Annotated in this window: 50 protein-coding genes (2 of these 50 cut by a window edge); 21 read left to right on the top strand and 29 right to left on the bottom strand. The window is 44.5% G+C overall.

The window, feature by feature from the left end; genetic code table 11:
* Positions 1-145, bottom strand: the 5' end (the start) of a protein-coding gene (locus tag ACQY73_RS27650) for a prephenate dehydrogenase (RefSeq protein WP_428657412.1). It extends 713 nt beyond the left edge of the window; only the first 145 of its 858 coding nucleotides appear in the window; its start codon is at positions 143-145; the stop codon falls past the left edge of the window.
* A gap of 364 nt (positions 146-509) precedes the next feature.
* Here ACQY73_RS27650 and ACQY73_RS27645 point away from each other — a divergent pair, with 364 nt between their 5' ends.
* Positions 510-1,640, top strand: coding sequence for a carboxypeptidase-like regulatory domain-containing protein (locus tag ACQY73_RS27645; protein WP_428657411.1), 1,131 nt, complete (start codon positions 510-512; stop codon positions 1,638-1,640).
* 60 nt (positions 1,641-1,700) lie between these two features.
* A complete protein-coding gene (gene ribD, locus ACQY73_RS27640; protein ID WP_428657410.1) occupies positions 1,701-2,795 on the top strand; it encodes a bifunctional diaminohydroxyphosphoribosylaminopyrimidine deaminase/5-amino-6-(5-phosphoribosylamino)uracil reductase RibD in 1,095 nt (364 codons plus the stop codon).
* Positions 2,796-2,974: 179 nt separating this feature from the next.
* On the opposite strand, the gene ACQY73_RS27635 is transcribed toward ribD, so the two are convergent.
* Positions 2,975-4,660: a CTP synthase gene (locus ACQY73_RS27635; RefSeq protein WP_428657409.1), complete on the bottom strand. Its 1,686-nt coding sequence runs from the start codon at positions 4,658-4,660 to the stop codon at positions 2,975-2,977.
* 207 nt (positions 4,661-4,867) lie between these two features.
* Here ACQY73_RS27635 and ACQY73_RS27630 point away from each other — a divergent pair, with 207 nt between their 5' ends.
* From ACQY73_RS27630 to bla, 3 genes are read left to right on the top strand one after another with little or no spacing between them, the layout of a single operon-like run.
* Entirely contained in the window at positions 4,868-5,488 is a 621-nt protein-coding gene (locus ACQY73_RS27630) for a DUF4230 domain-containing protein (protein WP_428657408.1), read from the top strand.
* 34 nt (positions 5,489-5,522) lie between these two features.
* Positions 5,523-7,622, top strand: a complete 2,100-nt coding sequence (locus ACQY73_RS27625) for a glycoside hydrolase family 97 protein (protein WP_428657407.1) — start codon at positions 5,523-5,525, stop codon at positions 7,620-7,622.
* 31 nt (positions 7,623-7,653) lie between these two features.
* Positions 7,654-8,556: a class A beta-lactamase, subclass A2 gene (gene bla, locus ACQY73_RS27620; protein ID WP_428657405.1), complete on the top strand. Its 903-nt coding sequence runs from the start codon at positions 7,654-7,656 to the stop codon at positions 8,554-8,556.
* 316 nt (positions 8,557-8,872) lie between these two features.
* On the opposite strand, the gene ACQY73_RS27615 is transcribed toward bla, so the two are convergent.
* Together ACQY73_RS27615 and ACQY73_RS27610 are read right to left on the bottom strand one after the other, a co-directional pair.
* Positions 8,873-9,382, bottom strand: coding sequence for a hypothetical protein (locus ACQY73_RS27615; RefSeq protein WP_428657403.1), 510 nt, complete (start codon positions 9,380-9,382; stop codon positions 8,873-8,875).
* 57 nt (positions 9,383-9,439) lie between these two features.
* Complete coding sequence (locus ACQY73_RS27610; protein ID WP_428657401.1) at positions 9,440-10,087, bottom strand: hypothetical protein; 648 nt, start codon at positions 10,085-10,087, stop codon at positions 9,440-9,442.
* Between the two features lie 309 nt (positions 10,088-10,396).
* Here ACQY73_RS27610 and ACQY73_RS27605 point away from each other — a divergent pair, with 309 nt between their 5' ends.
* The gene (locus tag ACQY73_RS27605; protein WP_428657399.1) at positions 10,397-12,073 is read left to right on the top strand and encodes a D-alanine--D-alanine ligase family protein; all 1,677 of its coding nucleotides are present in this window, start codon (positions 10,397-10,399) and stop codon (positions 12,071-12,073) included.
* Between the two features lie 181 nt (positions 12,074-12,254).
* On the opposite strand, the gene ctlX is transcribed toward ACQY73_RS27605, so the two are convergent.
* From ctlX to bshA, 5 genes are all read right to left on the bottom strand, one after another.
* Positions 12,255-13,196, bottom strand: a complete 942-nt coding sequence (ctlX, locus tag ACQY73_RS27600) for a citrulline utilization hydrolase CtlX (protein ID WP_428657397.1) — start codon at positions 13,194-13,196, stop codon at positions 12,255-12,257.
* A gap of 116 nt (positions 13,197-13,312) precedes the next feature.
* Positions 13,313-14,758 (bottom strand): arginine deiminase family protein, encoded by a 1,446-nt coding sequence (locus ACQY73_RS27595; RefSeq protein ID WP_428657395.1) that lies wholly within the window; start codon positions 14,756-14,758, stop codon positions 13,313-13,315.
* A gap of 203 nt (positions 14,759-14,961) precedes the next feature.
* Complete coding sequence (locus tag ACQY73_RS27590) at positions 14,962-15,882, bottom strand: bifunctional metallophosphatase/5'-nucleotidase (RefSeq protein WP_428657393.1); 921 nt, start codon at positions 15,880-15,882, stop codon at positions 14,962-14,964.
* Between the two features lie 172 nt (positions 15,883-16,054).
* On the bottom strand, positions 16,055-16,813 hold the full coding sequence (locus ACQY73_RS27585; RefSeq protein ID WP_428657391.1) for a 5'-nucleotidase C-terminal domain-containing protein: 759 nt from the start codon (positions 16,811-16,813) through the stop codon (positions 16,055-16,057).
* 49 nt (positions 16,814-16,862) lie between these two features.
* Positions 16,863-18,023 (bottom strand): N-acetyl-alpha-D-glucosaminyl L-malate synthase BshA, encoded by a 1,161-nt coding sequence (bshA, locus tag ACQY73_RS27580; protein ID WP_428657389.1) that lies wholly within the window; start codon positions 18,021-18,023, stop codon positions 16,863-16,865.
* A 171-nt stretch (positions 18,024-18,194) separates the two neighbouring features.
* On the opposite strand from bshA, the gene ACQY73_RS27575 reads away from it, so the two are divergent.
* Entirely contained in the window at positions 18,195-19,070 is an 876-nt protein-coding gene (locus ACQY73_RS27575; RefSeq protein WP_428657387.1) for a geranylgeranylglycerol-phosphate geranylgeranyltransferase, read from the top strand.
* A gap of 33 nt (positions 19,071-19,103) precedes the next feature.
* On the top strand, positions 19,104-19,808 hold the full coding sequence (locus ACQY73_RS27570) for a hypothetical protein (RefSeq protein WP_428657385.1): 705 nt from the start codon (positions 19,104-19,106) through the stop codon (positions 19,806-19,808).
* An 89-nt stretch (positions 19,809-19,897) separates the two neighbouring features.
* Here the strand turns inward: ACQY73_RS27570 and gldD are convergent, their stop codons facing one another.
* Positions 19,898-20,572 (bottom strand): gliding motility lipoprotein GldD, encoded by a 675-nt coding sequence (gene gldD / locus ACQY73_RS27565; protein ID WP_428657383.1) that lies wholly within the window; start codon positions 20,570-20,572, stop codon positions 19,898-19,900.
* Positions 20,562-21,320, bottom strand: a complete 759-nt coding sequence (locus tag ACQY73_RS27560) for a biotin--[acetyl-CoA-carboxylase] ligase (protein WP_428657381.1) — start codon at positions 21,318-21,320, stop codon at positions 20,562-20,564. The genes gldD and ACQY73_RS27560 overlap by 11 nt, the downstream gene beginning before the upstream one ends.
* 46 nt (positions 21,321-21,366) lie before the next feature.
* Between ACQY73_RS27560 and rsfS the strand changes: the two genes are divergently transcribed.
* From rsfS to ACQY73_RS27545, 3 genes are all read left to right on the top strand, one after another.
* A complete protein-coding gene (rsfS, locus tag ACQY73_RS27555) occupies positions 21,367-21,750 on the top strand; it encodes a ribosome silencing factor (RefSeq protein WP_428657379.1) in 384 nt (127 codons plus the stop codon).
* A 192-nt stretch (positions 21,751-21,942) separates the two neighbouring features.
* A complete protein-coding gene (gene ftsH, locus ACQY73_RS27550) occupies positions 21,943-23,943 on the top strand; it encodes an ATP-dependent zinc metalloprotease FtsH (protein WP_428657377.1) in 2,001 nt (666 codons plus the stop codon).
* Between the two features lie 127 nt (positions 23,944-24,070).
* On the top strand, positions 24,071-24,358 hold the full coding sequence (locus tag ACQY73_RS27545) for a YciI family protein (protein WP_428657375.1): 288 nt from the start codon (positions 24,071-24,073) through the stop codon (positions 24,356-24,358).
* Between the two features lie 65 nt (positions 24,359-24,423).
* On the opposite strand, the gene rpsU is transcribed toward ACQY73_RS27545, so the two are convergent.
* Positions 24,424-24,618, bottom strand: coding sequence for a 30S ribosomal protein S21 (gene rpsU / locus ACQY73_RS27540; protein ID WP_428657373.1), 195 nt, complete (start codon positions 24,616-24,618; stop codon positions 24,424-24,426).
* Between the two features lie 128 nt (positions 24,619-24,746).
* Between rpsU and ACQY73_RS27535 the strand changes: the two genes are divergently transcribed.
* Positions 24,747-25,679 carry a phosphatase gene (locus tag ACQY73_RS27535; protein WP_428657371.1) on the top strand — a complete coding sequence of 311 codons (933 nt, stop codon included), beginning with the start codon at positions 24,747-24,749 and terminating at the stop codon, positions 25,677-25,679.
* A gap of 129 nt (positions 25,680-25,808) precedes the next feature.
* On the opposite strand, the gene ACQY73_RS27530 is transcribed toward ACQY73_RS27535, so the two are convergent.
* The gene (locus ACQY73_RS27530; RefSeq protein WP_428657369.1) at positions 25,809-27,524 is read right to left on the bottom strand and encodes an IlvD/Edd family dehydratase; all 1,716 of its coding nucleotides are present in this window, start codon (positions 27,522-27,524) and stop codon (positions 25,809-25,811) included.
* Positions 27,525-27,696: 172 nt separating this feature from the next.
* On the bottom strand, positions 27,697-28,119 hold the full coding sequence (locus ACQY73_RS27525) for an ABA4-like family protein (protein ID WP_428668546.1): 423 nt from the start codon (positions 28,117-28,119) through the stop codon (positions 27,697-27,699).
* 164 nt (positions 28,120-28,283) lie between these two features.
* Between ACQY73_RS27525 and ACQY73_RS27520 the strand changes: the two genes are divergently transcribed.
* The 4 genes from ACQY73_RS27520 (at position 28,284) to ACQY73_RS27505 (ending at position 30,940) form a co-directional block, all read left to right on the top strand.
* Entirely contained in the window at positions 28,284-28,838 is a 555-nt protein-coding gene (locus ACQY73_RS27520; RefSeq protein WP_428657367.1) for a cob(I)yrinic acid a,c-diamide adenosyltransferase, read from the top strand.
* Positions 28,839-29,157: 319 nt separating this feature from the next.
* Positions 29,158-30,225 carry a branched-chain amino acid aminotransferase gene (locus ACQY73_RS27515; protein ID WP_428657365.1) on the top strand — a complete coding sequence of 356 codons (1,068 nt, stop codon included), beginning with the start codon at positions 29,158-29,160 and terminating at the stop codon, positions 30,223-30,225.
* Between the two features lie 110 nt (positions 30,226-30,335).
* Positions 30,336-30,545, top strand: a complete 210-nt coding sequence (locus ACQY73_RS27510; RefSeq protein ID WP_428657363.1) for a hypothetical protein — start codon at positions 30,336-30,338, stop codon at positions 30,543-30,545.
* Positions 30,546-30,583: 38 nt separating this feature from the next.
* Complete coding sequence (locus tag ACQY73_RS27505) at positions 30,584-30,940, top strand: type II toxin-antitoxin system VapC family toxin (protein WP_428668544.1); 357 nt, start codon at positions 30,584-30,586, stop codon at positions 30,938-30,940.
* 60 nt (positions 30,941-31,000) lie between these two features.
* Here ACQY73_RS27505 and ACQY73_RS27500 read toward each other — a convergent pair whose 3' ends face one another.
* Positions 31,001-31,741, bottom strand: coding sequence for a glycosyltransferase family 2 protein (locus ACQY73_RS27500; RefSeq protein ID WP_428657361.1), 741 nt, complete (start codon positions 31,739-31,741; stop codon positions 31,001-31,003).
* Positions 31,742-31,791: 50 nt separating this feature from the next.
* Here ACQY73_RS27500 and ACQY73_RS27495 point away from each other — a divergent pair, with 50 nt between their 5' ends.
* On the top strand, positions 31,792-33,060 hold the full coding sequence (locus ACQY73_RS27495; protein ID WP_428657359.1) for a DoxX family protein: 1,269 nt from the start codon (positions 31,792-31,794) through the stop codon (positions 33,058-33,060).
* Here ACQY73_RS27495 and ACQY73_RS27490 read toward each other — a convergent pair.
* The 6 genes from ACQY73_RS27490 to ACQY73_RS27465 form a co-directional block, all read right to left on the bottom strand.
* Complete coding sequence (locus tag ACQY73_RS27490) at positions 33,050-34,903, bottom strand: tetratricopeptide repeat-containing sensor histidine kinase (protein WP_428657357.1); 1,854 nt, start codon at positions 34,901-34,903, stop codon at positions 33,050-33,052. The two genes, ACQY73_RS27495 and ACQY73_RS27490, sit on opposite strands and share 11 nt — an antisense overlap.
* Before the next feature lie 397 nt (positions 34,904-35,300).
* Positions 35,301-35,636: a type II toxin-antitoxin system RelE/ParE family toxin gene (locus tag ACQY73_RS27485; RefSeq protein WP_428657355.1), complete on the bottom strand. Its 336-nt coding sequence runs from the start codon at positions 35,634-35,636 to the stop codon at positions 35,301-35,303.
* Positions 35,633-35,860, bottom strand: coding sequence for a hypothetical protein (locus tag ACQY73_RS27480; RefSeq protein ID WP_428657353.1), 228 nt, complete (start codon positions 35,858-35,860; stop codon positions 35,633-35,635). Before ACQY73_RS27480 ends, ACQY73_RS27485 begins: the two co-directional genes overlap by 4 nt.
* Before the next feature lie 109 nt (positions 35,861-35,969).
* Positions 35,970-37,541 carry an N-acyl-D-amino-acid deacylase family protein gene (locus ACQY73_RS27475; RefSeq protein WP_428657351.1) on the bottom strand — a complete coding sequence of 524 codons (1,572 nt, stop codon included), beginning with the start codon at positions 37,539-37,541 and terminating at the stop codon, positions 35,970-35,972.
* Between the two features lie 185 nt (positions 37,542-37,726).
* Positions 37,727-39,541 carry a M14 family metallopeptidase gene (locus tag ACQY73_RS27470; protein ID WP_428657349.1) on the bottom strand — a complete coding sequence of 605 codons (1,815 nt, stop codon included), beginning with the start codon at positions 39,539-39,541 and terminating at the stop codon, positions 37,727-37,729.
* Between the two features lie 51 nt (positions 39,542-39,592).
* Positions 39,593-41,365, bottom strand: coding sequence for a M14 family metallopeptidase (locus ACQY73_RS27465; RefSeq protein WP_428657347.1), 1,773 nt, complete (start codon positions 41,363-41,365; stop codon positions 39,593-39,595).
* Positions 41,366-41,569: 204 nt separating this feature from the next.
* Here ACQY73_RS27465 and ACQY73_RS27460 point away from each other — a divergent pair, with 204 nt between their 5' ends.
* The 4 genes from ACQY73_RS27460 (at position 41,570) to ACQY73_RS27445 (ending at position 48,155) form a co-directional block, all read left to right on the top strand.
* Complete coding sequence (locus tag ACQY73_RS27460; RefSeq protein WP_428657345.1) at positions 41,570-42,547, top strand: ABC transporter ATP-binding protein; 978 nt, start codon at positions 41,570-41,572, stop codon at positions 42,545-42,547.
* 218 nt (positions 42,548-42,765) lie between these two features.
* A complete protein-coding gene (locus ACQY73_RS27455) occupies positions 42,766-43,629 on the top strand; it encodes an SDR family oxidoreductase (RefSeq protein ID WP_428657343.1) in 864 nt (287 codons plus the stop codon).
* 17 nt (positions 43,630-43,646) lie between these two features.
* A complete protein-coding gene (locus tag ACQY73_RS27450; protein WP_428657341.1) occupies positions 43,647-44,753 on the top strand; it encodes a DNA topoisomerase IB in 1,107 nt (368 codons plus the stop codon).
* A gap of 84 nt (positions 44,754-44,837) precedes the next feature.
* A complete protein-coding gene (locus ACQY73_RS27445; RefSeq protein WP_428657339.1) occupies positions 44,838-48,155 on the top strand; it encodes a S41 family peptidase in 3,318 nt (1,105 codons plus the stop codon).
* Between the two features lie 52 nt (positions 48,156-48,207).
* Here the strand turns inward: ACQY73_RS27445 and ACQY73_RS27440 are convergent, their stop codons facing one another.
* The 8 genes from ACQY73_RS27440 to ACQY73_RS27405 all read right to left on the bottom strand — a co-directional run.
* Positions 48,208-48,588, bottom strand: coding sequence for a type II toxin-antitoxin system VapC family toxin (locus ACQY73_RS27440; RefSeq protein WP_428657337.1), 381 nt, complete (start codon positions 48,586-48,588; stop codon positions 48,208-48,210).
* A complete protein-coding gene (locus ACQY73_RS27435) occupies positions 48,570-48,794 on the bottom strand; it encodes a hypothetical protein (protein WP_428657335.1) in 225 nt (74 codons plus the stop codon). The genes ACQY73_RS27440 and ACQY73_RS27435 overlap by 19 nt, the downstream gene beginning before the upstream one ends.
* Before the next feature lie 53 nt (positions 48,795-48,847).
* Positions 48,848-50,254, bottom strand: coding sequence for a neutral/alkaline non-lysosomal ceramidase N-terminal domain-containing protein (locus ACQY73_RS27430; protein ID WP_428657333.1), 1,407 nt, complete (start codon positions 50,252-50,254; stop codon positions 48,848-48,850).
* A gap of 120 nt (positions 50,255-50,374) precedes the next feature.
* On the bottom strand, positions 50,375-50,953 hold the full coding sequence (locus ACQY73_RS27425; protein ID WP_428657331.1) for a LutC/YkgG family protein: 579 nt from the start codon (positions 50,951-50,953) through the stop codon (positions 50,375-50,377).
* Positions 50,954-51,063: 110 nt separating this feature from the next.
* Positions 51,064-52,422 (bottom strand): lactate utilization protein B, encoded by a 1,359-nt coding sequence (locus ACQY73_RS27420; protein WP_428657329.1) that lies wholly within the window; start codon positions 52,420-52,422, stop codon positions 51,064-51,066.
* Between the two features lie 260 nt (positions 52,423-52,682).
* Positions 52,683-53,417, bottom strand: a complete 735-nt coding sequence (locus ACQY73_RS27415) for a (Fe-S)-binding protein (RefSeq protein WP_428657327.1) — start codon at positions 53,415-53,417, stop codon at positions 52,683-52,685.
* Positions 53,418-53,495: 78 nt separating this feature from the next.
* Positions 53,496-54,554, bottom strand: coding sequence for an FG-GAP repeat domain-containing protein (locus ACQY73_RS27410; RefSeq protein ID WP_428657325.1), 1,059 nt, complete (start codon positions 54,552-54,554; stop codon positions 53,496-53,498).
* Between the two features lie 367 nt (positions 54,555-54,921).
* Positions 54,922-57,671, bottom strand: partial view of a ThuA domain-containing protein gene (locus ACQY73_RS27405; RefSeq protein WP_428657323.1) — the 3' portion only. The gene runs 700 nt beyond the window's last position; the window shows 2,750 of its 3,450 coding nt (coding positions 701-3,450); its start codon lies beyond the right edge, outside the window — the gene reads right to left on this strand; its stop codon occupies positions 54,922-54,924.

Below are 57,671 nucleotides of genomic sequence, written 5' to 3'. Positions count from 1 at the left end.
CATCTACAATGCCTTTAGCTACCGCCAAACGCCCGTGAACTTCGGAAGCATCCACCCCGATAAAATGCATTTTAGGATATTTATCCCGTAAAGAAAGGGCATAAGAGCCGCCAAGCAGACCAATGCCGATAATAGTGGTAATCATTTTCCGGTAACCTGTTTAATTGGTGGGTGCAAAAATAGAGAGTTATTCAGAAATGTTTCCGGAAGTTTATGAATGTGCCCAAACTTAACGCGGGTTTATTAAATGCTTGAGCATAAATTTTAGGGCATTTGGAATAGATATGCCGTTCACCGGTCGGGTTGTGAGCAACCCTCCGCACAGGAATACACTCCGGGTGTGCAGGACGGGCGGCCGCTGCCGTTGCTCACAACCCGACCGGCAACCCATCTGATATTTTAGCAATACTTTTTTGTAAAACCCCAAAACTTTTGCTCGACTACTTAACTAAGTTTTTGGGTGGTTCAGTAAAAGCTTTATTTTTGTAACGAAAAATTTAGTTAATACCATGCCACGCATTATTTGTATTTTATTATTGCTTTATTGTCAATGCTTAACAGCCCAAATTAAACTTTCCGGCAAAGTACTGAACAGCCACGACCGCAAGCCATTACCCTTTGCCAACGTATTTCTTTCCAATACCACTAAAGGCACTCTAACCAACGAAGCGGGTGTTTTTGAACTTCAAAATCTATCAAAGGAATCGTACGATTTGGTCGTTTCGTACATTGGTTATGAAACGTTAACGCTGAAGATCAGGCCTGATACGCTGCGCGGAAGCTTAGCTGTGTTGCTTGAACCCAAAGCCAACGAACTTCAGGAGATCACCATCAAACGCTTACGCAACGGCCACGAAAAGTACTTTACGCTTTTTAAGGAAAACTTCATCGGCCGCACTGTTTTTTCCGAATCCTGCAAACTCAAAAACCCTAAAGCTGTCTGGTTTACGGACGACGAAGAGGAAGGCATTGTCAATGTCAACGCCGATGAATTGTTGGTGATTGAAAACAAAGCTTTGGGCTATATCATCAAATACCAACTCGAAAGTTTTACGTATAATTTTCGCCAAAACTACGTGACCACGCTCGGCTACCCGTTCTTTGAAGAAATGACTACCCGCAGCGAACGCCAACGCCGTCGTTGGGCCGAAAATCGAAAAAAGGCCTATTTAGGCTCAATGGAGCATTTTTTAAGAAGTGTCTATTTAGAACGCACCACAGAGGAAGGATTTACCATTCAAAAACTCATTCGAAAACAACGCAATGAAACCGCAATTGCTGACAGCGATACTACACTCCGTAAAATGGGTTCGCCCAATTTTTCCAGGTACGTTCAATATTTGCTCAAAACGCCACTTCAACCCAACCAAATTACGCAGAAACAAGGTGAATTAACGCAACTTGTTTTTGATGACTTTATGTATATAGTATACGAAAAAGAAGACGAAGAGCCGCAATTTTTAAAGCAAATTAGCAAACAGAACTATCAAGTCTCCATCTTCCGACTAGTTGACGGGGCAACGTTGCTCTCTCCCAACGGCTACCTTCCTGACCCACTGGCCATCGTTGTAGAAGGACGTTGGGGCAACGAAAAATTAGGTGAGTTGCTGCCTACTGACTATTTGCCCACTGAAAAATAACCGTCGGTTTAACGACCTATCTACTTATTTTTTGTTATTTCAGGGCCAATTTAGTCCTGAATGACAAACGATTCACTCTACATGCGCCGAGCCTTGGATTTGGCGGCTCTCGGGCGCGGAAGCGTCAGCCCCAACCCGATGGTGGGTTGCGTTATTGTGCACAATGACCAAATCATCGGAGAAGGTTGGCACCAACGCTATGGCGATTGGCACGCCGAAGTAAATGCCATAAACAGCGTAGGGGCGGGGCTTGCCTCCGCCCAACAGGAGCCTATATCTGGTCAAGCAGTCGGGCGGAGACTAGCCCCGCCCCTACAGGAATCGACGGTTTACGTAACACTGGAACCGTGTTCTCATTTCGGCAAAACACCACCCTGCGCTGATCTATTGATCGAAAAACAGGTAAAAAAAGTAGTGATCTGCAACGATGACCCCAATCCATTGGTAGCAGGAAAAGGCATTCAGAAATTACGAGATGCCGGGATTGAAGTTATAACGGGCGTATTGGCCGAAGAAGGGCGCAAACTCAATGCTCGTTTTTTTACGTTTTTCGAGAAAAAACGTCCTTACATTATTCTTAAATGGGCCGAAACCGCCGATGGTTTTATTGCTGATGAAAACAAACAACCTTTAGCCATCAGCTGTCTGCAATCGCGCACGTTGAGTCACCAATGGCGGACGCAGGAAGATGCTATTTTGGTGGGAACCAATACCGCGCTTAACGATGACCCTAAACTCAACGCTCGACTATGGGCCGGGCCTGACCCAATTCGAATCGTTCTTGATCGTACTTTGCGATTGCCTCGAGAGCTGCATTTGTTTGACAATACCCAAAAAACGATTTGCTATAATGCTTTCAGCAACGAAGAGGAAGGTGAAACAACGTTTGTACAGATAGATTTTGATGAAAATTTTCTACCTCATCTTTTCAAAGACTTCCACAGCCGAAAAATTCAGTCGGTACTTGTGGAAGGAGGATCGCAGCTTTTGCAGGCTTTTTTGAACGATGGGCATTTTGACGAAATACGGATGTTTAAAAGCCCCAACGCTATTGGTAAAGGCACCTCCGCCCCGCTCCTGCCTACGGGTGTTCGCTTCACTGATCAAGCGAAAATCGGCACCGACTGGTTGACCTGTTATCGCAAGTACGAGTAAGATATAACAGTAACATAATGCTTACAAACAAAAGAAGTCGATGCCGGCCGCATCGACTTCCTGCAGTCGCTCGCATCTTGCGAGTGACGACTATTATCAGGCTTCCAGCCTGTAATTTTATTTAGGCCGGAGGCCCATTAATAATCGTCACTCGCAAGATGCGAGCGGCTGCTTGAAAACTATTGCTCAGGTACCAACTCACTTGTTTCCGTAACAAGTAATTGCGCCACTTCGCGTTTTTGACGCGCATTGGTCAATGCAGCTCTCACAAAATGTACAAACAACGGATGCGGAGCCATCACGGTACTTTTTAATTCAGGGTGATATTGAACCCCGATAAAATACGGATGTTTCGGCAACTCGATCACTTCCACCAAGTCGTTTTCGGGGTTGATACCCGACAATACCATTCCCGCTTTTTCGAAATCTTTGCGGAAATAATTATTGAACTCATAGCGGTGACGGTGCCGCTCGCTGATGTTTGATTTTCCGTAAATCTTATGGGCCAACGTTTGAGGCTGCAACTTACATGCATACGCTCCCAAGCGCATGGTTCCTCCTTTGTTGGTAATGTTTTTCTGCTCTTCCATCATACCAATAACAGCATGATCGGTATCGCCATCCATTTCGGTCGAGTGAGCATCGGCCCAACCCAGCACGTTACGAGCGTATTCGATCACGGCCATTTGCATTCCCAAACAGATCCCGAAGAATGGAATATTGTTTTCGCGTACGTACTGCACCGCCGCGATCTTGCCCTCTATGCCGCGTTCGCCAAAGCCCGGCGCGACGAGAACCCCGTCCAATGCCGCCATTTTTTCCGCTGCATTATCGGGAGTAAGGTGTTCTGAATGAATCCATTCGATCTCTACTTTGCACTCATTGACCGCCCCTGCATGAATGAATGATTCCGTGATGGATTTATAAGCATCGTGCAATTCCACGTATTTTCCGACCAATCCAATGCGTATGGTACTTTTTGGATTTTTAAGCCGATCTACAAATACTTGCCATGCATCCAAGTCCACGTCCTTATCGTCGTAAATGTCGAGCATATAAAGCACGCGTTGGTCGAGGCGCTCTTTTTTCATCAACAAAGGCACATCGTAAATGGTGGATGCGTCTAATGCTTCAATGACCGAAGCCGGTTGAACATTACAAAACAACGCGATTTTCTTACGCATTTCCGTTGGTAACGGATGCTCCGTGCGACACACGAGAATATCGGGCTGAATACCGGATTCCTGCAACATCCTAACAGAGTGCTGCGTTGGTTTGGTTTTCAACTCACCGGCCGAGCTCAAATACGGAATAAGCGTGAGGTGAATCACGAGTGCATCATTTTCACCCAATTCGAATTTTAACTGACGCACGGCTTCCAAAAAAGGAAGCGACTCAATATCGCCCACACATCCGCCGATCTCGGTAATGACCACGTCATATTCGCCCGATTCACCGAGCAAAAGCATTCTGTTTTTGATTTCGTCGGTAATGTGGGGTACAACCTGAACCGTTTTACCTAAAAAGTCGCCGCGACGTTCGCGCATGATAACATCGTAATAGATGCGCCCGGTAGTGACGTTGTTGGCCTGAGAAGTACGTACGTTCAGATAACGTTCGTAGTGCCCCAGATCAAGGTCAGTTTCTGCGCCGTCGTCGGTGACATAACACTCCCCGTGTTCGTAGGGGTTGAGTGTTCCGGGATCTACGTTGATGTAGGGATCAAACTTTTGAATCGTGACCGACAATCCACGTGATTGAAGGAGTTTTGCGAGGGATGAGCCAATGATGCCCTTTCCCAAAGATGACGTTACGCCGCCCGTAACGAAGATATATTTTGCGGTTTTTTGCCCGTTAGCAGCCATGATAAGCAGTGAGTTTTTGACTGGTTACGGGATACAAAGGTACTAAAATTCAGCACTGAGTCACTATCAGGCTTTGCACAGCTGCTCCAATTTTTACGTAAAATCCTGATTACCAAGCACAAAAAAATTAATAAAAAGTTGAAAATAGTTAGTCGGCCACAATTTGATTCAACTTTCTTACATTTACTTTTCAAATAACTGCACTCAATGACCGCTGCTATTCGTTTGCTATTGCGCCTGTTTCTTTTTGCGATTATCATCGTCGGAATCATCTCTGTGTGGGAAGGCACAAAGACCGGAAAATGGTTCTCACTCGGCTCTTCCGGAGAGACCGAAACCACCCACGCAATGGTGTTGGAAGAGGTGCAATCGTTGGGAAAATTAGAGTTGGTCCGTTACAATTTTAAAGACATTGTAGAGCATGAGCAGATTCTCCAATGGTTCCCCAATCCTAAGGCGGTTTTGATCGTTCAGGGTGAAGCCATCGGCTGCATTGACTTAACCAAGATCACCACCTCCGACGTTACGACCGAATCCGATACCGTAGTGGTGCATCTGCCTGAGCCGGAACTGTGTAGCTTTAAAATAGACCATTCCAAATCAAAGGTCTACAATACAGAATATGCCTTTACAGAAGAAGCAAAATTGGTACAGGAAGCTTACAAACACGCCGAAAAGCAGATTCAAAAATCAGCGCTTGACATGGGTATTTTGGACCAAACTAAGCAGAATGCCAACTTGATTCTGAAGCCCGTTTTGGAAAAAATATCGGGTAAAAAAGTGGTACTGCGCTATCGCCTGAAAGCGACCATCCCGAAGCCCCGATAATACTGAAGAATGCACAGATTTAACCTATGATAAAATGAAAAAAACGTTCATGTTTAAAGCTTCCCTTGCTTTAGCTTGGGGTTTGCTTTTTCCTTTTGTAACATCGGCGCAACGATCAGTTTCAGTCTCCTCTCCTAATAATTCCATTGAGTTAACCACCGGAATTGCCGCAAATGGGGCTATTCATTACAGCGTCAGCTACAAAAAAAATACTTTTATAGAGCCTTCTACCTTAGGCTTTTCACTTAATAAACCTAAAATTTCTCTTACTCAATTTGCCATCGTATCAGTTGATTCTTCCACAGTCGACGAAACTTGGCAGCCCGTGTGGGGAGAGGTGAGTAAGATTCGAAATTCTTACAAAGCGTTAGGCTTATTGCTAAAAGACAATTCAGGAATTTTAGTAAAGGTCCATTTTCGGGTATTCAATGAAGGCGTAGGCTTTCGGTATGAATTTCCGAAACAGGAAAAACTAAGTCATTTTATCGTCGGCGATGAACTCACACAGTTTAATCTGGCGGGCGATTACAAAGCCTTTTGGATTCCGGGAGATTATGACACCAACGAATACCTCTACAACACAACTAAACTCAGTGAAGTAAATGCCACTGCGGCGGCGGCCAAAGAAACCGACATTGCGCTCAAATCGGTTATTGGCACCAATGCCGTGCAAACACCGCTGATGCTTAAAACACCCAAAAGCCTCTATATCAACATCCACGAAGCGGCGTTGATCAATTATCCGGCCATGAATTTGATGCTGGATAAAAAGACCTTTACGCTTACATCACATTTGGTTCCGGATGCCGTCGGCAACAAAGCCTATCTGCAAACCCCCTTTCAAACGCCTTGGCGAACCATCAACGTGAGCGATAAAGCGACCGAGATTTTGGCTTCGAAAATGATCCTGAACCTCAACGAGCCTTCCAAAATCACCGATGTTTCGTGGATAAAACCGCAAAAATTCATTGGTATGTGGTGGGAAATGCACGTGGGAAAAGCCACTTGGGAAAAAGCCTCAGTGTCCACTGCGGGCGGCAAACACGGTGCCAACACCGCCAACGTAAAGACCTATATTGATTTTGCAGCGCAACACGGATTTGACGGTGTATTGGTGGAAGGTTGGAACGAAGGATGGGAAGATTGGTTTGGAAATTGGAAAGAAAACGTGTTCGATTTCATTACGCCTTACAGCGATTACAATTTGGATGAGCTGACCAAATACGCTCGTCAAAAAGGCGTGCGGATCATCATGCACCACGAAACTTCCGGGGCGGCAACCAACTACGAACGATGGATCGACAAGGCCTATCGCTACATGAACGACCACCAAATGAATACCGTAAAAACGGGCTATGTCGGCAAAATCATTCCCCGAGGCGAGCATCATGACAGCCAATGGATGGTCAATCATTATCAGCGCGTAGTTGAAAAAGCCGCCGAATATAAGATTATGTTGGAAGCCCACGAGCCTGTGCACCCTACAGGTTTACACCGCACGTACCCGAATTGGTTGGCCAATGAAGCCGCACGCGGCAATGAGTTTAACAATGCCCCAAAATTGGGTCTTGTGCCCGAACACGAGACCATTTTGCCTTTTACCCGCCTGATGGGTGGGCCTATGGACTACACCCCAGGCTTTTTTCATTTTCAACTGAATCAGTACGATGCAACTCGCATTACCCGTGTACGAACTACACTTGCCAAGCAATTAGCGTTGTACGTAACCATGTACAGCCCTTTACAAATGGCAGGCGATTTTCCAGAGAATTTCAACAAACACCTTGATGCCTTTCAATTCATCAAAGATGTGCCGGTCGATTGGGATGACACTAAAATTTTGGAAGCCGAGCCGGGCGATTATATTACGATTGCCCGCAAAGAAAAAGGAAAAACCAACTGGTTTTTGGGCGCCATTACCGACGAGAATGCCAGAAATACCCAATTGTCATTGAGCTTCCTAGAGGAAGGTGTCACCTATCAGGCCATTATCTATCGGGATGCTGAAAATGCGGATTGGCAAACAAATCCGGAAGCTTATTCCATAGAAAAAATGATGGTCACAAATAAAAGTACTCTAAATTTGCGTTTAGCTAAAGGCGGCGGTTGTGCCGTGAGTTTTAGCAAACAATAATTTTATACCATTCTTTTCATTACCCGTATCCATGCAAAACACTACGTTCAAAATCACATTCATTGCCCTGTTCATCGGCCTTACCTCTCATTTTTCTTTTGGCCAAATCGACGTATTGAGAAAAAAAATCCAACAGATCGCCGCAAGTACCGACGGAACGCTCGGCGTTGGTATCTTAGGGTTGGAAAATCACGACACGCTTACGTTTAATAATCAAGTGCATTATGCCATGCAAAGCGTGTACAAATTTCATTTAGGATTGGCCATCTTGAATCAGGTCGATAAAGGAAAACTCACCTTGAATCAAAAAATTCTTGTTCTGAAAAAGGATCTGCTGCCTGATACCTGGAGTCCGTTACGTGAAAAATACCCCAACGGAAATGTAGAAGTACCGCTCAGCGAACTTCTCGTTTTTACGGTTGCCCAAAGTGACAACAACGGGTGTGATATTTTATTCCGTATCCTGGGCGGCCCGAGAGCCGTAGACAATTACATCAAAAGCATTGGCATGACCGACGTTGCCATCATGACAACCGAAGAACAGATGCACAAAGACAGTAAGGCGCAATTCTCGAATTGGACCACTCCTTGGTCGGCAGTGTTGCTTTTAGAGAAGTTTTATCAAAAGAAGCTCCTTTCACCTTCCAGCCACGCTTTCATGTGGAATACAATGGCAGAAGCCACCACGGGCAGTCAGAAAATAAAGGGATTACTGCCGGCGGGAACTGTGGTAGCGCATAAATCAGGGCTTTCGGGGTCCAATGGTGAAGGCATCACGGCTGCGACGAATGACATTGGCATTGTCACTTTGCCCAACGGCAAGCATTTTATCATTTCGGTCTTCTACAGCAATACTAAAAAGAGTGATAAAGAAAGCGACCGCGTCATCGCGGAAGTTTCCAAAGCGGCTTGGGATTATTTTTCGTCGAAATAAGCAAGCGTGATCCAAGAATATACACGTTGTTTGAGAAACTGAATGCACCATTCAACAGTATTTTCGATAGTGCTTTCGGTTTCTCAAAACCGAAAGAGTAGCAGCATCAATGGTGATTTCTAACAACTATGAACAAACTCAGCCTTGCCTGAGCTCTCCCAAAGCTTTATTTCACTAAATGTCCTGAGAAAAAAGTAAGTATGTTACCATTGGCATCCACGCCGCTATAATGGCGTGGTCTGGCGTTGAAATTTGTTTGATATACCATTACTTTAACGGTTTCACCATCCGCTAAATTTACATTGACCCCAAACGTTTAGTGAATTCTCTCTTGATTTTCCATTGTATTTGCTGCCACCACCACACACTTTTCTTTGTTTTTATCACATTTTTCGAGTGTAGTCCGGATATAGGTAGAGACAGCCGAACCGCCTTCCCATTTTACACTGACATCAAAATGATAAATACCATCCTGAGGGACGGAAAAATAGGGGGCGGAAAAATTGCCTCCTTTATCAAACACTTCGATATCCAGCGTAAGAGGTTCAGGAATGCCAACGTTTATGGTATCATTTAAACCGGTATAAGCCATAAAAGCAGTAGGAGCTACTGCGGCATATTCTACCCAAGCAGTGCCATCGCAATAAAACACTTTGTTGCTTGTAGTATTGAAATACTGTTTTCCCTTATCAGTTGCTCCGCAGGTCGGAGCAGTAGCGGTAGCAGGAATAAAAATGAAGTTAGGCGTAATCACCGCATTTTGACCGAAAATCTCAGTAGTAAGAAAAGGTGCGCAAAGAATAAGCACTAAAGCAAGCTTTTTCATAAGACTAAAAAGAAGGTGATAACTAAAACATTTCAAAAAAATCGACATCCCAAAGTCTTACCTGACTAAATGCCCCGAGAAGAACGTGGGAATATTGTCATCTATTCCTTTGCCTTCCAAGACTCGGCTTCCTCCGCTGGTTTGTGTGACAAATACTCGAACTTTTTCTCCCAACACTAATTTTACGTCGACTCCAAATGCATGTTGTGCCGCAACTTGATCATTCATTTTACTTGAAGCTACTATTTCACAGTTTATGCCTGCATTATCACATTTTTGAAGTGTAGCTTGGGAAAAATTAGGTGTTGATGCAGTTCCCCATTTTATACTCACATCAAAATGATAAAGTCCATTTTGGGGAACAGTAAAAGTCCCCGTAACAAAATCGTTCCCTTCGTCAAATACCTCAGTCATTCCAGACAATGAGCCACTTGTACCATTAATAACATTACCATTATTGGTTAGATAGGCCATAAAAGCAACGGGAGTTATAGCGGTATATTCCACCCAAGCCGAGCCGTTACAGTAAAACATTTTATTGCTTATGGTATTAAAATACTGTTTACCCTTGTCAGCGGCAACAGCACAACCGGGAGCAGAAGATGTAGCGGGTATCTGAATAAATGTTGGCATGATGGTTGCGTTTTGTCCCAAAACGCTCAGTAATGAACAGGTAAGCAGCGAGATGAGTAAAAGATTTTTCATAATAAAAGGAGGTTTAAGGTTCTGATAATGAATTTTTTATACCAATTTACATCCCCTAAAGAATATCCCAAAACATATGCCCCGAAATTGAGTAAACGGTAACCTTCGACGATATAGACCAATATTTCCGGGGTGAAGTTTTTACATACACGATTAAAAGAGTCTACCGAAAGTTTTGCAGTAAGTTGGCTCAACCATCAGGTTGAATCCGCAAAAAACCCACTTACAACCTCTCCAATAACGATTATTGCTCTATCTTTGCCCATTCTCTCACTCATCCATTCACTAATCTTCTAATTAGTTTACATCGTGCGTATCGGAATCTTTTTTGGCGGCCCCGCGCGTGAGCGCGAAATCTCTTATGCAGGCGGTAAAACGGCCTATGAAAACATGGACAAATCGCTGTTTACGCCCGTGTTGGTGTTTGTAGACAGCCTTGGCAATTTTATCCTAACCGACGAGTCAACGCTTTATCATGCCGGCATTCGGGCTTTTTATCCGGGGCCTGCTTTCAAAGAGGGAGGTTTTGAAGTGTACATTGAGTCTTTGCAACAACAACTCTCGCAAATCGAATTAGAGGAGTTGATGCACGGCATCGGCACGCCGATCCAACCGCAGGATTTTAAAAAATATTTCGATTTTGCCTTCATCATTCTCCACGGCCCCGACTGCGAAGACGGAGCCATTCAGGGATTGATGGAATGGCACAAAATGCCGTACATGGGACCGGGATTGCTTGGCTCGGCCGTAAGTATTGACAAAATTTTGCAAAACGAACAAATTGCCCGCGCCAACGGTCAGCAGAAAAAGATGAAAGTTTTGCGCTGGGAAGAGTGGAACGGCGCCAATATTCACCAAAAATTTGAAGAAGCCAAAGCAGCAGTGGGTTTGCCCATCGTGGTAAAAGCACCTCACCAAGGATCTTCGATCGGTGTAGCTATTGTGAAAGACGATAATGTGGATGCCTTCGCCAAAGCTGTAAATCAGTGTTTTTTCTCGTTGGAAATAAGAGCTGATGATTGGAAAAGTTGGTCAACCGTTGAGCAACACGCTTTTGCACAACGTATTGGAAACCTTGACGAAAGTATCGGTTATCCCGTAATGATTCAGGAAACGGGCGAAACCATTTATCATCCCGTTGAGCTTCTTGAGAAACTGGACTCTTTTTTACTTCATTCGCCCTGCGCTTCGCTTTTATCCGTCAATGCCGAAGACCAAATATTGATGGAAGAATTCATGAATGGACAGGAGTTTTCGTGCGGAGTAGTGCAGGACGACGACGGAACCGTGATTGCATTACCGCCTACTGAGATCGCAAAAATGGATGAAAACCAAACGTTTGATTTTAAGACAAAATATAAACTCAACGTTACGCGTAAGTTCATTCCTGTTAGAACGGAATTGGAGAACAATCAAAAGATCCAATACAACATCGCGCTGGTTTTCGAGAAATTGGGCATGAATGCCGTGGCTCGGATCGACGGCTTCCTGACACCCGACGGAAGAGTTCTGTTGCATGACCCCAATACATTGCCGGGAATGTCGCCTACGTCGCTTATTTTTAAACAAATGGCCGAAATCGGGCTTGATGTTACGCACGCCATCACCTATCTGATCCGTCAATCGCTGCGCGAACGTATCCGTACCGGAAAAGATACCCTTCATTTGCGCAAATTGCTGGCAACCTTAGATACTAACATTGAACACCGACTTTCGGAACTTACGTTACAACCGGTCGAATTTGAGGCTACCACTGAGGCATACATTGAAGCTCGACGTACGTTCAGCCAACTTTCAGCTTCGGGAAAAGTAAAACCTGTTGCGGTCTTGAAAGTAAGTGAGAGCGAGAAATACGAATTGCCTGTGGGTCTGCTTTTTAAAGATACAATCGAAGATGTGTTGGAAATGGTCTCTCAACCGGTGCATCCACTTATTGAAGAAACCCGCGAGAAAGCGAAAAATATCACACGTCGTTTTGTGGGATAAAACAGAAGACCTTCCAAGTCTTGAAGACTTGGAAGGTCTATCATACCATGCAGTCGGTTTATCAAAACCGCCACTCTCTTGTTAGCTATTCAGGATTTTAAATCTTGAATCAGACTGCTTTCGGATTTGAAATCCGAAAGAGCAGTGTGCAGGTTTTGAGAAACCTGCTCCACCACAGTCTTTACTTCTCCGGCAAATGCACTTCCGCCATCATGCAGCGAGCAGAGCCACCACCATTTCCTTCAATAACCGACAGATCGAAGTGCAAAAGAACCGCGTAATCGTCAATTTCATCGCGCTGTTTGGGCGTTAACGATTCATACGCCTGTGTTGACATCACCAATAATTTTTCACCACGTTTATTATTGACCAGCAGCATATTACCTGCAAAACTGTTCATTTGTTCCAAGGTAATCTCAATAACCTGTTTTCCCGTTTTTTCAAGGTCTTCACGCACCATTAAACGCTCATCAGGGTCAGGAATGGCCTGTAAACAAACCACGGCAAACGCATCACCGACACACATCACCACGTTCGTATGATATACGGGTTTCCCGTTAGCATCCACCGCGTTGAATCTCACTACTTTATAACCTGTTTCTTCCACAAAGGCGTCCAATACTTCATTGTGCGTGCGAGGCGAAAGACAGGCATACGCGATTTTATAACGACGATCAAGTACCATGCTTCCCGTCCCTTCGAGGTATTTTTCCTGCTGCTCAAAAGATGACAGATCAATGATCTCTTCTACGTGAAAACGTGTTTTGAGATCTTCAATAATATCCATTCGGCGCTCCAACCGACGGTTGGGTGCCTGCATTGGATAGAGTACTATTTTCCCGCTTTGGTGAAAAGAAATCCAGTTGTTCGGAAAAATCGAATCGGGCGTAAAAGGCTCAGGAGTATCTTCATAAATAATAACATCTACGCCCGCCGCCGTAAGCTGCGACACCATATGATCAAACTCTTCCAGTGCTTCCGCTTGAGCAGCCTCTTTGGTTTGGGCGGCAACAGTCACATTCTGGAACGCGTTACTTTCGGCCGTTTCTTCATTGAACGCAAACCGCACAGGGCGAATCATCAGGATGTGCGATGTGGCTTGGGGTTGCATTTTGTGCGACATATCAACTTCATTTTCTGATTTTAGGAAACTTGACAGAACTACCTGTTCTGCTAACAATGTGTGGCTATCATTAGCTTCAATTTATCCTAAAGTTAATGATAAAATGAATAAAATCCTTAAAAATCGTCTCGCAAAATCGGCAGGCTCATGCAGTGTGAGCCGCCCCGCGCCCTTGAAAGCTCCGCTGAAGGCAACATAATAAATGTATCCGTGATGGTTTCGGGCGAAGAAATACCGGCTTCAAATTCATCTAATAAATCCTTGGCGCGAATGGTTCGGAAGCCGGCCGTTCGGAAAGCTTCGAGGGTTTTGTCGTTGCGGTCATAACCAATCACAACGCCGTCTTTCAGCGCCAACAAATTGCAGGAGTCGGTCCATTGCTCACGGGCACCAAACGGAAATTCGTTGTTGCCTGAATAGATAAACTTGATAGGATCAGCGCATCCCAAGTCGTTTTTACTGATGTCAGTCAGTAAATCTTCCAAGTTTTCGATTTCGGTCGGTTTGTTTTCCCAACCTTTGTTGAATTGCATGATCTGCAAGCGGTCAGGATCTTCTTTGGGTGCAAAAAAGTGCAAAACATCGCGTTTTTTGGCTTCGTCTCCCTGCCGGGCAATGGTTCCCAACAACACCCACACATTGCGTTTTACCTGCGTAAAAACGGTATCAATGTGCATATAATCCCGTTTTTTAGGGATTTTTACGACGGTAATGGTATCGACTACATTTCGCTCAAACAAGGCTTTCATTACCTGCTGAGCCGCATAGAGCGTGGTGCGTTCGCTGCAACCGATCAAAAGGTGCCGAGGTGCCACCATCATCACATCACCGCCTTCGAGCGTAGAGCGCAGATAATCACTTTTAAGCTCATCGTCGGTCAATAAAAAATGATGCTCATTGTCGGGAATTTCGATGATATTATCCCGATACGACTCAAATATGGGATGGTAAAAAAAGATATATTGCGTCAAAAGTGACTCTCGGGTGCGGGCAGTTTTGGCGGGTTTATTTAGCAATACATGATTGTTGATGACGATGCCAATGTCTCGCGTAAAAATAAAGTTAGGAACAGGCGCAAAGATCATAGACTTATCGGGCAATGAACCCGAAATCAGAATTTTTGCCAATTCTATCGCATCGTATTCTTTGAGTTTATGCTGTATTTTGAAGGAACAACGCTCTACCGCACAAATTGACGCGATCAATTTGGTTTTAACGGCATCAATTTCCAAAATTTCGGCCAAGAGTTTCTGAATATCAACGACCTTATCGGAATTAAAATAAGAAGGGGTTCCCGGCTTAAAAAACGCACGTGACGTATCGGCATCTATTTCTTTCAGTTTTCCTTTGATCTTTTCGGGATCAAGAAAATACAGAAGGATTTTCACATAATAATCGTACTCTTCGCGCCGCATGGTATCAAGGTGTACAATGTCTTCAAAAAGCCAATCCTGTGCTTTTGAAGGCACTACTTTTCCCAAGCCACGATCCGGACTATGAATAAGAAGTTTGCGTAACGTTCCCACTTCAGAAGAAACCTTAAGCTGATGATTGGAATTCATAACAATAAGTTAAGGGACGTTCGTTTTTGCGAATTGCGACGTACAATGCAATGCCGAAACGAATCTAAAAGGTTGTTTTTTCGCAAAATACAATTTTGACGCAAAACAAACATTCATTAAATCAAAATAGCTTTATTTGGCCATTTTATAAATAATAATGCAATAAAAATAAACTTCTCAGAAGCAATTTAACAATTGTATTCTTATTGAACAGGTACTTCCTGACTTGTAAAATACACTTGTTTGGACACACGATCGAAGGTAAAATCCAAGCGTCCCAAGCTGGCTCCACCCCACCCTACCTGATTGACCAACACAGGCTTTCCAACTGAGTTTTTCAACGCTGTAGGCTCATTCAAAAAGGTATGCGTATGACCGCCAATGATCAGATCAATGTCTTTGGTCTGAGGAGCCATAACGAGATCCGACACTTCGCCTTCGCTCATTTTATACCCTAAATGCGAAAGGCATACCACCAAACTGCATTTTTTCTCATTCCGCAAAAACGCCGCCGTTTCGTTAGCTGTTTTGATCGGATCAAGGTATTTGGTGCCGCCAAAAAGCTTTTCCGGAATAAGGCCTTTTGGATCAATTCCCAATCCAAAAACGCCGATCTTTACGCCTTGCACCGTAAAGATTTTGTAGGGTTGCGCCAAACCTTCCATCGCTGTTCCTTTAAAATCGTAATTGGCTACCAATACGGGAAATTTGGCGTAATCTTTGATCTGTTTTACGTAAAGCTCCAGGCCTCCGTCAAAATCATGGTTGCCCATCGTAACCGCATCATAACCCATTTGGCTCATCAGTTCGATCTCCGGGCGACCTTTGTAGAAATTAAAATAAGGAGTTCCCTGAAAAATATCACCTGCGTCAAAGAGCAACATATTAGCCTCTTCCGACCGAATCTTACTTAAAATACGCGCACGATTGACCACCCCGCCGCGTCCTGCCAAACGGTCCGTTTTTGGAAAAGGCTCCAAACGACTGTGCTGATCGTTGGTGTGTAAAATGGTGATTTTCAATGAGTCGGCGTTGGTAGCAGCCCATGTTTCAAAAGGCCATTGGCCCAATGCCACCGCACCGCCGGCGCCCAATATGTTTCTGAGAAATATTCTTCTTTCCATTTGTATAACAGTATCGATGAAGACCAGAGATAAGGCCGACCGGCGACCTTTTATAGTTAAAATCTATTAAGTAATATCACTATTATTCACGCAAAGCCGCAGAGATAAATTCGCGATAGTCAAAATATTAGCGACTTTGCGTGGTAGTTAAAATAAATGCTCACACTATTTATTACTGCACAACAGTGCGTCCGTCTTTTTTAGGATCAAGCTCCTGGTTTTGCTGACCTTTTCGCCGCAGATAATCGGCAATGGAGTCGCGCATCAGGTAATGCAGTACTTCAAATCCTTTATTATTTTTAACAATAGGTGCCATATCGCTGCTTATCGCCAAATAATCGCTGGTAATGAGCGTATACGTTTTTTGCAGATCCAACGGTTTGCCACCGATCAGTACTTCTACCGGTTTGTTGCTTGCTTTGTCAATGACCAGCTTCAGACCCGACTGAGGTTCTTTGCGTTGTGCCAAATATTCAATAACCTTTTGCATGGTTTCACCGGAAAGCGTCAATGCAACCAACTCATTATCAAAAGGCATAATTTCATACACATTGCCAAGTGTAATATTGCCTGCCGGAAAATCAGCCCGAATGCCGCCGTTGTTAGTAATGGCTAAGTCCACCGGTTTTCCCAAGCGTTCCTGCCCCATTTCCCGCAGAATATCTGACATCAGATTTCCTAATTCGGACTCAGGCCCCCCTTTTGTTATGCGACGCGGCGATTTAACCAAAACGGCATTCATGCGCGCATCCAAGCTATCGTGGTAAGGTTGGAGATAAGCAGCGATCTGTTGTGAAAGTGCGCTTGAAGGCGCCGAAGTAGTATCACTGACCGCGATGGAGCGCAATTGTGCGGGTTTACCGATGAAATAACGGGTACAGGCAGTAAACGAAAAGGCAAACAGCGCGATCAGCAGTATATTTTTTTTCATTGCTTTTAGTTGGGTGACGAATTGGGAACGAAAGTTACGTAAATTCTTTTTACCCCATTACTCTTAGTTCTTTTTCCAGCGCTTCCCGACTCTCGGCCACTACCCGTTCGTAATAGGCTTCATACTGAGGCAGGATGTTGGCCAAGTCAAATTCTTTTGCTCTTGCCAGCGCATTTTCTTTGAAACGCGGTAGGTTCTCTTCCTGTAAAATATAGGCAGCATTTTTGACCATATCATCTATGTCGCCTACATTGCTCATAAACCCTGTTACACCCTGTACATTAAGTTCGGGCAAACCGCCGGCATTCGATGTAATAAGCGGCACTTCGCACGCCATCGCTTCGAGTGCGGCCAAACCAAAGCTTTCCGTTTCAGAAGGCATCACAAACAGATCGGCCACTGACAACACTTCTTCAATCGCATCCAAATTACCCAGAAAGCGAACATCGTGCATCAGTTTCATTTCACGACACATGTATTCAATGCGGTTGCGTTCGGGGCCATCACCGACGAGCAGTAATTTGGAAGGAACAATGTGGCGCAGTTTGTCAAACATCAGAACAATGTCTTCGATCCGTTTTACCTTCCGAAAATTAGATGTGTGAACAAGCAGTTTTTCGTTATTGGGACAGATCGCCAGTTTAAAGTGGTCTTTTTTCTGCTTTTTGAAACGATCCAAATCAATAAAGTTAGGAATTACTTCAATTTCCTTGGTAATTGGAAATGACTCATTGGTTGCATTTTTCAAAAATTCCGAAACTGCCGTTACACCGTCGGATGCATTGATACTGAACGTGATAACAGGCCCAAAAGCAGCATCTCTGCCCACCAATGTAATGTCTGTACCGTGCAGCGTGGTAATAAATGGAATATGAATTCCCTGTGATCTCAGGATTTGTTTTGCCAAATAGGCAGACGATGCATGCGGAATAGCATAATGCACGTGCAACACATCGAGCTTTTCATCGTTAACTACGTTAACCATTGCACTCGAAAGTGCTGATTCGTAGGGGGCATATTGAAAAAGCGGGTAATTGGGAATGTGAACTTCGTGGTAAAAAATATTCTCGCTGAAAAAATCAAGACGAGTAGGCTGTGAATAAGTAATAAAGTGAACTTGGTGACCCACTGCCGCCAGAGCTTTACCTAACTCGGTGGCCACTACACCACTACCTCCAAAGGTAGGATAACAAACTATACCTATTTTCATTCGTAAACGGAGCGTTAGATGGACTGATTTATATGGGCAACAAAAAAAATCCAACTTTTTCTCCGTATCGTGTGTAAAGATTTTATGAACTCTCGAAACGCTTCAAAATTATTCCGTGTTTTGTACTGAGTTGAAACCTTAATTCATCATTGGTCATATAACCCTTTCTCATTGAAAAGACGACTATCCATAAAAGATGTAGTGCTTGGCTTTCTGCGACTTATCCGCTGGCCCAATCTTCTTATAATTGCAGTGACCCAGTACATGGCGCGGCTTTTTTTGGTCGGCCCGACTCACGACTGGCAGTCGATCGTAGGTGAAACTTCCATCTTTTTAATTACCCTTTCTACCGTGCTCGTTGCGGCGGCGGGCTACATCATCAATGATTATTTTGACATAAAAATCGACCTTATCAACAAACCCGAACGGGTCATTATCGGGCGCTATCTCAAACGCCGGGTAGCCATGGGCGCACATCAGGTACTGAGCGTGATTGGATGTTTTCTGGGGTTATTTGTCAGTAAATGGATATTCCTGATCAGCGTTTTATCGGTGACGTTGCTCTGGTTTTACGCTTCCTACTTCAAAAAACGTCCTTTCATCGGTAATCTTATTGTTTCGTTACTGACAGCACTTTCACTCATTATTTTGGCTGTTTACTATCCTCAAAATCGTGATTTGGTGATCCTGTACGCACTTTTTGCTTTCGGCATCACCATGATACGAGAAATCATCAAAGACATGGAAGATGTACGCGGCGATGTATCGCACGGGTGCCGTACGCTTCCTATTATTTGGGGAATTCCCCGCACTAAGTTATTTCTTTATTTGCTCATTGGTCTGTTCATTCCTACGCTTTTTATGGCAGCCCATTGGCTTCATAATGAACGCCTTGGTTGGATGTTTGCAGGATTGGCGCTATTGACCGGTTGGTTGGTTTACCGTTTAATATATGCCGATACGAAACGCGAATTTGGAGCGTTAAGCAGTTTATGCAAACTCATTACGCTGATTGGCATGGTTAGCATGGTATGGATTGTTTTTTAAATTTGACTCATTATTCACGTTTTACCCCAATTAATGATGAAAAAATACGCTTTGATCAGTCTTCTCTTAATCACTGTGGTGATCAGTACGCGCATTCAAGCCCAAAAATGCCTGGGAATCAGTGTAAAATCCGGAATGGGTTATGAAATGGCCACTTACAACGGAAAAGATAAACTCACCGGTAAAATTCTTTACAACATCAAAGAGGTTAATACCGAAAACGGCGCGACTGTTATGTCAATTGAAATGCAATCGTTCGATGCCAAAGACAAACTTCAAACGACCAATGCCTATAAATGCTCCTGCAAAGGTAACGAACTGATGGTCGATATGACTTCTATGTTGGCAGGGCAGGAAAACCCCCTCTTTAAAGATGCCCAAATGACATTCAGTTCTACCGATCTCATTTACAGTGATTCGTATACGGTAGGCGCTGCCCTTAAAGATGCCTCCCTCAAAGGACAGGGAACCATGGGTGGCGGGATGAACCTCACATATGAAATGTTGATGAGCAATCGAAAAGTAGCCGGACAGGAGACCATCACTACACCTGCAGGTACATTTAATGCCTTTAAAATCACTTCGGATATGAAGGTTAGCACTAAAACAATTATGAATATTTCATTTGATTTTCAGGCGGTAAGCTTCAGAGCACCCAATGTATTATGGGATGTACGTTCGGAAACTTATCGGAAAGATAAATTGATGGCTTACAGCATACTCACAAAGATTTTCTAAGAGGCCAATCGCCATAAACAATAAAAACGGCTCTTCATGCATTATGAAGAGCCGTTTTTATTATCAACTGTCAAAAATTCAAGTACAACTTATTTTTTCCATTTCAGCGTATTCAACAAGTGCATAACATCCTTTTTGAGGTAGTCTATGGCGGGCTGAAGCGAGTCCTGCTTATCGGCAATTGTAAAATAAAGCGCCCCTCGGAGATAATGATTGGTAGAATCCGTGGTAAAAAACTGGGTATAACTTGGTACATCGCCTGCTATTTCAAAAATAACCGCCGTTCGGCCCGATTTTGTTTTGATCACCTGCTCCCTGATTCCTGTTGCTCTGACCTGATGTTTTCCTGCCAATCTGTACGCATCATTGATAAAACCTGACAAACGTTGCGGATTATGCTGCACAGGTTTATAAGTTAATTGAATACTTGCGTTCAAAGAAGGATAATTGACAAAGATCCAGTGCGGTTCGGCCATTCTGAAAGTATCCGGCAGAATCACGGCACTTTTGGAATATTCAAATGAATAAGGATGAGCTTCTTTCAACAATTGATACGTTTGAGGAGGCAAGTCCATACGCGGATACCCCTTGGGTTTTGGGGCGTAATCGGGCGTTGAATTACCGCACGAACTCAACAAAACACAAAACGCAAATGCGAAAAGGCTGTACCGAAGAAGGATTGATATCTCCCTGACGCTCAACTCATTCTTTCTTTCAGTTCCAGACTCCCGGTTTTCGACTCCTGTTGGCTGATTAAAACACATAACTGATTTCCTTAAAATCAAAATATTCCAATTTATTGTTGATCTGAACCGCCAAGTGCCCCGTTTCGGCTACTCCCACAATCACTCCTTCTACCTCTTCACCTCTGCGTTGAAACAAATGCGGCTCCTGATAACGAAAAACATGTTGCAAATAACGTGTTTTCAGAAGGTCATACTTTCGATTGCGCAATAAAAGATAGTTTTTTTCCACAGAAGCCAACAAATCAGGCAGAAGTTCCTCCAATAAATATTCCTTTTTCGTTTCTAACCCAAGCGACGTAGCGCGCCCTTCTTCAAAATCCAATTGATTGATATTCAAACCTATTCCAACGATTGAACTTTCAACGCGGCTTCCCTGTACTGTATTCTCAATCAGGATTCCGCCTAATTTTTGATTTTTTACGTATATGTCATTAGGCCATTTAATTTTCAAAAAATTCCCCAAATAAGGACTCAAAAAATCGTAAACGCCTAAGGATACGGCAATGTTAAGCCGAAATTGCTCGCCCGGCGTCAAAAAGTGAGGGTGCAGGATCAGTGACAAAGTGAAATTCTCTCCCGGTTTGGCGAGCCAACGATTACCCCGTTGTCCACGACCCGCCATTTGGTGATCGGTTATGACAACGGTACCTTCAAGGCCTTCGCCTTGGCGCAACAAAACCGCCGCTTCGTCGTTAGTGGACTGACAAGATGGCAGATAATGTATTTTTTTTCCAATAAAAAGGGTTTTGGGCTTACTTTTGTACAAAATTTTTTAATTTTAGAATTGAATTGATGCAATTTAAAACTTACGCATGAAACAACGCAAATCGAATAGTATATCTTCAGAAGAACTGTGCCAACTGGTTGTGAAGGGAATGCAGGAAAAGAAAGCAGTGGATATTGTAGTGATGGACCTGCGAGAAATAAAAAACTCCATTACCGACTTCTTTGTTATTTGTACGGGTAACTCCGACACTCAAATTGATGCCATCGCTGATTCAGTAGAAGATGAAGTACAAAAAATTACCAATTCATTGCCCTGGCAGCGAGAAGGGCGTGAAGCAAAAGAATGGATTTTGATTGATTATGTGGATGTAGTAGTTCACGTTTTCAAAAAAGAACGCCGCGAATTCTACGGACTTGAGCAACTTTGGGGTGATGCCAAAGTTATCTACGTTGAAGAGGAATTTGCTTAAATGAACATTAGCCGGAAAAATAGTGTTTTCCTGTGGTGGATTCAATATAGTGAGTAGAGTAAAACCAGACCTATTTTCAAATAAACCATTTGTTAATTGTTTTTCGTCCTTGCAGCACAGACCCTTCTTTCATTGGTTTTGACTGGCTAAACGATTAATTATTAACCATTAACCGTTAACGATTCAATTATTATGTCCGAAAACAATGGAAATCCGCTCAACTCCAATAACCGCAATCCGCGCCGTTCCGGGTATCAGGGGTGGATTATTGCGGCATTGGTGTTAGCAATTTTGGGGATTACCTTCTTCAGTAAGAATACTGCGGTAAGGCCAATTACCCAAAAGAAATTTGAGAAGATGGTTCAAGCACATGAAGTGCAAAATATCGTCATTGTCAATAATGAATTTGTAGAGGTAACGCTTACTCCAAAAGCGTTGGAAGACCCGAAGTATCGGGCTTTGTTTGCCGACAAGCCTTATTTCGGCAGCGGAGGTCCTCAATTTCAGTTTGAAGTTACATCTGCCGATAAGTTTTTGGACGATTTCCAAAAGCTGAAACCCGATAGTGATTCAATTGACTACGATTTTGATCGCAGAAGCGATTGGACAGGCTTCCTGAGTACTTGGGGCTTCCTGATCATCATGATCTTGGCCATGTATTTTTTACTTGGACGAATGACCGGCGGCGGTGGTCCCGGTGGTCAGATATTCAATATCGGCCGTTCACGTGCTACTCTCTTTGATGCCGAAAATAAAGTTAAGATAACCTTCAGCGATGTTGCCGGTTTGGAAGAAGCCAAAGAAGAGATCAAGGAAATTGTGGATTACCTGAAAAGCCCGGGCAAATTTACCAAACTTGGGGCTAAGATTCCGAAAGGTGCCCTTTTGGTAGGCCCTCCAGGTACAGGAAAAACCCTCATTGCCAAAGCAGTTGCCGGCGAAGCAGGCGTTCCTTTCTTCTCGCTTTCAGGTTCCGATTTTGTGGAAATGTTTGTAGGAGTTGGTGCCGCCCGTGTGCGCGATTTGTTTAAACAAGCGAAAGAAAAAGCACCTTGTATCATCTTTATTGATGAGATTGATGCGGTAGGTCGTTCACGTGGCCGTGGGGCAATGCCCGGCGCAAATGATGAGCGTGAAAATACACTGAACTCTTTGTTAGTAGAAATGGACGGTTTTGCGACCGATTCAGGAATTATCATCATGGCCGCCACTAACCGTCCTGACGTACTTGACCCTGCGTTGTTGCGCCCGGGTCGTTTTGACCGTCAGATCTCAGTGGACAAACCCGATATCATCGGGCGTGAGGCTATTTTCAAAGTACACTTGAAACCTATCAAACTTTCTCCGGATGTAGATCCTAAAAAATTGGCGGCACAAACGCCCGGTTTTGCAGGTGCTGAAATTGCCAACGTTTGTAACGAAGCTGCCCTTATTGCCGCTCGTCGCGACCGGGAAGAAGTAACCATGCAGGATTTTCAAGATGCTATGGACCGTGTAATTGGCGGTTTGGAGAAAAAGAACAAGCTTATCTCTCCCGATGAGAAGAGAATAGTTGCTTACCACGAAGCAGGGCACGCAGTAGCAGGGTGGTTCCTTGAACACGCAGACCCATTGGTTAAAGTAACGATCGTACCGCGCGGTGTAGCGGCACTGGGATATGCACAGTACCTACCGCGTGAGCAGTATCTTTATCGAACTGAGCAGCTCATGGATGAGATGTGTATGACATTGGGTGGTCGTGCGGCAGAAGATGTTGTCTTTGGCAAAGTTTCTACGGGCGCTCTCAGTGACTTGGAACGCGTAACGAAACTGGCTCACAGCATGGTAACGGTCTATGGACTGAACGACAAGATCGGAAACATGTCTTACTACGATTCAAAACAGTCTGAGTATTCTTTCAATAAGCCTTATTCGGAAGAAACGGCTCGTATGATCGACGAAGAAATGCGTAAAATCATTGAGCAGGCTTACAATCGTTGTCACGCATTGCTTTCGGAGCATCGCGAAGCGTTGGAAGTGATCGCGAAAGAATTATTGGAAAAAGAAATATTGTTCCAAAGCGACTTGGAGCGTTTGATCGGAAAACGTCCTTTTGAAAGAGAGACGGTTTATCAAGCCTATATGAATACTGATACCGGCGGCGTTGTTCCGGACGATCAAGAAGCAGCAGAAGCAGCGACTGAAGTGAAATAAACATTCCGGCGTAGCTTGAAGGGTTAGAGATATAGGGGTAAAGGACGTTCGTTCTCCCTGATTTCTAACCCTTTTTTATATCTATTCCCTACTAAAATCTAACCTCTATAATTCTTTCTTATATTCTATGCTTTACGTAATTCATGCTTACGACTTTACTGACGAACAAGCGCTTAATCGCCGCATGGCCGTTAGAGCCAATCACTTAGAAGGTGCTAAACGACTGAAATCTACCGGCAATTTTGTTCTGGGAGGTGCCCTGCTGGACCTTGAAGGCAAGATGATCGGGTCAATGATGGTGGTCGATTTTGAAGAAGAGGTGCACCTGCATCAATGGCTTGATAATGACCCGTATGTAACCGGCAATGTATGGGAAAAAATAGATGTAAAACCATTTAAAATGGCTGATGTCTAGAAGCACAAAAAGGCACTGCGACGAATCACAGTGCCTTGCTATATATATTTTGTAATCTTAATGGCTTATAATTCTTCGCCTTCGCGCATTTTTTGCACGTAAGAGGCATGAATCACTTGCTGACGACGTTTCACTGATTTTTTCTCGAAAGCAGAGCGTGAACGCAATTCTTTCAAAACTCCGGTCTTTTCAAATTTCTTCTTGAAACGTTTGAGTGCCTTGTCAATTGATTCGTTTTCTTTGATTTGTACGACGAGCATATGTGTTTATGTTTATATCTTTTTTAAAACGGACTGCAAAAATAAAAGTCTGCTCTTAAAAAATCAACTTTATTTGTGTTTTTGTTTCAGTTATTTACGCGCACCAAGAAATCATCCCTTCCGGACACATGAAGTACGCCATTATTGACCTCGGTACCAATACCTTCCATTTGTTGATCATTGAAAAAAGCGCGGAGAGAATTACGCCTGTTTTTAAAACACTTGTTCCTGCCAAAATCGGAAAATCAGGTATAAATCAGGGGATTATCACCGAAGAAGCAACTCAACGCGCCCTAAATGTATTGAAGCAATTTCGTCAAAAAATAGATGAATACGGTGTTGAGCTATCCAACACGAAGGCCATCGGTACCAGCGCCATTCGAAACGCAAAAAATGCAGAAGATTTTTGTACAACGGTACAACGTGAAACAGGAATTACCATTGAAGTTATTTCGGGCGACCGCGAAGCGGAATTAATCTACCAAGGCGTTCGACAGGGAATTGATTTGGGAGATAAGATGTCAGTCATTATGGACATTGGTGGCGGCAGTGTTGAATTTATCATTTGCAATGCTTCACGGGTTTTCCGGAAGCAAAGTTTTGAGATAGGTGGTCAACGGCTTCTGGAGCAATTTGTACTCACCGACCCTATTTCTCCCTCTGCGATTCAGCGAATGCATACTTATTTTCAGGAACAACTTTTACCGCTCGTAAATGCCGCTCACCAATACGCTCCGCAAACATTGGTAGGTTCATCAGGTTCGTTTGATACATTGACCGACATGGACTTTATGCATCGCCTTGGTCACTTACCTGACCCTCAACAAACGAGTTTTGAGATTTCTCAAGAAGAATTCGCGCGCGCTTACCACTTACTCACTACCCAAAGCCACGACGAGCGCATGACTATTCCCGGAATGATCGAGTTACGGGTCGACATGATCGTGCCGAGCGTTGTATTGATTCATCATGTATTGAAAAGTCTGAATATCAGTCGAATTCGCAGTACTACGTATGCGCTTAAAGAGGGAATCATGGAGTGGGTTACAGGGACGGATTAAAAATCCTTTTATTTGCTATTGGAGATTTGCAAATCTCCAATAGCAAATATTGTAGATTCCGAAGAGCAAATAAAAAGGCGTCTGACGATTTTGAATCGTCAGACGCCTCGCTATCATTAAGCAACGCAATTAGTGTGACTCTCTGCTTACTTTATCACCCGATTTTCCTATCAAAAAGTCAAAGTCACAACCTTCATGCGATTGGGTCACGTGCTCAATGTAGAGTTTGTTATGACCACGATTGTAACCCAGATCCAATGGCTTCCAAGCAGCACGACGGCGTGCGATCTCGTCGTCCGAAACGTGCCAGTGGATATATCGCTCGTGAATATCAATTTCAATGAGATCGCCGTTTTCAACCAATGCCAGATTCCCGCCAATGGCGCTTTCAGGAGACGCGTGCAACAGCACTGTTCCGTAGGCCGTTCCGCTCATGCGAGCGTCAGAAATACGCACCATGTCCGTTACTCCTTTTTCCAATAACTTTTTCGGCAATGCCATGTTTCCTACTTCCGGCATGCCCGGGTATCCTTTAGGACCTACATTTTTGAGCACCATCACACAGGTTTCGTCAATATTCAGTTCGGGGTCTTCAATGCGGGCGTGGTAATCTTCAATGGTTTCAAATACAACCGCCCTTCCTTTGTGTTTCATCAGATGCGCCGAAGCGGCTGAAGGTTTGATCACAGCCCCATTTTCGCACAGGTTCCCTTTAATTACCGCAATACCTCCTTCTTCCAAGATCGGTGTTTCTCCCGAAGCGATCACGTCAGGATTCCAGTTTTTAGCACTTAATGAATTATCAATCAATGATTTTCCATTTACAGTAATAACATTTTTGTGTAAATGTTCTTTAATTTCATTGATCACTACCTGCAAACCGCCCGCGTAGAAATAATCTTCCATGAGGTATTTACCGGAAGGCATTACATTCAATAAAAACGGCATCCGTGAACCTACACGGTCAAAATCATCCAATGTCAAATCTATGCCTACTCTACCCGCAATTGCCAGTAAATGCAGCACAAAATTGGTAGACCCTCCCACACCGGCGTTGACCATAATAGCATTTTCAAACGCTTCTCTTGTCAGTATTTTAGAAAGTGTCAGGTTTTCTTTCACCATTTCCACGATGCGCATTCCTGTCATGTGGGCATTCATTTTTTTGCGGGAATCTGCGGCAGGAATAGCCGAAAGTCCCGGCAAAGTAAGTCCCAAGGCTTCCGCCATTGTAGCCATTGTAGAGGCCGTGCCCATTGTGGAACAGTGACCAATGCTGCGACTCATGCAACTCTCGGCTTCTTCAAACTCTTCGGCAGTCATTTTGCCCGTTTTCAGATCATCGGCAAAACGCCATACGTCTGTTCCTGAACCAATGGCTTTTCCCTGAAAACGGCCCGCCAACATTGGCCCACCCGGCAATACAATTGTGGGCAAATCGACACTTGCCGCTCCCATAATGAGCGATGGAGTGGTTTTATCACAACCTGTAAGCAGCACAATGGCATCAAACGGATTGGCACGAATACTTTCTTCTACGGTCATACTGGCCAGGTTTCGGTATAACATGGCCGTAGGCCGAATAAGCGTTTCTCCCAACGACATCACCGGAAACTCTAATGGAAATCCACCCGCTTCATACACTCCATTCTTAACACTTTGTGCTAAATCACGAAAGTGAGCGTTGCAAGGTGTTACTTCCGACCACGTATTGCAGATCCCAATGACGGGTTTTCCTTTGAATTGATGCGGCGCGTGGCCTTGATTCTTCATCCAGCTACGGTAAATAAAACCATCTTTACCTTCTTTGCCAAACCAGTCTTGACTGCGGAGTTCCTGTTCCATTATATAATTTGGGGTTACTTAATTCAATACGTGCTTTACTACTGGAAAGCCGAAAACATTAAAATCTAATAATTGTTTGGACGAAGAAGGGCAGGATTTTTGAAATTAAACCAAAATGACCTCAAAAAAGGCATTTTATACGCTGCACCAATACTCTATCTTAACAACTTGACTATGTTGTTTTTCGCGTTTTCACAGTACGAACAAGCCAATACAGCAACAATCCGATCGGGCCCAACATAAAGCAGAAAAAGAGCGGCAATACGATCCATCCATGTCGAATATTGTTTTCTTCAGCATCTTTTAAGACAAAGCTGCCTGCCACCAAATCAAACGCTAAGTAGTGGATCCATCCCGCAAGTACTGCACCGTCTCCTCCATTTGAAAATAAACGCTTAACTCCCGCCAGCGAACCAAAATCGTTAAAATCCAACGGGCCGCCGCTGAAAATGAAGTACACATAAAAGCACGCCAGTAGAACCGGAATAAGATACGAACGTACTAACCATTGTGTAACATGCCAACGCGGTGCAAAAATCATGAGCAGCCATTGAGGCAGCACAAGGGTATTGACAATTTGAAAAGCGGTTTCCATCATTTGTTTTGTCGCGCTGAAAGCGTCTTTTTTACATCATTCAATTTACCGCAATTATGCAGATGGTAAACCGTTTTGCGTGTAAGTTTGTTGAAAATAACACAGCTACATGTTGGCATCTAAGATACACATAAACTACGGACGGGTCGTCCGTACCACAACAAATGAAAATTTATACAAAGACAGGCGATAAGGGTACCACTTCACTTGTGGGAGGTACTCGCGTAAGTAAAGCAGATCTGCGCATTGATACTTATGGTACAGTGGATGAGCTTAACTCCTACATTGGATTGGTACGCGACCAACCCGTCAATGAAGGGCGTCGTGAATTTTTAAAGTACATACAGGATCGCCTGTTTACAATTGGTTCTATATTGGCATCTGAGCCCGACAATAAAAAACATTTCATCCCTGATCTCCACGAAGAAGACATCACGGCGCTGGAACTTGCTATGGATGATATGAATACCTCACTCGAACCCATGCGCTCGTTCATTCTGCCCGGTGGTCATGTATCGGTTTCGTTTGGCCATGTAGCCCGTACCGTGTGCCGGCGTGCCGAACGTTTGGTGATAGCACTTAATGAATCCGAACCGGTAGAATCGGAAGTGATTCGGTACCTGAACCGGCTTTCTGATTATTTATTTGTGCTTTCACGAAAAATGGCACAGGAATTGGGTGTAGAAGAAATAAAATGGGCAGGGCGAAAATCATCGTAGGGGCAGGCCTTGCGTCTGCCCTTTTTGAATCTGATTTTCAGATTTCATCGAGCAAGGGGCGGAGGTAAACCCCGTCAAAAATGGATAGTGAATACGTCTAACTTTCAGACATGGGGCGGAGGTAAACCCCGCCCCTATGAGTACGATTCATTTTTTTTAATAACTAAACCGATATTTTCTTGTGTTTATGCTGAATTTTAAAAATATTTGCATTGACAACTAATTTTAGTCTTTTATCGAAAAAAGTGCCGGTGAAAGACAGTTTATACCTGAAAATCAGACACATTAATCGCTCACATACAGTAAACCACCAATCACAATGACAACGGACACATTGGCCATGGAAATCAAACGCGCAGAAGCTTCGCGTATCCATGAAGTAGATTTCGACAATTTGGTATTTGGTCGCCACTATTCAGACCACATGTTTGTCGCCGACTATATCAACGGCGAATGGACCAACCTTCAGATTGTCCCCTATGCCAACCTCAGCCTCAGCCCTGCAACCGCCGCTCTCCACTACGGGCAAGCGATTTTTGAAGGAATGAAAGCTTACAAAAACGAAGCAGGAGAGCCGCTTATGTTTCGTCCGTTGGACAACTGGGCACGCTTTAACAAATCGGCAGTGCGCATGTGTATGCCGGAAGTTCCTGAAGAAATTTTCATGGGCGGTCTCACAGAATTGCTTCGCACAGATGCGGCCTGGATTCCAACTGCACCCGATTCTTCTTTGTACATTCGTCCATATATGTTCTCAACTGACGCATACATCGGTGTAAAACCTTCTGATACCTATAAATTTATTATTTTCTCCGGGCCGGTAGGTAAATATTACTCTAAACCACCACGCGTAAAAGTAGAGCAACACTATATCCGCGCCGCAGAAGGTGGAGTAGGTGCCGCCAAATGTGCCGGTAATTACGGTGGGTCTTTGTATCCCGCTCGTTTGGCCCAACAACAGGGCTATGACCAGATCATCTGGACCGACGCTCGTGACCACGCATTTGTGGAAGAATCAGGCACGATGAATGTCATGTTTGTTATTGATGGTAAACTTATCACGCCGGCCACTTCTGATACGATCCTGAACGGAGTAACCCGTAACAGTATCGTAGACATCGCTCATCACTGGAACATTCCCGTGGAAGAACGTAAAGTTTCGATCAAAGAAGTAATTGATGCCTTGAAAGAAGGACGTCTGGAAGCTGCGTTTGGAGCAGGTACTGCCGTGGTAGTGTCACCGTTCGGCGTGATTGGCTTCGAAGGCACTGACTACGAACTTCCTGCCATAACCGAAGAATCTTTTGTAGCACGTGCCAAAGCATTTTTGACTGACATCCGTACCGGAAAAACCGAAGATCCGTTTGGCTGGGTACTGAAAGCCTAACCGGTCAGAGCATTTATAAATCAAACTCAAAGCGTCGGACGGTTACAGTCTGACGCTTTTTGTATGTTTTGAGGTTTTGAAATGTTAAATTTGTAAAAAATGTCGCATATATGTACACCGCAATAAAAGGAATTTATGAAAATGGAGTGCTGACGATGACAGAAACTCCTCCTCAAGTTAAGAAATCAGAAGTTGTCATCTTATTTATGAATGATTCTGAAGCTCCGAAAAAGGGAGTTAAATTAGGCAGTTTAGAAGATAAGTACAGTATTCCGGACAATTTCAATGAACCACTGGACGACCTAAAAGAGTATATGTAATGGCATATATTGTTGATACTCAAATTTTTATTTGAAGCATTATTAGCCCCAACAAATTATCTAGCCACGTCAAAGAATTACTTCAAAACAACCAAATTTTGGTTTGTCATATTAGTTTATTCGAGATTGCCATTAAACAAAAAATCGGCAAATTATCTGAATTAACGCTACCAATTGATGCTTTGATAAAGCAAGCCATATCAGATAATTTCTCGTTTCTCAGTATTTCGACTTCTCACATAGCTTCATACGATGCCGTACCATTGGCAGAAACGCATAAAGACCCTTTTGATAGACTTATCATTGCAACTGCAATAGCTGAAAACTTACCTATTATTTCAGCCGATGAAAAATTCAGACTCTATAATGATCTCATTACACTTGTCGAAGCCTAACGGTAGTAAATTCTATATCTTTCTCGATACTATTTTCTTACTTATGTCGCAAGTAAGTCTTTATGACAATTTCTTATATTTCAAATAAGTATACCGAGCATTTTCTTTGGCGATAAACCAACCGTAGTACCCATCCAAAAAGCCGAATTTGAAAATATATTCCATCAGAAACCGAAAAGCAGGACTGAGATAGATTTTAATAAAATTAGCCTTTTTGCCCAATTTGCGCCCTTTTTCAGCAAAAAGCGTACTGTAACGGTTTGTTTTTTCTTCAAATTGTTGAGGCGTATCAACGGTATAATGGTGTACGTAACCGGTCAGTCTTTTAATACTATGTTCGGGTTTAAGCGTCAGCCCTTCATGAACCGCGTCGGTATTCCACTGTATCTTCTTTTTGTTAAAAATACGAACGTGCGATTCGGGATTCCAACCACCAAAGCGAATTAATTTTCCCGCAAAAACCGTCCGAAAAGGTAAATCATACGCATCGGCATCCGGTGCAGGGGTAAAGGCCTGTTTAATACTTTCAATCAACTCCGGGCTTATGACTTCATCATCATCCACGGATAGTATCCAATCGTGTTTCGCCCACAGATTACCAAAGTTTTTTTGTTCTGAATAGCCTGTCCAGGGACGTTCCAATACGTTAGCACCTGCCGCCCGCGCAACTTTGCGCGTAAGATCTGTACTTCCCGAGTCCACCACCACAATGTCGTTGGTAAGTGCTTTGAGTGCCTCAATCGTCTTAGCGATCTTTTTTTCCTGATTTACAGTAATGATAACAGCTGAAAGCGATGTCATGGCATGTTTTTTTATAGATTTCAGGTATGCAACCTAATCTTTTATCCTCAATGGAACAAGTGCTCACACCTTCTGTAAAATGGACATTTATTGAAAAAATCAGCTTCCGATTCTTTTTTCTGTTTTTCGTACTTCAGATTTTCCCCTTTCCGCTCGGTTATTTGCTCGACAATGGTTTTTATAACGATGCCTGGACATGGCCCATCAATTGGGCGGGCAACACTTTTTTTGATATACCCGAAATTTCTGTTCGGCCCAACGGCAGCGGCGATACTACGTGGAACTGGATTCAATTATTTCTGATAACCTGCTTATCTTTTTTCGGAACTGCCGTATGGACCGCAATAGACTCCAAAAAAACCAATTACAATAAATTAAACTACTGGTTTAGCGTAATAGTACGTTTTTATCTGGGCATTACGATGCTTTCGTATGGTTTTGCCAAAGTATTTTTCTCTCAATTCGGCACCGTAACCTCGTATCGGTTATATGAACAATTCGGCGATATGAGCCCCATGGGGCTGCTTTGGACATTTATGGCCTTCTCCAAAGGCTATCAATTCTTCACGGGTTTAGGCGAGGTTGTTGGTGGATTTCTTCTCTTTTTCCGCCGTACTACTTTGATTGGAAGCCTTGTTTTGATCGGTGTAATGAGCAACGTAGTTTTGCTTAACTTTTTCTACGATGTTCCTGTCAAAATTTTCTCTTCGCTGCTTTTATCCATGGCATTCTATTTAGCGGCAGCGGACTTAAAACGCTTGATGAACCTATTTTTCCTAAATCGCCCCGTACCTGCTCGAACATATCCGCTTTATTCTCAAAAAAAATGGTTCAAATGGTCGCGTATTGTTCTTAAAACATTAATTATCGGTGGTATTGGTACTGTTCTTATTTTACAGGGTATTAATTCATTAAAATACCAGAAAAGCCCCCAATCCGCTTTTTACGGCCCTTATCAGGTCAAACAATTTAAGCGTAATCAACTGGATGTTCCCCTTACTGACACACTACGTTGGGAACGTATGTTTGTAGACCGGCGCGGCGCTACTGACATCATTGCCATTACGAATCAATACGGAATGCAACAACGTATTGGCTTTGAACGAAACGAAAAAAAGAAAAGCATTGTGCTAAGTGAGTGGTTATCGAACGACAAAAAACACCCGTTCACTTACGTTCAACCCGACTCTAACACGTTGATTTTAAGCGGCAAATGGAACAATGATTCTTTATATCTTGAACTTCAAAAAATGCATAAGAAATTTCAGCTTATTCATCGTGGATTTCATTGGGTCAATGAGCAACCTTTCAATAAATAGGATAAATCGGCAACAGCGGCGTAGCGAGGGGAAGTACCAGTTCGATGGTAGTTCCATTATTCGGAGCCGACTGAACGGTTAAACTTCCGTCGAGTTCTTCGACCCGTTTTTCCATGTTGAACAGGCCGTTTCCGCTCCCTTTCACCAAGTCCTTATCAAAGCCCACACCATTGTCTTTGATGCTTAAATGCAGTTGTTGATTTTTGTTAAAGATATTGATCCAAACATGGCTCGCCTGCGCATATTTAGCCGCATTGTTAATGGCTTCTTTGAAGATCAGGTAAAAATTATACTGTTGATTGGAAGGCAATTTATACCCTTTCAGGTCTTCCGCAACACAAAATTCGTACTTAATACGTTTAGGGTCAAGCATTTCTGACGCAAAAATATTCATTTTAGTCGTAATACTTTCCAAGCTGTCGTTCATAGGGCGGGTGGTCCAGATAATATCCCGAATTGTACTCACCGTTCGCTGCGAATTAATGCTTATCAAGTCCAATAATTCCTTTAATTGCTCATCTTTCCCTTTCAATTGTCGTTTGGCCGCCTGACTCAGCATCGCAACACCGCTTAGTGTAGCGCCCAAATCATCGTGCAGATCACGCGCAATCTGACTGCGAATTCTGTCTGATAGCTGCAATTGTCTGATCGTTTCTGCCTGCGTTTTTTGGGCATCACGAATTTGTTTCAGACGATTTCGGTAAAAAGCATAACTTAATACGCCAACCAAAATGACAATAACTGTCGCCAACAAAATGATCCAGTAGGTCTGGCTGCGCAGCTCGCCCTCCTGCTCTGCCTTTATTTGCTTGAGTCGTTGATTTTCTCTGTCTTTTTCAAATGCGGCATATTTCAGCTCAACCAATTCTGCACGTACCACATTTTTCTTTCGTTCTATCGAATCATTCAGTGTTTTGTATGTTTGAAAATAATCAAGTGCTTCTCTATAATTTCCCTGTATCTCTGACAGTTGCGCCATTTCCTGATTAATATGCGCTATTTCAACAATAGAGCCAAACTGTGTTGCTGTATCAAGTGCTTTTTGGAAGTAAACCTTAGCACTGTCGATATTCTGTTGCAGGCGAAATGTTTTGGCTGTTTCTTCATAGCACTGGATTTGAAGCAATTTCTCTCCATATTGTTGACTTTGTACCGTAGCTTGCCCAAGATACCCCAATGCGAGCGAAAATTCCCGGCGATCATTGTAATTTCGGGCAATTCCTAATAAAATCTGGGGTAATATCTGATAATTTTGATCGGCTTGTTTGGCCAATCTAAGGCCTTTTTCCAAATACTTGAGCGACTCTTCATAGCGGCCCATGCGACGGTATAAATCTCCGATCTGCTCGTGATTAACCGCCATTCCCCGTTTTTGATCCGTTTTTTTATTCAGCTCCAAAGCACGAAATGTATAGTCCACTGCTTTGTCAAGTTGATTCATGCTTTTGTAATTCTCGGCAATATTATTGAGGCAGATCGCTCTGCCACGCTCCCACCCCGATTGCTCAAAAAGCTTTAATGCCGTCAGATAATATTCCTGACCTTTGGCATAATTTCCCTCCAACGACTCCAAAATGGCGTAATTGATGAAACTTTGCCCCAAATTGACTTTATTATTTAGCTTTTTAGCTAATTGATTGGCCTCATTGGCATAACGCCAAGCGGTGGTTTGATCTATTTCGGAGAGTCTATAAGCCAGACGATGAAGCGTAACAACTCGTGCGCTGTCTTTTACAGGATGCGTATCTAACCAGTACCGTAGGCTATCAACCAGGCGGTTTTGAGCCACCAATCCAACGCTAACTGTAGAAAGCAACAAAAAAAAAGCAACACGAAATGCCATAAAAAATTGACCGGGAACAGTGGTTGATGGAGCGAAGTTGCTAATTTTCCAATACCTTACCTAGTACAATTTAGTTAATGGTAACAGAATCAAAATTCAGTATTGCTCAGACCTGCATTTAGAATTCGCACAAAATGCCGAGTATGGGTCCAATTCTCTATCTGAGCCTACAGGAAGTGTTTATTTTGGCCGGAGATACAAGGCTTTCCCTGCCATTTCGACGCTTTTATTCTACAAAAACAACCCGATCATTGAATTTACATACATCGTTATTCCAACACGCCCAACATGGAGGTTGGCTGTACAAAACTGATCACAAATCAATTGTGGTATTATGGATATGGGGAAGATCCGGGATTTCGGGCAAGTGCTTGGGTAGAAGTGTAGGAAGATGAATTTATTCCAGAGCATCTTTAATAATTTTCATCAATTCATTTTTTTCAATCGTACTAAATTCAGATTTATCGTAGATAGAAATCAAATACACAATTTCGATATCTGTCTTTTTTTCAATGTAATAGGTAATAACCCTAAAACCACCACTTTTACCTCCCCCTTTACTTTTGCTTCGTAAACGAATTTTATGCAATCCACTTCCTAAGTCAGTACCTTTTCCCGGATTTGTTTCCAATTCTGCAATCAATTCTTCAAGTTCTTCCGTCAATGTACGAAACTTCTTTGCAAGACGTTTAAAGTCACGTTTGAAGTCTTCAAAAAGTTCTACCTGCGTCATTGAGCAAGTTCTTTTTTCAAATCAGCTAAAAATTCACGGGCGTTAGTTGTGGCAGCATTACCTGCTTTAAGCTTTTTTATTTCTTTTAAACCCTTCCGAATAGCAGGAAGCGAAATATCGTCCAAGACATCCTCATTCTCGCTGTTAATCAAAGCCTTAAGTTCATTTTTCACTTTCTTGGGCAATATTTTATATTGCTCATATAAAATTTGGGCAGTATTCATTATTTTCAATTGTATTTCCTAATACAAATATACTTTTATTCTTTTCCCCTTAATAACTTTTTGAAATGCTGTCTTATCACTAATCTGAGTTTCTTAGAATTTCCCAAATCTATTCCCCCTTTCGCAACACCTTTCCACTCCGCCGCCCGGTGTGTTTTTCATTATCTACAACCAACTCACCGTTTACAATGACGTATTTCATGCCGCGTGAATATTGATGCGGCCGGTCGTAAGTAGAAGCATCGATGATGGTAGCTTCGTCAAAAACGAGCACGTCGGCAACCATGTTGGGTTGAAGTATACCACGCCCCGTAAGTTTGAATTTTTGGGCGGGCAACGACGTCATGCGACGAATAGCTTCTTCCAACGGAATGATTTTCTTTTGTCGTACATAGTATCCCAATACACGTGCGTTGGTGCCATAACCGCGCGGATGCGGTACGCCAAAATTATAGACACGAATGGAAGCATCGGAGGCAAACATATTTTGCGGATAACGCATGATATTTTCCACATCCCAATCACCCATGCCGTGAAATACCATGCTTGCCCCGCCTTTCAGGGCCATTTCCACGATAGTTTCGGCTTCTGCCGTTGCTTTATGTTTGCGCCCTTTTAAAAGGTTGATCTCTTCGATATTCTTTCCGTTCAATGTCGTATCGGCATCGTAATACGCCACTACTGCGTAAGTGAAATGGTTTTGCTTACGTCGTTTAAGGGTCGCCACCATGTCTTTGATCATGCGCTGACGCGTTGCAGGATCATTGACACGCGCTTTAATGGAGTCCAATCCGCCTGCCAACGACCAACTTGGCAACAGCGTATTCAACCCCGTGCTGCTGGCGGTGTAAGGATATTGGTCAATGGTCACATCTATTCCTTCCCGTCGGGCGTTTTCGACGGCTGCAATCGTTTCCTTTGAGCGCCCCCAGTTATTTTGGCCGCTTACTTTAAAGTGTGAGATCTGTACAGGAATGGTAGCTTGACGACCAATAGCTACGGCTTCTTCAATGGCTGTCAACACCTCATCACCTTCATACCGGATATGCGAAGCATACACACCTCCGTAGCGAGCCGCTACTTTGGCCAAACCGACTATTTCTTCGGTTTTGGAGTATGTTCCGGGCACGTAGATCAAACCTGTAGCCAAACCAACCGCACCATCTTTCATGGCTTTTTCAACGATTGCTTCCATGCGTTGCTGCTCTTCCGACGTGGAAGATCGATTGACGGTTCCCATTACTGCTTTTCTAACGTCATTATGACCAATCATTGAAGCGACGTTAACGGACGTTTTTACACTGTCCAATTGTCTGAAATACAATCCTAGGTCAACATTGGACAAACCGCAGTTACCCGTCACAACCGTTGTGACACCATCGTAAATGAAGTTATCGGCGGTAGGGAGTTTAAATTCATCTTCTTCGATATGGGTATGCACGTCAATGAATCCGGGGCAGACGATCAAGCCTTTGGCATCCAATATTGTCTTGGCAGTAGTGGTCGACAACTGGCCTATCCGCGCAATTCTCCCATTTTTAATACCAACATCTCCGTAAAACCAAGCATTTCCGGTACCGTCCACAATCTTACCTCCGCGTACAAGCACATCAAATTCCTGAGCAAAAACCGCCGTCGTTGTGAAGAATGTAAAAGAAGCTATCGTAAAAAGATGTTTCATGAAGTGGGCAAAAGTTAGGTTAAACGAAGAACGTAAAAAAATTGCGCAAAAAAAATTGGCTGGCCCAAAGGCCAACCAATTTATCATTCATATAAATGCAGAATTAATATCAACCTGTAGGGGCAGGCCTTGCGTCTGCCCTATCGCCGTTTTCGGGCAGACGCAAGGCCTGCCCCTACGGTTCGCTACTGGGTTTTGGAAATGACGCCACCTTTGCGGCTGTCAACTTCTACTGTCCATTTATCGGCTTTGCCTTTGACGATCCAGCGTACTTTCACGGCATTCCCACCGCCGCCGCCGAAACCGCCAAAACCGCCGCCACCACCAAAACCACCACCACCGACAGTTCCGGGAATGTTGGCTACTTCAATGGTTTGTGGGTTGAACTTCTGTTCTCTGGTGATTCCCAGATCTTCATTCTCAACGACCATTCCTGCCAATACTTGGGCATTTTTGAGCGTAATATAATCAGGGCGTTCGATTTTAAATCGCAGATCATGCGCCGAGTGGGTCGGAATAGCGCGTTGATTTTGGACTATGGCCGTAACTTCCGTCAAACCGTTGGCCAAAGTTTTGGATTTAATGTCAATGATTTCCAACTTAGGCATATGGTAGGCGTGCAGCATTGTGAAAGCCATGTTGCGGTGACCTTCTTCTTCCAACAAAAAGCCCGGCGTGTTACGGACATAATTGCGTTTGGTGCCGCCGATCTCAATATCACCGTATTGCGGGTGCTTAATGGGTTTCCATTTTACATAACCGTCACCCAATAACAAAAACTTATCAAATTCTTCGTATTCTGTGTTTTGATTGCGGTTTTCGGTTGAGTTTTTGTTGAACATCCGCCAAGACGTATTGATTTCATTAGAAAACATAAATACGCCGCGTCCCAAGCCGATCCAGTCTATTTCGCCGCCATACACCGTATAAAGGTCTTTCCAAAGAACATAATATTTATAGCCCGGGATCATTTTTTCACCCGTTTTTCCAATAACATCATACACAGAAATATCCGATTGCGGCACATATATGGCGTCTTCTTCTGCACCGGGAGGACGCAAAAACATCCCACCGGAGTTGTGATAGCTTTGGGCACCGGCAATGTTTGGATGCGAATAAAAGAATTTTTTTACATTTTGTGTTTCAGGCAATGTACCCGGATAGAAAAGGGCTCCTCCCTGAATGTAGTCCGGTTGCCATCCCCAACCCCAGTCGCGGTTAGGGTCATAAGAGCCCGGGTTATCTTCGTTCACACGGCCGTCACCATCGTTGTCAATTCCTTCAAAACCAAGCATTTCGTATTCTCCCTGCTCGTCCGGTTTGGCCAAGATCATGCGTCCCGGAAAGTCAGGATCAACTTTATATCGACCCGTAGGCGACTTGCGGCGCATGGTCACGATGTTGCCATCGCCATCCAGATCATCGTAGGTATCTTCATCTACCAAGCCATCACCGTCATCGTCCAACGGCATCATTCCTGAGCGTGACGAGCTGGTTGTGTTTGATTTATGAATAAAGTTTTCGTGCGCATCAGGGTTGAGTGACGGGATGATGTAGAACGTACGTCCTTTCAACATATCGGTCACAAAATCCATTTTGCCGAAACTTTCGGCCAAATACCATGCCGTATACATGGCAAACTGTGTTCCCTGCAACTCATTGGCGTGGATGTTTCCGTCGATCCAAAATGCAGGTTTGTGTTCAGGTTTACCGCTTTTAAAATCAGTAATGGTCATTACATACATTTCACGACCTTGGAAAGACTTTCCGATAGATTCGTATTTAACCAAATCCGGATAGGCTTTGGCCAATTCCTGCATCAGTTTATTGAATCCTGCGTAATCCATGTAATAATTCCAACCCCATTTTACTTTTGGATTGGCAGGCGTACCGATTGCCCGCATACCGTTAAGGTCCGGATCGGCAGATTGAGCCAGCGCCCCTTGCCCCAAAGCAGCGCAGAAAAGGGCTATAATGAATAGTTTTATGCTATTTTTCATCTTGTAAATTTCTTAACATTTGAGATTAGACTTCAGTCCCTTTTACGGCAGCTACTTCAACGTAACTTCCGTCGATTTTACACCTGCCGTAGGGCATCCCGCTTCAATGGTCAATTTACCGGTTCCTGACACCAACCATGTGTATTCTTCCGATTCATCAGAAGCAAGCGCTGAGCGCAGATTCAGGCGTCTGCCCGACACAATGGCTTGACCTGCTCCTAATTTAAGTTCTGTTTTAACTTTCTGAACAAAGCGAACACGGTCACCGATCTCAGCGTATGTTGGCAATAAGCCTTTGTTGATCACAGTGGCCGTCACACGCGTCAGGTTGTTGCCTAATGACTCGGTCTTTACATTCACCAATTGAATTTCGGGCATTTGAGCGCCTAACCCTGTCAGAAATTTCACATGTTTATCGGCAGCAGATGCCAGATATGACACCGGAGGGTTCAATTTTGAGAAAGGAACAATGCCTCCCACTTCCACTTTTTGACCGGGGAAATCAGGATGTTGAACCGTTTTCCAATCTACATAGACACCTGTTAGTTTTTCTTTGTCGGCCCATTTCAGAAAACGCGCATCCTCTTCGCCGGCATTAGCAGCACTTGCCGCTGCTGCGGCGGCACCACCGCCGCCCATCATACCACCCATGCGCCCACCGCCACCGGCAGGAGCATTTGGGGTTGTTGCAGGAGCATTTGGTGAAGGATTGGCAGGAGCAGCAGCACCTCTTCTGGTAGTATCTCTGGGAGCTTCTACTTTAGGTGCCCACCAACCGGGAGTGGTAAAACTGTAACGCCCAGCGTGATAATAGGCCGTTTGAGAGAAATTGGCACGCGTTTGTGGCATCGTCGGGGCATCTTTCAACCCTGTACGTCCATTGTATAATTTTGATACCTGATCCATGGCCTTGGCATCTTTCGCAAGCGGTCCTGACAAAATCCGACGGGCTACTCTTGATGCATCAAAACGCGGGGCTTCACTTAGGTTATTGTTGGGGCCGAAAGTAAGTACGGCAAAAATGTTAGGTGCCCGATATAAAAAGTCCAATAAGGCACGTACTTCGGGGGCTTCGGCCGCGTACTCACCTGCACCTGTTGTAAATATCTGATAATCGAAGGTAAAGTTTTTCTCAGGATTTACACCACCGATTCCATCTTCATTATAAGCGCCGTCTTTATCATTGTCGATGCCTTCTGTATATACTGCATATTTACCGCTTTCACCCTTGGCAGGATCAGCTTTGACTAAAATGCGCGCATCGTCTTTGCTTGTTACATACGTTCCCGCAGGATCTTCCACACGTATCCACGTTACCACTCCATCGCCGTTAAGGTCCTCAAATGGGTCTTCATCAACACGTCCGTCGCGGTCGTCGTCGGTTTTGGCATCGTTGGTCAAACGCTCATACTTCAGCTTGGCCGAGAATTGTTCCTGTGCGTCAGGATTCATGCTTGGTAAGAAATAAAACGTTTTGGTATCCAACAATTTAGCAACGCTGTCGGCATTGGCGGCTCCGAGTATTTTTTCAGCCGTTTGGATGGCCAATTCACTGCCTGCCAAATGCGTACCGTCCAGTCCGGCTACAACAAGAATGGCCGGTTTTTTGGTGGCATCCCCTTTTCCTAAGGTAAGCAACCACAGGTCGCGGCCGCCCGAGCTTTTGCCGACCGAGCTTACCGAAGCCAATGCACTGTACTTTGTGGAGAGATTTTTAAGTCTGGTGGAGAGTTGTGCGTGGCTATTGTATGTCGTTTGCGCTTCCAACGTCTGTGCAACGCATACAAATGCCAGTACTCCTCCATAGAGTAGTTGACGAATCATAAAGTTTGGTTTTTAGTGTTCAGTCCTATGTGCCGGGAAATCAGTTAAAAATCAGGAGAAAAAAATTTATTTCCAACCTTTACCTTTTCTTTCCGCACCATTGACAGGGCAAGTTAGCCAAGAAACTTTATACCAAATAGTTTGTTGTACTTTTGAGCGATAAAAACCGAAATTTTAGAGAGGTAACCGATAGTTTTGCTAACAATGTCTTTTTTTCAACTCAATTCCGTTTCAAAAATATACCATCATCAATGGGTTATCAAAAACATTAACTTTGGGCTTTCTGAGGGCGAAATCTTTGGTTTATTGGGGGAAAGCGGTTCCGGAAAAAGCACATTGCTCCGCATCGCCGCAGGATTATTGGACGCCGATAAAGGTAATGTATGGCTCGAAGGCCAAAAATTACGTCCTGCCAGCGACCAACTTATTCCCGGACATCCCGACATCAAAATTGTGCATCAGGATTATAATTTATCGGCCCCTTTAACGGTGCGGGAAAACATAAATTATGCCCTACGCTATTACGAAAAAGCCTACCGCGACGAACGAGTAAACGAACTTCTCCAACTTTGTCAACTGGAAGCCGTCGCCGAGCATCCGGCCAAATTGCTTTCCGGCGGCGAAAAACAACGTACAGCCATCGCCCGCGCCTTGGCCGAAGAAGCCAAAGTGTTGTTGTTGGATGAGCCTTTTGCCCATTTAGATCTGCCTAACCGCCACCGCCTTACCGAGACTATTCGCGAATTGGCCGAACAAACCGGCATCGCCTGCATTTTCGTTACCCACGATGCCAACGATGCACTGAGTCTTTCCACCCGAATGGGTATTTTAAAAGAAGGGCAACTGATTCAAATTGGCACACCCGAAGTCATTTACACCTCTCCTGCCGACGCTTACGTGGCCGAATTAACGGGGGAAGTAAATCTGTTGGAGGCTGATTTTTTCAAGAATTATACCAATTCCTGTTCTAAACTTCCCGATGGGCGTATTGCGGTTCGTCCCGAAAAATGCCTTCTTTCCTTATCTCCCACCATTTATGGAGTGGAAGCCATTGTAAAACGTGTGGTTTTTGAAGGAAGTCACTACAAAATTTACCTCCAAGCCGCAAGCCAACTTTTAAAAGTGTATCATCACGAAGTGGTGCCGTTGGGAAAATCGGTATTTGTTGATTTGAAACCGTAGGGGCAGGCCTCGCGTCTGCCCGGCGCGCTCCAAAACTAACTCAACGCTTATATTCCAAAATTTACTTTGTCTGAGACACCGGGCAGACGCGAGGCCTGCCCCTACGATTTGGTTTTACGGTTTAGGGAAAAAATTCCCCAACACTGCGTGCTTAGGCATTGGCCTGAGAATTTTATGAACAGATTAGTTCGTAAAATTTTTCAATGTCTGTTAACACCATGAAATTCCCTAAAAATATTCCTGAGCAATCTCAATCCGTGCAGCCCGGGCTGGAATATAAAATGCACAATCCGGAACCCATTACGATTCGACCCAACTACAAAGGAGCCGATAAGTTGAAAGACAAAGTGGCACTGATCACCGGTGGCGACAGCGGCATTGGCCGGGCAGTGGCAGTTCATTTTGCACGCGAAGGGGCAAATGTGGCGATTGTTTGTACCGATAGAGAGAAAAAAGATGCCGAAGACACGCGCCAAATGGTCGAGGAGGAAGGGCAGGAATGCCTGATCTTGATCGGTGATCTGAAAGACTCTGCCTTTTGCAAAATAGTGGTGGAACTGACCGTTAAGGAATTTGGGCAATTGGACATAGTGGTCAACAATGCCGGCATTCACTACGAAACCAAAGAATTGGAGGATATATCGGAAAAGCAGTTGACCGAAACCTTTGAGGTCAATGTTTTCTCTTTCTTTCATGTCACGCAGGCAGCCTTAAAACACTTGAAAGAAGGCGCTTCCATCATCAATACTGCCTCTATTGTGGCCTATCGCGGAAGCGAATCGCTGATGGATTACGCCGCTACCAAAGGCGCTATTGTTTCGTTTACCCGTTCATTATCAAGCAATTTGGCAAGCAAAGGCATTCGCGTGAATGGTGTAGCACCCGGCCCTATTTGGACGCCCCTTGTAGTATCAGGGCGCGACCCTGAAAAAGTAAAAGGATTTGGAAAAGATACGCCCATGGAACGTCCGGGACAGCCCTGCGAATTGGCCCCCGCGTATGTATTCTTAGCATGTGAAGATTCATCCTACATTACAGGGCAGGTAATTCACGTCAATGGCGGAACAATCATTAATACATAATTAAACAACTCGGCATTATGGCTACGACTCAACCCATTTCATTGCCCGTTCGACATTCGAAAAAGCATTTTGAAAAACTCAATAAAAATCCACAGGCTTCCGCGAAGTCAGTAGGATTAGTCTATGTTTCTGACACATCTCCGGGCTACACGCGCAAGCGTTCGGGCAAAGCATTCAGCTATTACGCTCCTGACGGCAACCTGTGCAAGGACAAAAATGCATTGCGTCGGATAAAGTCGTTGGGCATTCCTCCCGCTTGGACAAATGTGTGGATCTGTGCCGATGAAAAAGGGCATTTGCAGGCAACGGGCACCGATGGCAAAGGGCGCAAACAATACCGCTACCATGCCGATTGGAGTCAGGTGCGCAGCACTACTAAATACCACCGTATTGAACGCTTTGCCAATCAATTGCCGGTATTGAGAGAGCGACTGGAAAATGACATGGCCGCCAATAAATTAACGTACCATAAAGTAGTGGCCCTGGCGGTTCGAATCATAGAACTTACCGGCATCCGTGTGGGCAATGAAGCGTATAAACGCATGTACGGCAGTTTTGGCCTTACTACGTTGGAAGACGATAACATCGAAGCAAGTGCCTCAAAAGTAACGTTTTCATTTAAAGGAAAAAAGGGCATTTATCACCGTATCCCGATTCGAAACAGTCGTTTGGCACGTCTGGTCCAACGTTGCAAAGACATTCCGGGCAAAGAACTTTTTCAGTATTACGACGAAGAAAAGAACGCCCATTGCATTACATCCACTGACGTTAACACGTATCTGCACGAAACCGTAGGCGATGGTTTTACAGCCAAAGATTTCAGGACGTGGATCGGTTCGTTGACGGCTTTCTGTGAATTCAAAAAAACGGGTGATTTCGAAACCCAAACCGAGGCAAAACAAAACATCAGGCAATGCTTGGAAGCAGTCGCAAAACGATTGGGTAACACCGTGACAGTCTGCAAAAAATACTACGTACATCCCGCGCTTATTCGGGCGTATGAAGAGCATAAATTGTTTAAATACATGGAAGATGTGGATGTATGCGCTGAAAATCCTTTAGGCATTGATGCACTTTCTCCCATTGAAGAACAGCTCTGTAAATTGTTGAAGGACTATAACTGACCTTCTTCTTCGTAAAGGGTGAAAATATTTGGGGAGCATTACAAATATGCTTAATTTTCAGCATAACTAAATTGACTCTTCATCATGCGATTTTTACCCTTTTTAGCCTTAGTGCTCGGTCTTGGGAGTAACGTTACCCGGACACTTGCCCAAGGCACTCGTTTGTTGCGCCAACCTACGGTCAGCGACCGCGCCATTGTATTTGTATACGCCGATGATCTGTGGCTTGTAGGCCGCGACGGCGGCAATGCTCAACGTCTTACCACACACGAAGGAACCGAATCTTTGCCTCATTTTTCTCCCGATGGGAGTCAAATTGCCTTTTCGGGACAGTACGGCGGCAACACCGACGTCTACGTTATTCCCGCTTCGGGCGGAGAGCCCAAACGCCTCACATGGCATCCCGGCGAAGATGCCGTACAGGGCTGGACACCGGACGGGCAAAGCATCGTTTTTCGTTCGGGGCGCAAAGGTAATCCAACCGCTCTTTCCAAATTTTTCAAGGTAAAATTAACAGGTGGATTTCCCGAAGAATTGTCTGTACCGCAGGCACATGCGGGCGAGATCTCCCCTGACGGGCAAATGATAGCCTATCAACGGGTGGGTTTTTGGGATGCCGAATGGCGCAATTACCGAGGCGGTCAGGCCCAACCCATTTGGATCGTAGACACCAAAACACTCACGCTCAAAACCACCCCGCAAACCGACCGCGAGCGTCATACCGATCCTGTTTGGTACAAAGACGTGGTGTATTTTCTTTCCGAGCGCGACTACGCCAACAACGTTTGGTCATTCAATCCCAAGAACAGCGAGTTGAAACAAATTACCTTTCACAAAGATTTTGACGTAAAAAGCCTGGATGCTTCCAACGACCGCATTGTATACGAACAGGGCGGTTATTTACACCTGCTCGACCCACAAACCGGCCAAGCCAAACAACTGATTATCAATGTACAGGGCGATTTTACATGGTCAATACCACGCTGGCAGGATGTACGCCCGATGGCCTTGGTGAATGCTTCCCTTTCTCCTACGGGCAAAAGAGCGCTTTTTGAATACCGAGGGGATATTTTTACCGTTCCTAAGGAAAATGGTGATTGGCGCAATATCAGCCACAGTTCGGGCGTGGCTGACCGCGCACCGGCATGGTCGCCCAATGGACAAAAGATCGCCTGGTTCTCGGACGCAAGCGGCGAATACCAATTGATGATCTCGGATCAGGAAGGGTTGGAAAAACCGCGCGCCGTTGCACTGCCAAGCCCTACTTTTTATTTTAAACCTCAATGGTCGCCTGATAGTAAATACATTTCTTACACCGATACCGATTACAATTTATGGGTGATCGATGCCGAAGGCGGGCAACCCAAAAAGATTGATACAGAGCGATTTGCTCACCCCAACCGAAGCCTTAATCCTGTTTGGTCACCGGACAGTAAGTGGATCGCGTACGCCCGTATTTTAGACAATCAACACAAAGCCATTAAAGTGTATAACATGGAAACGGGCAAAACGCATCAATTGACCGATGGTATGTCGGATGCGCTTTCGCCGGTGTGGGATGCCTCGGGCAAGTATTTGTATTTTTTGGCCAGTACCAATTATGCCCTCAACACGGGTTGGCTTGATATGAGTTCGTACCAAATGCCCGTTACGCGCGGCGTATACATGATTGTTTTAGCAAAAGGTGAACCGTCTCCGTTTCTGCCCAAAAGCGATGAAGAACCCATAGAAAAAGCAGAAAAGAAGGAAGAACCGGTGGATGATAAAGCAAAAAAAGTAGAGAAAAAAGGCAAAGAAGAGCCTAAAAAAGAGGAGAAAGAAAAACCGGAAGCTAAAAAAGGAGTAGTCGTAAAAATTGATTTGGAAGATATTGACCAACGGATTTTGGCCCTGCCCAAAGTAGCGGTGAAAGGTTACGAAGAAATCATTGAAGGGCCCGAAGGTTCGCTTTTCTTCTTCGAAAGTATTCCTGACCAACCGGGCCTTACGCTTCATAAATACACCCTGAAAGACCAGAAAAATGAAGACTTTTTAAAGGGAATCCAGTCCGCAGTTACGTCCCACGACCGCAAAAATTTATTGTATCGCGGCGACGGCGCTTGGGGAATTGTTGCAACCGCCAATCCACCCAAGCCGGGCGATGGAAGGCTGAATTTGGCGGGAATGAAAATTCAGATCGACCCCAAAGCCGAATACAAACAGATCTTCCGTGAAGGTTGGCGCTATCAGCGGGACTTCCTGTATGTCAATAATGTGCATGGTGCTCCTTGGAACGACGTGTATCAATGGTATTCGCCTTGGATCGACCACGTTCGCCACCGCACTGACCTTAATTATATCGTAGATATTTTGGGGGGAGAAGTAGCCGTAGGCCACTCTTTTACCTCCGGAGGGGATTTTCCAACGCTGGATAATATAAATCCTGCGGGGCTTTTGGGTGCCGATTTTTCCATCGAAAACGGATTTTATCGCATTAAAACCATTTTTACGGGCGAAAGTTGGAATCCTGAACTGCGCGCCCCGCTCTCCGGTCCGGGCATTGATGTCAAGGAAGGAGATTATTTACTGGAAATCAACGGAATGCCTCTTACCGCCGACGTGGATATTTATAACTTACTGGAAGGCACCGCTAACCGTCAGATCAAAATCCGCGTTAATGCCATGCCTGACCTCAAAACTGCCAAATCTGTAACGGTTGTACCGGTTGCCAACGAAGGGCAGCTTCGCACACGAGCGTGGGTGGAAGGAAATCGCCGTAAAGTGTCGCAACTTTCTAACGGTCAGTTGGCGTATGTGTGGATTCCCAATACGAGCAATGCAGGCTACGAATATTTCAACCGCTATTATTTTGCCCAACAGGATAAAAAAGGGGCCGTCATCGACGAGCGTAACAACGGCGGCGGTTCGGCTGCCGATTATATTGTGGATGTTTTAGCCAGAAAATTACAGGGATATTTCAACAGTCGCGCCAACGACCACAGGCCTTTTACAACTCCTATGGCGGGACTTTGGGGACCTAAAGTAATGATCGTCAACGAAATGGCAGGTTCAGGCGGTGACCTCATGCCGTACTTATTCCGGCAAGCCAAAGTAGGGCCACTCGTAGGGGCGCGTACTTGGGGAGGATTGGTCGGAACGTGGGATACCCCGCCGTTTATTGACGGTGGACGCATGGTAGCACCACGCGGCGGCTTTTTCGATCTTGATGGAAAATGGTCGGTAGAAGGCGATGGCATCGCCCCCGATGTAGAAGTAATTCAAGAACCTGCAAAATTGGCCAAAGGCGAAGATCCTCAATTGGAAAAATCGGTGCAGGTAGCGTTGGAATTATTGAAAACGCAAAGTGTAACGCTCAAACCCGAGCCGGAAGCGCCCATTCGCTATAAAAGACCACAGAAGTAACCGAGAGCAAAAAAGGCTTGGAAAGTTTTAAAAACTTTCCAAGCCTTTTTAATTAAAGAGAATGAGCATCCAATAATTTTAAATTGGGAATTCCCTCAAAATCAGAAGTATTATGAGTGATCAATGTTAAATCATTGACTAAAGCTGTAGCGGCAATGATTGCGTCGGGGATTTTGATTTTCCTTTGACGACGTAACGCGATAGTCTGAATTATTATTAATTCTTCCAAATCATAAATACTACATTCTCTCACAAAGTCTTTAATGAGTTCTGAATTTGGTGTTATAAAACTAAGTACCTCAATTCTGGTAATCACCGAAATGTTAGGTATTTCATTTATTACTAAATCCATAAATTCTTTCCCGGCACGTGGCAATTTCCCCATCAGGTAATCGGTAACCGCATTACTATCAATCAAATAGTCCGTTCCCATTCATTACGGCTTTCGTTAATATATTTTTGCAATGCTTCCCCTTCTTCCTGAGGTAATTTACCGGCAAATCTTTCAGAAAGCTTTTGTGCTGTTTGTGGTTGAGGCTTGCCTTCCCTTTTCACTATCCTAATGATATCCATTTCCTCAAGGTCTCGAATTAAATTTAAGCCTTTAGGGTTACGAATTTCTATGAGTAACGTTTCCATGTTTATCCAATTTTAACAAATATAACAGAAAATCAGGCACTTTATTCTGCCTATTATGACATCTTATCAATCAAATCACGGGCAATTTCCTGAAAATAAGCTCCGTTGTAAGGCCCGAACCAATTCATGGTCATGGTTTCGTAACCGTCTTTTCCGTAATATTTATCGGGAGTCACATAGCCAATGTACCCTCCGTTGAAACTCGTGACCATCAATTTAAGTCCTTTTTTCTCGGCATAAGCACTCATTTCGGCGACCAATTCTCCCGAAAAGTCGCACGGAAAACCAACCATCAATACATTTCCAATACGCATCGCTTTGACGTAATTCGGATAATCACCAAACGCCCAACGAAATACCCAAGGGCGCATACTCAAGCCGGTAGAAATTCTCGGAACAGGATGGCGTAACGGCAAAGGCAATGTCACCATTTGAAAGGCCGGATTTTGAAAGGTCTGCATCATTTTAAGCTGCTTTTGTACATCCGACTCCAAGCTATCAGCTTCAGCAACTACCTGCATCAGGTCCGTTTCGGCTTCAATTTTGGGCCCCATGCTTCCCACCGCTCCCGACATAAACAGCGCAAAGTTGGCTTCACCGTGTTCTAAAGAATCCACCAAAACCCCCGGGTAATCGCGGGATAGCACAATATTGTCTGAACTTGTAATGGTCGAATGCGCCGCGTAAGAGCATAAGAGTGCTTTTTGGCCGTCTTCTCGGACAAATTGTAGCGTGCGCAGATAAGGGTCAATCGTTCCGTCATCAAACGCACGGTTACGAACCCGCGCAGTATCGGCTATTTCATGGTAGGCGATAGCGGCCGGCTTTACATTTCTCTGCGCAAGTTGTACCGCTTTCACAATGGCATCGGCAATCCACGTAACATTTGCTTCGTTAAATTCTCCCCCAAACAATTTCCCTACAATTCCTTCGCTCCATCCACCCATGCTGTTGTGTGAATGTGTTGCGCCTAAATAAACCTGTTCAAACGGAATGCCTGTTGCTTTGAGTTTGGTTTTCAACTGTTCCGTTACCGCCGGCGGAATGATCAGTAAATCAGCGGCTACAATGGCCGCTTTGGCGGTCCCATTTTCAATGACCACGGCACGAACGTAAATAGAATCATGCACCGATTTATACAACGCTCCTTTTCGTACGCCATAACCTGCCGTTGGTGTTGGTGATCTGGGCGTAAAATTCACTTTTGCCCAACCTACATTCAGCGGAAAACGGCTTATTTCTCTTGGAGGTGCCTGCGGAGACTGTTCATTATCAATGGGCGCTTGTGGCACTTGCGAACCGGGAATGGACAATGCCTTGATTTGGCTCTTCCATTCCTTATAATAGGCCATTTCTTGGTAAGGCGTATCGTCGACGGTCGTCAACATACAGGCCAATATAACAACGATCAGCAACACTAAGCCGCCGAGAACTTTCAGAAGTATTTTGAGAAAACGCATATAGAAAAGAAGCAGAATTTTTGTTTAAGATTTGCAAACTACGAGAGAAATAACATGATGTATACAAAAAGGCGCAAAGAAATATAATCTCTTTGCGCCCAAGCATATATTATTAGAAATCTAATCCAGTATAAACGCCACCATAGATTTAGGGCCGTGTGCGCCTAAAACTAACGATTGCTCAATGTCAGCGGTTTTGGACGGACCTGCAATGAAGGCCCCAAACCCGTACCGGTCGCCGCCAATGCGGGTATAAGCGTCGTGCATTTTGGGAAGAATTTCCGACTTTTTGACAATCAATGCCAACGTTTCGGCAATAAAAGGCGTTACACGTTGTCCCATTTCCGTCTCGGTTACCCAAACCGAACCGTTTTCCGCTACGGCAAACTGTCCCTGCAAAATAGCCAAACCCACATCTTCCAATGAATGCGGGTCAGAATTCAGCCAACTTTCCTGAGCGATGTCGGCTAAAAGAGGCAAGTTTGTGATAATGCGTCTTCCTGAAAAATGCGTTTGCAGGTAAGTTTTGATCTCTTCCCAATCCTTAACATAAATTACTTCACCACCAATCGTAGTCAGAACGGATTTGAATTGTGCGGCCAAATCAGTGTATGGATTACCAAAATTTTGAATTTCGGGCAAAGGCGTTAAAGCGGGCTTGTTTTTGGCAACGGCTGCCAATATTTTTTCACGACTCATTTTTATATAGATTTTGTCATGCCTGAAGCAGCTGAAATAACAGAAAATTTTAGCGTTTGTGTCTTTGTATTCTTCTACATCACCGGGCAAACGCAAGGCTTGCCCCTACGTTAATTTCTGTTTTTCTTATACCATTCGCCAAACGACTCTTTGGGCGGCTCGGGCATTTCGCGTTGTTTGAACCAAGGATTCAATGAGTTATTCACCACAAAAGGCGCATTGGCCAACGTAAAACGACCGATTTTCCCTGACAAACGATATACCGTTGGGTTTGACAATACCGCCGACATTGCTTTCATACTGATGGTCTTGGCCGTAGGAGAATGCCCACTTTTAGTAAGTACCTGCCGCCAATCGTATAACTGCTCGTGAATGTTGATCTTAACGGGGCAAACGTTGGAACAACTCCCACAGAGCGTACTGGCAAAAGGCAGATCGGCATTCTTGGTCATATCCAGATTAGGTGCCAAAATCGACCCAATTGGACCTGCTACCGCATTATGATAACTATGGCCGCCGCTGCGACGATACACAGGGCAGGTATTCATACAGGCTCCGCAACGAATGCATTTGAGCGAATTGCGGAATTGTTCACGCCCCAGTTGAACCGAACGACCGTTGTCCACCAACACAATGTGCATTTGTTGTCCTTCACGTGGTTTGGCAAAATGGCTCGAATAGGTTGTGATGGGTTGCCCCGTTGCCGAGCGTGCCAACAGGCGCAGAAAAACACCCAGATGTTCGCGCTTAGGAATGATCTTTTCAATGCCCATGCAGGCAATATGCACATCGGCCAAATGAGCGCCCATGTCGGCGTTTCCTTCATTGGTACAGACCACAAATTCGCCCGTTTCGGCCACGGCAAAGTTCACTCCTGTGATCGCCACGCGGCGCGTCAGAAACTTTTCGCGGAGGTTTTCGCGAGCGGCATGCGTCAGTAATACCGGATCGGCACAGCCTTCGGGCGTTCCTAAATGTTCATGAAACAGTACTCCTATCTCTTCTTTTTTCCAGTGAATACAGGGCAACACAATGTGACTCGGCGGTTCATTGGCCAACTGCACAATGCGTTCTCCCAAGTCAGTATCAATCACTTCCACGCCGTTTTCGGTTAAATACGGATTAAGGTGACATTCTTCCGTCAGCATTGATTTGCTCTTTACGATCTGGGTTACGCCCTGACTTTTCAGGATCGACAACACAATTTCGTTATGGTCGTGCGCGTCGGCGGCCCAATGTACGGTGATGCCGTTTTTTTGCGCATTTTTCTCAAATTCAATTAGATAATTGTCCAGTTCAGACAATACATTGTGCTTGATCTGAGAAGCGGTCTCGCGCAATTTTTCCCATTCGGGAATGGCAAATGCCGCGCGGTCGCGTTTTTGACGCACCCACCACAATGTTTCGTCGTGCCAAGTGGTACGGTCAAAATCTTTATTGAATTTTTCGGCAGCGTCAGCGTGGTTCATTTTTATTTTCAAGTGTTACGGATTGTCTGCAACCCGGACATCAAACATTTTCATTTCAGACTGTATCGGATTTGAGAATCCGATACCACTTTCAACAACCCGGACATTAAACATTTTCATTCAGATTTGTTGGTACCAAAACCTTATAGGTTTGTAACAAAATAGCGTAATTCATTAAAAGAATAAAACCTATAAGGTTTCCCTCGAATTGCAAATTCGCTTCAGTTTTGTTCCTGATTGCAAATCCGGAACAGCTTGTTTCATTTCGAATTCAAAATTTCTGCAATGTGCATTACTTTGATCGGCAATTGCCGACGACGAATGACTCCCTCCAAGTGCATCAGGCACGACATATCGCCCCCGGTCAGGATTTCAGTACCGTTTTTGACATGATCATCTACGCGGTCAATGCCCATTCGTACCGAAACGGCTTCCTCGGCTACGCAAAAAGTACCCCCAAAACCACAGCATTCGTCTACCCGGTCGAGTTTTACCAAATTCAACCCGGTGACCATATTCAATAATTTTTCAGGCTTGGAAAAAGGCGGTGCCACCAGTTCCGACATTTGCGCTACATGGAGTCCGCGCTGCCCGTGGCAACTTTGGTGTATTCCTACACGATGCGGAAAATGAGCTTCTAAATCTTCGACCTTTAAGATATCCGTCAAAAACTCCGTAAGCTCATAAATATGGGTACGAACGTGTGTAGCTTCTCCTTCTCTTTTGTCGTCGTGCAGGTGATCTTTGATGTGCAATACGCAACTTCCGGAGGGAGAAACAATGTAGTCAAACTCGGCGAAGTTATTGATAAACAGCCGATCACAATCGTGTGTCAGGTGTGCATACCCTGAGTTGGCCATCGGTTGACCACAGCACGTTTGTTTGGCAGGATATGAAACTTCACAGCCAAACTTCTCTAATAATTGAAGCGTAGCGATACCCACTTGCGGGTAAAACTGGTCTACATAGCAGGGAATAAATAATCCGACTTTCATAGTACAAACTTACGTTATTCCCTGCTAAAATGCTGTCCTGTGGACACCTGTTAAAGAAATTTAATGAGTACTCAACAATTACTTTTTCTGTTGAAGGAACACGTAAACCCCTTTTTTATTGGCAACAACAATGTCAGGAATTTTGTCATTATTCATATCTTCAGTCACAACGTGAAGGCCTACACCTGAGTTGTTATCAATTTCATGGGGCGTCCAAGTGGGCGTTGGGCCGGGTTTGAATTCAAACCAGTACAAAACCGCCGGCTCAAATTCTCCGGGATCGTGGCCATTGTGGGCAAAATAGCGTTTGCCCGTCACCAGATCCTTCTGCCCGTCGCCATTTACGTCAATTAAACTTACTCCGTGTGTTTGAGAAAATACTTTGTAAATATCGTGTTTTGTCCATGTTGGATTGCCCTGTGCGTCTTTGCCCTGCTCATGCCACCACATACCATAGCTGTGGGCTGAAGCGCTTATCACGTCTTTTAAGCCGTCTTGGTTAACGTCCATCAGGTACATTTGAGAGCAATCTTCCCCTAAATTTGCTTTGTGAAACGCCCAATTCGGTTGCTTGCGATCCACGGGAGCTTCCCACCAGCCTTCTTTGATAAGTACGTCCAATCGGCCATCGTCATTCATATCCACTAAACCGAGTCCGTGCGTAAACCGGTGCGTACCGGGAATGTCGCCTTCTGCGATCACGGTTTTCTGCCATTCTGTATCCCCTTTTTTGGTTGGTGATTTTAACCAAATGATCTGCTTGGACTCAGAATCGTTGCCCACAATATCGGGACGACCATCTCCGTCAATATCACCAAAATAAGGAGATTCATTTCCTAAGGATTTACTGATCGTGTGTAGTTTCCAATGTCCGGGTTTGTTTTGAGGATTTTCGTGCCACACCACAGGGATGCCCGGATAATCTACCCGTATCAGATCTATCCATCCGTCCTGGTTAACGTCCATGCTGAAATTCAGAAAAGAATTACTGTAGCCGCCGTTGACGGTAAATGTATCTCCTTTGGCTATTTCGTGGCGTTCCCAGTTGGGAGCCTGAAACCAAAATGCACCCGCCATTACATCCTTTTTGCCGTCATGATTGACATCACCCACGGCCACGCCCTCGGAAAAGAACATCTTAGTAAGTGTCTGTTTAGTAAAGCTTACGTCTCTTCCTTTCTGCGCTTGGCAATTTATTGTCGCTGCAACAAGTGGTAAAAGGGTTATTACTGCTAACTTATATCTATTCATGTCTTGGTTAATGGTTATCTATATAATTGTTAAAATTCCGGTAATTGGCATGATATATATATTTGTTTCAAGACTTGGAGAAACCATTTCTCAGCCCTGCTCTTTCGGTTTTGAGAAACCGAAGGCACAAAGCGTGAATTCAGGTTCTCAAACCTGATGTTTGGGGTTTGAGAACCCCATTGAATGTGCCCGATCACTCAATTCTTTCGGTTTTGAGAAACCGAAAGCACGAGAATCGAAAGCACGAGGCCTATTATTCATCAAATTGAATACTGACAAATTTCATCAAATTGTCGTTGGGTTTGGTTCGTTTGATGGCAAAAAAGTACACATTATGCCGTCCCAAAACAGGATTATCCAGCGATGCGGTAATTTTTTCCACTTTATCACCCGAGCCGGTTGACTTAAATGCTGCACGGCTTATAACAGGTCCTGCCTGCGAATCAATCCGCACTTCGATTTCTCCGTCTTTGTCAGAGGCAGCGTATTCGTACGTCAACTTTTTAATATTGGTCAAATCAATGTTTTTCAACAAAACATACGACTTATGCGCCCCTTGCGACAGATTATTACCAAAACGGGCAAAACCCACCTGCGCATCGGTGTTTACAGCTCTTACTTTTGCACTTCTTAAACTGATGACATCGCTGCCGGTCAATGGCCCTATTATTTTATTTCCCTTGTCTTTATACGAGGCCCAAAGTGTATATTGACCGCGCGTTTCAGTAGGCTGATGCGCATTCAATACCAGTGCGCCCTGCAATGGCAATACCGTGCGGGTTCTTTGCGGGTCTGTCAACGAAAAGATGTACTTGACCATTTCCTGTGCGTCCTGAAGGGCTAATTGCGGGTGGGCACTCATTACGTGCTCTTTCCCCCAGCTTCCGCCACCGCCGTTGATGATTTTTGCGGTCAAGGTTTCCAACGCCCCGGGTTGTGTTTTATAGCGCTTGGCTACCTCCAACAAAGTAGGGCCAACTGATTTTTTATCAATGGTATGACAGGCTTTACAGTCACTTCCGTCCATTAGCATTTTTCCTAATGAATTGATTTCAAGAAGGGCTGTTTCGGGCAGTTTCGGGATGCTTTCAAGCACGCTTGGCTGCGGATTGTAGCTGTAAAAAACCGAAACCTTCTTAGGGTCAATGGCTGTTTCTTCTTGGTCTTTTACCTTAACTGTGTACTCAAAAGGTTTATTTTCCCAGAAAAATGATTTGTTCGCCGTAGTTGTGATCGCTACATCGGGTTTGGTATTTCCTACTTTAATAATAAGCGTATCGGTGGCTGTTAAACCCGCTTTGTCGATTACTTTTAAAATGGTTTTGTAAACGCCCGGTTTCGTGTACGTGTAGCTCGGGTTGGGTGCAGTGGCTCCTACATTCTTTCCATCAAACAACCATTGATACGTAATTTGGTCATCATCGTCCAAATCACGCGTTCCCCGGCTGTTGAACACTACCCGAAGCGGTGCCTGCCCCGTTGCTTCGCGCAAGACCGGTCCATTTCGTTCGGAGGTCAGAAATACAGTTTTATCCAAATGGGCCGCCGCTGCCGAATCTACTACCGCTGCCTGAGCGATCGGGGCTCGATTTCCGGTATTATATTCAATTTTGACCAAACGGGCGTCCTCATTATCAGCCCCATATACTGAACCATATTCCAACATATACATAACACCATCTTCTCCAAAGGCCAGATCAATCGGGCGCCTGAAATCGCCATTGCCTGCCATAAACGGCTCGCTGCGTACGTAATTTTCGTTTTCATCAAATCGTAATGACAACACCCAATTCCGCATCCAATCAAAGACAAACAACGTTCCGTCATAGTAATCGGGAAATTTGGTGGGAGACGTGCTGTTTTTATTAAAGGTATAGAATTGCCCCGCCATGGCGCTGCGTCCGCCCATTCCCAGCTCGGGAAACTCATTCGAAGCGGCATAAGGATACCAGATCATGGCCGGTGTGGCAGGAGGCAATTGGCTCAAGCCGGTATTGTTGGGAGAATTATTGACGGGTGCTTTGGGGTCGTACAACGGCCCTGCCGTTTTGGTTGCGAAATCCCATTCGGGGTAAGCATAATTATTGCCCAAGAAGTAAGGCCACCCAAAATTTCCCGCTTTTTTAGCTTGGTTAAATTCATCGTAGCCGCGCGGTCCCTGCGGACTTTCTTTGCCCGCATCCGGGCCGATCTCGCCCCAATACAGTACTGATGTTTTAGGGTTAACAGCAATACGGTACGGATTTCGGCAACCCATCGTATAAATCTCAGGGAGCGTTTTGGGGGTTCCTTTAGGAAATAAATTACCTTCCGGAATGGTATAAGTGCCATCGACTTCGGGATGGATGCGGAGCACTTTTCCTTTCAGATCGTTGGTATTGGCCGATGAACGCTGTGAATCCAAACTATAATATTCTTGGCCCGGGCGTTCGTCAATGGGCGCATATCCATCCGAAGGAAATGGACTGGAACTATCACCGGTTGAAAGGTACAGGTTGCCGTTTTTATCCCACGCCAACGAACCGCCGTGGTGAGCACCACTGTTTTTTTGGACGGGTACTTTCAGCAAAACCTTTTCGGACGCCAAATCCAGCACATTATCAGGCGAAATTACGAAGCGGGAAAGCTGAAAATCAAAAGGTTCTTTTTGCTCCTGCCCGCCGGGTGCGTAATAAACGTACATGAAATGATTGACCGGAAAATTCGGATCAAGGGTAATACCGATCAGTCCCGTTCCTCCCATGTTTGTAATGGGAAATTTCCGAACCAACGCGTGCTTTTTCGTGCGGGTATCGTAAACGGAAAGATTGCCGTACAATTCCGTAAAAAATACACGACCATCCTGCGCAACGGCTACTTCCATCGGTGCATTCAGGTCATTGACCAGTACGGTTTTGACAAAGCGATTTTGTTCAGGCGTTACTTTCGCGTAGGCCTTTTTATAATCCAACGGTTTGTTTTCACCGATAGCGTATTTGATACCGCCCAACAGATGTTGCAGAT

It is taken from the genome of Runella sp., assembly GCF_965279615.1.
Classification (GTDB): domain Bacteria; phylum Bacteroidota; class Bacteroidia; order Cytophagales; family Spirosomataceae; genus Runella.
Note: the sequence above shows the minus strand (reverse complement) of the source record. Positions and strands in the feature narration are given on the sequence as shown.

Excerpts from the sequence above, each read along its gene's own strand:
- ACQY73_RS27430 (WP_428657333.1), bottom strand. The coding sequence starts at position 50,254 with ATGCGTTTTCTCAAAATACTTCTGAAAGTTCTCGGCGGCTTAGTGTTG.
- ACQY73_RS27585 (WP_428657391.1), bottom strand. The coding sequence starts at position 16,813 with ATGAAAAAAAATATACTGCTGATCGCGCTGTTTGCCTTTTCGTTTACT.
- ACQY73_RS27450 (WP_428657341.1), top strand. The coding sequence starts at position 43,647 with ATGGCTACGACTCAACCCATTTCATTGCCCGTTCGACATTCGAAAAAG.
- rpsU (WP_428657373.1), bottom strand. The coding sequence starts at position 24,618 with ATGCTCGTCGTACAAATCAAAGAAAACGAATCAATTGACAAGGCACTC.
- ACQY73_RS27435 (WP_428657335.1), bottom strand. The coding sequence starts at position 48,794 with ATGGAAACGTTACTCATAGAAATTCGTAACCCTAAAGGCTTAAATTTA.
- ACQY73_RS27630 (WP_428657408.1), top strand. The coding sequence starts at position 4,868 with ATGACCGCTGCTATTCGTTTGCTATTGCGCCTGTTTCTTTTTGCGATT.
- ACQY73_RS27595 (WP_428657395.1), bottom strand. The coding sequence starts at position 14,758 with ATGAATTCCAATCATCAGCTTAAGGTTTCTTCTGAAGTGGGAACGTTA.
- ACQY73_RS27480 (WP_428657353.1), bottom strand. The coding sequence starts at position 35,860 with ATGAATACTGCCCAAATTTTATATGAGCAATATAAAATATTGCCCAAG.
- ACQY73_RS27625 (WP_428657407.1), top strand. The coding sequence starts at position 5,523 with ATGAAAAAAACGTTCATGTTTAAAGCTTCCCTTGCTTTAGCTTGGGGT.
- ACQY73_RS27410 (WP_428657325.1), bottom strand. The coding sequence starts at position 54,554 with ATGTTCTTTTCCGAGGGCGTGGCCGTGGGTGATGTCAATCATGACGGC.
- ACQY73_RS27460 (WP_428657345.1), top strand. The coding sequence starts at position 41,570 with ATGTCTTTTTTTCAACTCAATTCCGTTTCAAAAATATACCATCATCAA.
- ACQY73_RS27445 (WP_428657339.1), top strand. The coding sequence starts at position 44,838 with ATGCGATTTTTACCCTTTTTAGCCTTAGTGCTCGGTCTTGGGAGTAAC.
- ACQY73_RS27635 (WP_428657409.1), bottom strand. The coding sequence starts at position 4,660 with ATGGCTGCTAACGGGCAAAAAACCGCAAAATATATCTTCGTTACGGGC.
- ACQY73_RS27515 (WP_428657365.1), top strand. The coding sequence starts at position 29,158 with ATGACAACGGACACATTGGCCATGGAAATCAAACGCGCAGAAGCTTCG.
- ACQY73_RS27495 (WP_428657359.1), top strand. The coding sequence starts at position 31,792 with ATGGAACAAGTGCTCACACCTTCTGTAAAATGGACATTTATTGAAAAA.
- ACQY73_RS27510 (WP_428657363.1), top strand. The coding sequence starts at position 30,336 with ATGTACACCGCAATAAAAGGAATTTATGAAAATGGAGTGCTGACGATG.
- ACQY73_RS27420 (WP_428657329.1), bottom strand. The coding sequence starts at position 52,422 with ATGAACCACGCTGACGCTGCCGAAAAATTCAATAAAGATTTTGACCGT.
- bshA (WP_428657389.1), bottom strand. The coding sequence starts at position 18,023 with ATGAAAATAGGTATAGTTTGTTATCCTACCTTTGGAGGTAGTGGTGTA.
- ACQY73_RS27530 (WP_428657369.1), bottom strand. The coding sequence starts at position 27,524 with ATGGAACAGGAACTCCGCAGTCAAGACTGGTTTGGCAAAGAAGGTAAA.
- rsfS (WP_428657379.1), top strand. The coding sequence starts at position 21,367 with ATGAAACAACGCAAATCGAATAGTATATCTTCAGAAGAACTGTGCCAA.
- ACQY73_RS27615 (WP_428657403.1), bottom strand. The coding sequence starts at position 9,382 with ATGAAAAAGCTTGCTTTAGTGCTTATTCTTTGCGCACCTTTTCTTACT.
- ACQY73_RS27525 (WP_428668546.1), bottom strand. The coding sequence starts at position 28,119 with ATGGAAACCGCTTTTCAAATTGTCAATACCCTTGTGCTGCCTCAATGG.
- ACQY73_RS27545 (WP_428657375.1), top strand. The coding sequence starts at position 24,071 with ATGCTTTACGTAATTCATGCTTACGACTTTACTGACGAACAAGCGCTT.
- ACQY73_RS27500 (WP_428657361.1), bottom strand. The coding sequence starts at position 31,741 with ATGACATCGCTTTCAGCTGTTATCATTACTGTAAATCAGGAAAAAAAG.
- ctlX (WP_428657397.1), bottom strand. The coding sequence starts at position 13,196 with ATGTCGCACAAAATGCAACCCCAAGCCACATCGCACATCCTGATGATT.
- ACQY73_RS27490 (WP_428657357.1), bottom strand. The coding sequence starts at position 34,903 with ATGGCATTTCGTGTTGCTTTTTTTTTGTTGCTTTCTACAGTTAGCGTT.
- ACQY73_RS27475 (WP_428657351.1), bottom strand. The coding sequence starts at position 37,541 with ATGAAACATCTTTTTACGATAGCTTCTTTTACATTCTTCACAACGACG.
- ACQY73_RS27470 (WP_428657349.1), bottom strand. The coding sequence starts at position 39,541 with ATGAAAAATAGCATAAAACTATTCATTATAGCCCTTTTCTGCGCTGCT.
- ACQY73_RS27415 (WP_428657327.1), bottom strand. The coding sequence starts at position 53,417 with ATGAAAGTCGGATTATTTATTCCCTGCTATGTAGACCAGTTTTACCCG.
- ftsH (WP_428657377.1), top strand. The coding sequence starts at position 21,943 with ATGTCCGAAAACAATGGAAATCCGCTCAACTCCAATAACCGCAATCCG.
- ACQY73_RS27440 (WP_428657337.1), bottom strand. The coding sequence starts at position 48,588 with ATGGGAACGGACTATTTGATTGATAGTAATGCGGTTACCGATTACCTG.
- ACQY73_RS27485 (WP_428657355.1), bottom strand. The coding sequence starts at position 35,636 with ATGACGCAGGTAGAACTTTTTGAAGACTTCAAACGTGACTTTAAACGT.
- ribD (WP_428657410.1), top strand. The coding sequence starts at position 1,701 with ATGACAAACGATTCACTCTACATGCGCCGAGCCTTGGATTTGGCGGCT.
- ACQY73_RS27570 (WP_428657385.1), top strand. The coding sequence starts at position 19,104 with ATGATGAAAAAATACGCTTTGATCAGTCTTCTCTTAATCACTGTGGTG.
- ACQY73_RS27455 (WP_428657343.1), top strand. The coding sequence starts at position 42,766 with ATGAAATTCCCTAAAAATATTCCTGAGCAATCTCAATCCGTGCAGCCC.
- ACQY73_RS27520 (WP_428657367.1), top strand. The coding sequence starts at position 28,284 with ATGAAAATTTATACAAAGACAGGCGATAAGGGTACCACTTCACTTGTG.
- bla (WP_428657405.1), top strand. The coding sequence starts at position 7,654 with ATGCAAAACACTACGTTCAAAATCACATTCATTGCCCTGTTCATCGGC.
- ACQY73_RS27465 (WP_428657347.1), bottom strand. The coding sequence starts at position 41,365 with ATGATTCGTCAACTACTCTATGGAGGAGTACTGGCATTTGTATGCGTT.
- ACQY73_RS27425 (WP_428657331.1), bottom strand. The coding sequence starts at position 50,953 with ATGAGTCGTGAAAAAATATTGGCAGCCGTTGCCAAAAACAAGCCCGCT.
- ACQY73_RS27645 (WP_428657411.1), top strand. The coding sequence starts at position 510 with ATGCCACGCATTATTTGTATTTTATTATTGCTTTATTGTCAATGCTTA.
- ACQY73_RS27610 (WP_428657401.1), bottom strand. The coding sequence starts at position 10,087 with ATGAAAAATCTTTTACTCATCTCGCTGCTTACCTGTTCATTACTGAGC.
- gldD (WP_428657383.1), bottom strand. The coding sequence starts at position 20,572 with ATGTGTTTTAATCAGCCAACAGGAGTCGAAAACCGGGAGTCTGGAACT.
- ACQY73_RS27590 (WP_428657393.1), bottom strand. The coding sequence starts at position 15,882 with ATGGAAAGAAGAATATTTCTCAGAAACATATTGGGCGCCGGCGGTGCG.
- ACQY73_RS27535 (WP_428657371.1), top strand. The coding sequence starts at position 24,747 with ATGAAGTACGCCATTATTGACCTCGGTACCAATACCTTCCATTTGTTG.